This window comes from Pseudomonas sp. URMO17WK12:I7 (assembly GCF_003269045.1).
Lineage (GTDB): Bacteria > Pseudomonadota > Gammaproteobacteria > Pseudomonadales > Pseudomonadaceae > Aquipseudomonas > Aquipseudomonas putida_J.
In genome coordinates this window covers 257,768-312,748 of the sequence record NZ_QLTL01000003.1, presented here as the reverse complement: position 1 = coordinate 312,748, position 54,981 = coordinate 257,768, and the positions used below count along the sequence as shown (strand labels likewise).

55 protein-coding genes and 3 pseudogenes (1 of these 58 running past the window's edge) are annotated in these 54,981 nt (G+C 63.5%); 29 read left to right on the top strand and 29 right to left on the bottom strand.

The window, feature by feature from the left end; translation table 11 throughout:
* Positions 1–158, bottom strand: partial view of an aspartyl/asparaginyl beta-hydroxylase domain-containing protein gene (locus H040_RS05660; RefSeq protein WP_027918675.1) — the 5' end (the start) only. Its footprint begins 778 nt before the window's first position; the window shows 158 of its 936 coding nt (coding positions 1–158); its start codon is at positions 156–158; the stop codon falls past the left edge of the window.
* Positions 159–330: 172 nt separating this feature from the next.
* The gene (gene cysK / locus H040_RS05655; protein WP_027918674.1) at positions 331–1,305 is read right to left on the bottom strand and encodes a cysteine synthase A; all 975 of its coding nucleotides are present in this window, start codon (positions 1,303–1,305) and stop codon (positions 331–333) included.
* Positions 1,306–1,440: 135 nt separating this feature from the next.
* On the opposite strand from cysK, the gene H040_RS05650 reads away from it, so the two are divergent.
* The 3 genes from H040_RS05650 to H040_RS05640 all read left to right on the top strand — a co-directional run bounded on the left by H040_RS05650 (position 1,441) and on the right by H040_RS05640 (position 4,781).
* Entirely contained in the window at positions 1,441–2,514 is a 1,074-nt protein-coding gene (locus H040_RS05650) for a DUF748 domain-containing protein (RefSeq protein ID WP_027918673.1), read from the top strand.
* A gap of 229 nt (positions 2,515–2,743) precedes the next feature.
* Positions 2,744–3,589 carry an AAA family ATPase gene (locus H040_RS05645; RefSeq protein ID WP_027918672.1) on the top strand — a complete coding sequence of 282 codons (846 nt, stop codon included), beginning with the start codon at positions 2,744–2,746 and terminating at the stop codon, positions 3,587–3,589.
* A 13-nt stretch (positions 3,590–3,602) separates the two neighbouring features.
* On the top strand, positions 3,603–4,781 hold the full coding sequence (locus tag H040_RS05640; RefSeq protein ID WP_027918671.1) for a vWA domain-containing protein: 1,179 nt from the start codon (positions 3,603–3,605) through the stop codon (positions 4,779–4,781).
* A 97-nt stretch (positions 4,782–4,878) separates the two neighbouring features.
* Here the strand turns inward: H040_RS05640 and H040_RS05635 are convergent, their stop codons facing one another.
* The 4 genes from H040_RS05635 to H040_RS05620 are packed head-to-tail and all read right to left on the bottom strand — an operon-like array spanning position 4,879 to position 8,551.
* Positions 4,879–5,796 (bottom strand): biotin-dependent carboxyltransferase family protein, encoded by a 918-nt coding sequence (locus tag H040_RS05635; RefSeq protein ID WP_027918670.1) that lies wholly within the window; start codon positions 5,794–5,796, stop codon positions 4,879–4,881.
* Positions 5,793–6,479, bottom strand: coding sequence for a 5-oxoprolinase subunit PxpB (gene pxpB / locus H040_RS05630; protein ID WP_027918669.1), 687 nt, complete (start codon positions 6,477–6,479; stop codon positions 5,793–5,795). The genes H040_RS05635 and pxpB overlap by 4 nt, the downstream gene beginning before the upstream one ends.
* A complete protein-coding gene (locus tag H040_RS05625) occupies positions 6,476–7,255 on the bottom strand; it encodes a 5-oxoprolinase subunit PxpA (RefSeq protein ID WP_027918668.1) in 780 nt (259 codons plus the stop codon). The genes pxpB and H040_RS05625 overlap by 4 nt, the downstream gene beginning before the upstream one ends.
* Before the next feature lie 9 nt (positions 7,256–7,264).
* A complete protein-coding gene (locus H040_RS05620; RefSeq protein WP_027918667.1) occupies positions 7,265–8,551 on the bottom strand; it encodes an MFS transporter in 1,287 nt (428 codons plus the stop codon).
* A 129-nt stretch (positions 8,552–8,680) separates the two neighbouring features.
* Between H040_RS05620 and H040_RS05615 the strand changes: the two genes are divergently transcribed.
* Positions 8,681–9,595: a LysR family transcriptional regulator gene (locus tag H040_RS05615; RefSeq protein ID WP_027918666.1), complete on the top strand. Its 915-nt coding sequence runs from the start codon at positions 8,681–8,683 to the stop codon at positions 9,593–9,595.
* Positions 9,596–9,868: 273 nt separating this feature from the next.
* On the opposite strand, the gene H040_RS05610 is transcribed toward H040_RS05615, so the two are convergent.
* Genes H040_RS05610 through H040_RS05600 form a run of 3 tightly spaced genes read right to left on the bottom strand, consistent with a single transcriptional unit; the run spans position 9,869 to position 11,691 of the window.
* Positions 9,869–10,393, bottom strand: coding sequence for a DUF2937 family protein (locus H040_RS05610; RefSeq protein ID WP_027918665.1), 525 nt, complete (start codon positions 10,391–10,393; stop codon positions 9,869–9,871).
* A 9-nt stretch (positions 10,394–10,402) separates the two neighbouring features.
* A complete protein-coding gene (locus tag H040_RS05605; protein ID WP_027918664.1) occupies positions 10,403–11,176 on the bottom strand; it encodes a class II glutamine amidotransferase in 774 nt (257 codons plus the stop codon).
* Positions 11,177–11,190: 14 nt separating this feature from the next.
* Complete coding sequence (locus tag H040_RS05600) at positions 11,191–11,691, bottom strand: hypothetical protein (RefSeq protein WP_027918663.1); 501 nt, start codon at positions 11,689–11,691, stop codon at positions 11,191–11,193.
* Positions 11,692–11,783: 92 nt separating this feature from the next.
* Here H040_RS05600 and H040_RS05595 point away from each other — a divergent pair, with 92 nt between their 5' ends.
* Complete coding sequence (locus H040_RS05595) at positions 11,784–13,826, top strand: S9 family peptidase (RefSeq protein ID WP_027918662.1); 2,043 nt, start codon at positions 11,784–11,786, stop codon at positions 13,824–13,826.
* Between the two features lie 269 nt (positions 13,827–14,095).
* Here H040_RS05595 and H040_RS05590 read toward each other — a convergent pair whose 3' ends face one another.
* Complete coding sequence (locus H040_RS05590; protein ID WP_027918661.1) at positions 14,096–14,374, bottom strand: hypothetical protein; 279 nt, start codon at positions 14,372–14,374, stop codon at positions 14,096–14,098.
* 132 nt (positions 14,375–14,506) lie between these two features.
* Here H040_RS05590 and H040_RS05585 point away from each other — a divergent pair, with 132 nt between their 5' ends.
* A complete protein-coding gene (locus H040_RS05585; protein WP_027918660.1) occupies positions 14,507–14,878 on the top strand; it encodes a YajD family HNH nuclease in 372 nt (123 codons plus the stop codon).
* 86 nt (positions 14,879–14,964) lie between these two features.
* Positions 14,965–15,435, top strand: coding sequence for an RNA methyltransferase (locus H040_RS05580; RefSeq protein WP_027918659.1), 471 nt, complete (start codon positions 14,965–14,967; stop codon positions 15,433–15,435).
* A 187-nt stretch (positions 15,436–15,622) separates the two neighbouring features.
* Here the strand turns inward: H040_RS05580 and H040_RS05575 are convergent.
* Together H040_RS05575 and H040_RS28035 are read right to left on the bottom strand one after the other, a co-directional pair.
* Positions 15,623–16,139 (bottom strand): annotated as a pseudogene (locus H040_RS05575) (aldehyde dehydrogenase family protein); the annotation flags it as partial.
* A pseudogene (locus H040_RS28035) lies at positions 16,102–16,248 on the bottom strand (hypothetical protein); the annotation flags it as partial. The pseudogenes H040_RS05575 and H040_RS28035, both read right to left, overlap by 38 nt.
* Before the next feature lie 349 nt (positions 16,249–16,597).
* On the opposite strand from H040_RS28035, the gene H040_RS05570 reads away from it, so the two are divergent.
* Entirely contained in the window at positions 16,598–16,939 is a 342-nt protein-coding gene (locus H040_RS05570; RefSeq protein WP_027918657.1) for a DUF2892 domain-containing protein, read from the top strand.
* A 122-nt stretch (positions 16,940–17,061) separates the two neighbouring features.
* On the opposite strand, the gene H040_RS05565 is transcribed toward H040_RS05570, so the two are convergent.
* Positions 17,062–18,270, bottom strand: coding sequence for a hypothetical protein (locus H040_RS05565; protein WP_027918656.1), 1,209 nt, complete (start codon positions 18,268–18,270; stop codon positions 17,062–17,064).
* Between the two features lie 45 nt (positions 18,271–18,315).
* Entirely contained in the window at positions 18,316–18,765 is a 450-nt protein-coding gene (locus tag H040_RS05560) for a YcgN family cysteine cluster protein (protein WP_027918655.1), read from the bottom strand.
* 145 nt (positions 18,766–18,910) lie between these two features.
* Between H040_RS05560 and H040_RS05555 the strand changes: the two genes are divergently transcribed.
* Complete coding sequence (locus H040_RS05555) at positions 18,911–19,504, top strand: nitroreductase family protein (protein WP_027918654.1); 594 nt, start codon at positions 18,911–18,913, stop codon at positions 19,502–19,504.
* Between the two features lie 67 nt (positions 19,505–19,571).
* Here H040_RS05555 and H040_RS05550 read toward each other — a convergent pair whose 3' ends face one another.
* The 5 genes from H040_RS05550 to H040_RS05530 form a co-directional block, all read right to left on the bottom strand.
* Positions 19,572–20,504: a D-2-hydroxyacid dehydrogenase gene (locus tag H040_RS05550; RefSeq protein WP_027918653.1), complete on the bottom strand. Its 933-nt coding sequence runs from the start codon at positions 20,502–20,504 to the stop codon at positions 19,572–19,574.
* 2 nt (positions 20,505–20,506) lie between these two features.
* On the bottom strand, positions 20,507–20,800 hold the full coding sequence (locus H040_RS05545) for a YcgL domain-containing protein (RefSeq protein ID WP_027918652.1): 294 nt from the start codon (positions 20,798–20,800) through the stop codon (positions 20,507–20,509).
* A complete protein-coding gene (gene rnd / locus H040_RS05540) occupies positions 20,797–21,930 on the bottom strand; it encodes a ribonuclease D (RefSeq protein WP_027918651.1) in 1,134 nt (377 codons plus the stop codon). Before rnd ends, H040_RS05545 begins: the two co-directional genes overlap by 4 nt.
* Before the next feature lie 89 nt (positions 21,931–22,019).
* Positions 22,020–23,657 carry a phosphoethanolamine transferase gene (locus tag H040_RS05535; RefSeq protein ID WP_027918650.1) on the bottom strand — a complete coding sequence of 546 codons (1,638 nt, stop codon included), beginning with the start codon at positions 23,655–23,657 and terminating at the stop codon, positions 22,020–22,022.
* 166 nt (positions 23,658–23,823) lie between these two features.
* Positions 23,824–24,189, bottom strand: coding sequence for a 5-carboxymethyl-2-hydroxymuconate Delta-isomerase (locus tag H040_RS05530; protein WP_027918649.1), 366 nt, complete (start codon positions 24,187–24,189; stop codon positions 23,824–23,826).
* A 117-nt stretch (positions 24,190–24,306) separates the two neighbouring features.
* Between H040_RS05530 and H040_RS05525 the strand changes: the two genes are divergently transcribed.
* Positions 24,307–24,543: a YdcH family protein gene (locus H040_RS05525; RefSeq protein ID WP_027918648.1), complete on the top strand. Its 237-nt coding sequence runs from the start codon at positions 24,307–24,309 to the stop codon at positions 24,541–24,543.
* 105 nt (positions 24,544–24,648) lie between these two features.
* Here the strand turns inward: H040_RS05525 and H040_RS05520 are convergent, their stop codons facing one another.
* A complete protein-coding gene (locus tag H040_RS05520; protein WP_027918647.1) occupies positions 24,649–25,833 on the bottom strand; it encodes a trans-sulfuration enzyme family protein in 1,185 nt (394 codons plus the stop codon).
* A 125-nt stretch (positions 25,834–25,958) separates the two neighbouring features.
* Between H040_RS05520 and H040_RS05515 the strand changes: the two genes are divergently transcribed.
* Positions 25,959–26,417 (top strand): Lrp/AsnC family transcriptional regulator, encoded by a 459-nt coding sequence (locus H040_RS05515; RefSeq protein ID WP_027918646.1) that lies wholly within the window; start codon positions 25,959–25,961, stop codon positions 26,415–26,417.
* Between the two features lie 119 nt (positions 26,418–26,536).
* Here the strand turns inward: H040_RS05515 and H040_RS05510 are convergent, their stop codons facing one another.
* Positions 26,537–28,867: an FdhF/YdeP family oxidoreductase gene (locus tag H040_RS05510; protein WP_027918645.1), complete on the bottom strand. Its 2,331-nt coding sequence runs from the start codon at positions 28,865–28,867 to the stop codon at positions 26,537–26,539.
* 353 nt (positions 28,868–29,220) lie between these two features.
* Between H040_RS05510 and moaA the strand changes: the two genes are divergently transcribed.
* Both moaA and H040_RS05500 read left to right on the top strand, forming a co-directional pair.
* A complete protein-coding gene (gene moaA / locus H040_RS05505) occupies positions 29,221–30,225 on the top strand; it encodes a GTP 3',8-cyclase MoaA (RefSeq protein ID WP_027918644.1) in 1,005 nt (334 codons plus the stop codon).
* 20 nt (positions 30,226–30,245) lie between these two features.
* Positions 30,246–31,145: a bestrophin family protein gene (locus tag H040_RS05500; RefSeq protein WP_027918643.1), complete on the top strand. Its 900-nt coding sequence runs from the start codon at positions 30,246–30,248 to the stop codon at positions 31,143–31,145.
* Between the two features lie 121 nt (positions 31,146–31,266).
* Here H040_RS05500 and moaB read toward each other — a convergent pair whose 3' ends face one another.
* On the bottom strand, positions 31,267–31,806 hold the full coding sequence (gene moaB / locus H040_RS05495) for a molybdenum cofactor biosynthesis protein B (RefSeq protein ID WP_027918642.1): 540 nt from the start codon (positions 31,804–31,806) through the stop codon (positions 31,267–31,269).
* A gap of 140 nt (positions 31,807–31,946) precedes the next feature.
* Between moaB and H040_RS05490 the strand changes: the two genes are divergently transcribed.
* On the top strand, positions 31,947–32,834 hold the full coding sequence (locus tag H040_RS05490) for a LysR family transcriptional regulator (protein ID WP_027918641.1): 888 nt from the start codon (positions 31,947–31,949) through the stop codon (positions 32,832–32,834).
* On the opposite strand, the gene H040_RS05485 is transcribed toward H040_RS05490, so the two are convergent.
* Positions 32,822–33,604, bottom strand: a complete 783-nt coding sequence (locus tag H040_RS05485) for an AraC family transcriptional regulator (protein WP_027918640.1) — start codon at positions 33,602–33,604, stop codon at positions 32,822–32,824. The genes H040_RS05490 and H040_RS05485 overlap by 13 nt on opposite strands.
* A gap of 377 nt (positions 33,605–33,981) precedes the next feature.
* Here H040_RS05485 and H040_RS05480 point away from each other — a divergent pair, with 377 nt between their 5' ends.
* The 5 genes from H040_RS05480 to H040_RS05460 all read left to right on the top strand — a co-directional run bounded on the left by H040_RS05480 (position 33,982) and on the right by H040_RS05460 (position 40,520).
* Entirely contained in the window at positions 33,982–35,595 is a 1,614-nt protein-coding gene (locus tag H040_RS05480; protein WP_027918639.1) for an APC family permease, read from the top strand.
* A 23-nt stretch (positions 35,596–35,618) separates the two neighbouring features.
* Positions 35,619–36,545, top strand: coding sequence for a 4-hydroxyproline epimerase (locus H040_RS05475; RefSeq protein WP_027918638.1), 927 nt, complete (start codon positions 35,619–35,621; stop codon positions 36,543–36,545).
* Positions 36,546–36,589: 44 nt separating this feature from the next.
* Positions 36,590–37,537 (top strand): dihydrodipicolinate synthase family protein, encoded by a 948-nt coding sequence (locus H040_RS05470; RefSeq protein WP_027918637.1) that lies wholly within the window; start codon positions 36,590–36,592, stop codon positions 37,535–37,537.
* A gap of 155 nt (positions 37,538–37,692) precedes the next feature.
* The gene (locus H040_RS05465; protein WP_027918636.1) at positions 37,693–39,270 is read left to right on the top strand and encodes an aldehyde dehydrogenase (NADP(+)); all 1,578 of its coding nucleotides are present in this window, start codon (positions 37,693–37,695) and stop codon (positions 39,268–39,270) included.
* Positions 39,271–39,272: 2 nt separating this feature from the next.
* Entirely contained in the window at positions 39,273–40,520 is a 1,248-nt protein-coding gene (locus H040_RS05460; RefSeq protein ID WP_027918635.1) for an NAD(P)/FAD-dependent oxidoreductase, read from the top strand.
* Positions 40,521–40,639: 119 nt separating this feature from the next.
* Here the strand turns inward: H040_RS05460 and xenA are convergent, their stop codons facing one another.
* Positions 40,640–41,731, bottom strand: coding sequence for a xenobiotic reductase XenA (gene xenA / locus H040_RS05455; RefSeq protein WP_027918634.1), 1,092 nt, complete (start codon positions 41,729–41,731; stop codon positions 40,640–40,642).
* Positions 41,732–41,780: 49 nt separating this feature from the next.
* Between xenA and H040_RS05450 the strand changes: the two genes are divergently transcribed.
* Complete coding sequence (locus H040_RS05450) at positions 41,781–42,116, top strand: ArsR/SmtB family transcription factor (RefSeq protein WP_027918633.1); 336 nt, start codon at positions 41,781–41,783, stop codon at positions 42,114–42,116.
* 121 nt (positions 42,117–42,237) lie between these two features.
* Here the strand turns inward: H040_RS05450 and H040_RS05445 are convergent, their stop codons facing one another.
* The 3 genes from H040_RS05445 to H040_RS05435 form a co-directional block, all read right to left on the bottom strand.
* Entirely contained in the window at positions 42,238–42,849 is a 612-nt protein-coding gene (locus H040_RS05445) for a helix-turn-helix transcriptional regulator (RefSeq protein ID WP_027918632.1), read from the bottom strand.
* On the bottom strand, positions 42,849–43,493 hold the full coding sequence (locus tag H040_RS05440; protein ID WP_027918631.1) for a hypothetical protein: 645 nt from the start codon (positions 43,491–43,493) through the stop codon (positions 42,849–42,851). The genes H040_RS05445 and H040_RS05440 overlap by 1 nt, the downstream gene beginning before the upstream one ends.
* Positions 43,494–43,648: 155 nt before the next feature.
* Positions 43,649–44,518, bottom strand: coding sequence for a LysR family transcriptional regulator (locus tag H040_RS05435; RefSeq protein ID WP_050437208.1), 870 nt, complete (start codon positions 44,516–44,518; stop codon positions 43,649–43,651).
* Positions 44,519–44,720: 202 nt separating this feature from the next.
* Between H040_RS05435 and H040_RS05430 the strand changes: the two genes are divergently transcribed.
* The 5 genes from H040_RS05430 to H040_RS05410 are packed head-to-tail and all read left to right on the top strand — an operon-like array spanning position 44,721 to position 47,400.
* Complete coding sequence (locus H040_RS05430; protein ID WP_027918630.1) at positions 44,721–45,467, top strand: 2OG-Fe dioxygenase family protein; 747 nt, start codon at positions 44,721–44,723, stop codon at positions 45,465–45,467.
* Positions 45,451–45,933 carry a GNAT family N-acetyltransferase gene (locus H040_RS05425; RefSeq protein ID WP_158541494.1) on the top strand — a complete coding sequence of 161 codons (483 nt, stop codon included), beginning with the start codon at positions 45,451–45,453 and terminating at the stop codon, positions 45,931–45,933. Before H040_RS05430 ends, H040_RS05425 begins: the two co-directional genes overlap by 17 nt.
* The gene (locus H040_RS05420) at positions 45,930–46,631 is read left to right on the top strand and encodes an AzlC family ABC transporter permease (RefSeq protein ID WP_050437207.1); all 702 of its coding nucleotides are present in this window, start codon (positions 45,930–45,932) and stop codon (positions 46,629–46,631) included. Before H040_RS05425 ends, H040_RS05420 begins: the two co-directional genes overlap by 4 nt.
* Complete coding sequence (locus H040_RS05415; protein ID WP_027918627.1) at positions 46,610–46,930, top strand: AzlD domain-containing protein; 321 nt, start codon at positions 46,610–46,612, stop codon at positions 46,928–46,930. The genes H040_RS05420 and H040_RS05415 overlap by 22 nt, the downstream gene beginning before the upstream one ends.
* A gap of 26 nt (positions 46,931–46,956) precedes the next feature.
* Positions 46,957–47,400 carry a hypothetical protein gene (locus H040_RS05410; protein ID WP_027918626.1) on the top strand — a complete coding sequence of 148 codons (444 nt, stop codon included), beginning with the start codon at positions 46,957–46,959 and terminating at the stop codon, positions 47,398–47,400.
* A 48-nt stretch (positions 47,401–47,448) separates the two neighbouring features.
* Here H040_RS05410 and mqo read toward each other — a convergent pair whose 3' ends face one another.
* Positions 47,449–49,086 carry a malate dehydrogenase (quinone) gene (gene mqo, locus H040_RS05405; RefSeq protein ID WP_027918625.1) on the bottom strand — a complete coding sequence of 546 codons (1,638 nt, stop codon included), beginning with the start codon at positions 49,084–49,086 and terminating at the stop codon, positions 47,449–47,451.
* Positions 49,087–49,419: 333 nt separating this feature from the next.
* Here mqo and H040_RS05400 point away from each other — a divergent pair, with 333 nt between their 5' ends.
* The 3 genes from H040_RS05400 (at position 49,420) to H040_RS05385 (ending at position 53,604) form a co-directional block, all read left to right on the top strand.
* Positions 49,420–49,950, top strand: coding sequence for a sigma-70 family RNA polymerase sigma factor (locus H040_RS05400; protein WP_027918624.1), 531 nt, complete (start codon positions 49,420–49,422; stop codon positions 49,948–49,950).
* Between the two features lie 4 nt (positions 49,951–49,954).
* Entirely contained in the window at positions 49,955–50,920 is a 966-nt protein-coding gene (locus H040_RS05395; protein ID WP_027918623.1) for a FecR domain-containing protein, read from the top strand.
* A 242-nt stretch (positions 50,921–51,162) separates the two neighbouring features.
* Positions 51,163–53,604 (top strand): TonB-dependent siderophore receptor, encoded by a 2,442-nt coding sequence (locus H040_RS05385; RefSeq protein ID WP_027918622.1) that lies wholly within the window; start codon positions 51,163–51,165, stop codon positions 53,602–53,604.
* Positions 53,605–53,910: 306 nt separating this feature from the next.
* On the opposite strand, the gene H040_RS05380 is transcribed toward H040_RS05385, so the two are convergent.
* Positions 53,911–54,102, bottom strand: coding sequence for a DUF4223 family protein (locus H040_RS05380; RefSeq protein WP_027918621.1), 192 nt, complete (start codon positions 54,100–54,102; stop codon positions 53,911–53,913).
* A 260-nt stretch (positions 54,103–54,362) separates the two neighbouring features.
* Between H040_RS05380 and H040_RS05375 the strand changes: the two are divergent.
* A pseudogene (locus tag H040_RS05375) lies at positions 54,363–54,840 on the top strand (LysE family transporter).
* The last annotated feature ends 141 nt before the right edge of the window (positions 54,841–54,981 follow it).

Genomic DNA, 54,981 nt, shown 5'->3' with positions numbered 1-54,981 from the left:
AACAGGTACATCAGACTGTTATAGGGTGCGAACAGCGCCGAATGGTTGACGAACTGGCGCAGTACCGGCAGGCGTGCCTTGCCGCGCAGGTGCACGTACAGCACGCTGCCGAAGAACACCAGCAGGACACCTGCCTTGGCGAGGAAGGAAAAGGTCATGCAACACTCCTTGGATGGGACGCAGGCCAGCGCTGCCTGCTCCCAGAAAAATCATCCGGCCATCATAAACCCATCCCGCCCCGGTAAAAACAACCAGGGCAGGATCTCACTCATGAAGATTTTGCAATAAACCAAGCCGCCGAATGCTGCGCCGGATCAGCGGCAGGGCTGATTACTGCTGGTTTTCCTGCTCACTGAACAGGTCGCTGAACAGCATGCTGGACAGATACCGCTCACCCGAGTCGGGCAGGATTACGACGATGGTCTTACCCTGCATCTCCGGTTTCTCGGCCAGGCGCACCGCGACTGCCATGGCCGCACCACAGGAAATACCGCAGAGAATGCCTTCTTCCTGCATCAGGCGAATGGCCATGGCCTTGGACTCTTCATCGGTCACGGTCTCGACCTGGTCGACGATCGACAGGTCGAGGTTTTTCGGTACGAAGCCTGCGCCGATGCCCTGGATCTTGTGCGGGCTGGGCGTGAGCGCTTCACCGGCCAGGGTCTGGCTGATCAGCGGCGAAGCCACCGGCTCGACCGCCACCGACAAAATCGACTTGCCCTGGGTGTGCTTGATGTAGCGCGACACGCCAGTGATGGTGCCGCCGGTACCGACGCCTGCAACCAGTACGTCGACCGCGCCGTCGGTGTCGTTCCAGATCTCCGGCCCTGTGGTCTTTTCGTGGATCGCCGGGTTGGCCGGGTTCTCGAACTGGCCCGGCAGGAAGTACTGGGCAGGGTCGGAGGCGACGATTTCATTGGCCTTCTCGATGGCGCCTTTCATGCCCTTGGCCGGTTCGGTCAGCACCAGCTCTGCCCCCAGTGCCTTGAGCACCTTGCGTCGCTCCAGGCTCATGGAGGCCGGCATGGTCAGGATCAGCTTGTAGCCACGGGCGGCAGCGACGAAGGCCAGGCCGATGCCAGTGTTGCCCGAAGTCGGCTCGACGATGGTCATGCCCGGCTTGAGTTTGCCGCTGCTCTCGGCGTCCCAGACCATGTTCGCGCCAATCCGGCACTTGACCGAGTAGCCCGGGTTGCGCCCTTCGATCTTGGCCAGGATGGTCACCCCACGCGGGGCGATGCGGTTGATCTGCACCAGCGGCGTGTTGCCGATGGAGTGGGCGTTGTCTGCAAAGATACGGCTCATGGCAGGGTCCTTGAACATGAGAAACAACAGGGAAAGGCTTAAAGGGTAAGCCCGCCCCGGTGGCCAGTAAAGCCTGTTCGAACTCCCGGGCTTTACCTGCGGTCAACCGTGCAACCCGCCACGGAGAGCCTTGCGATGAAAGCTCGCTATCGCTGGCCGTTGATTGGCCTGACCAGCCTGATCGTGCTGCTGGTGGCCTTGCAGCTGGCCCTGCCCTACCTGGTGCGCGATTACCTGAACGACAAACTCGCCCACATGGGCGAATACCGTGGCCAGGTGGCCGACGTCGACCTGGCCTGGTGGCGCGGCGCCTACCAGATCAATGGCCTGAAGATCGTCAAGGCCACCGGCAAGGTCCCGGTACCGCTGCTGGAAGCGCCGCTGATCGACCTGTCGGTGAGCTGGCATTCACTGATCCACGATCAGGCCGTGGTTGCCAAGGTGACCTTCAGTCGCCCTGTGCTCAACTTCGTCGACGGCGGCAGCAAGCAGGCCTCGCAGACCGGTCGCGGTACCGACTGGCGCCAGCAGCTGGAGAAACTGCTGCCGATCACCCTCAACGACGTGCAGATCGAGAACGGCACACTGACTTTTCATAACTTCACCTCCAAACCGCCGGTCGACCTCAAGGCCACGCAGCTCGATGCCAACATCCGCAACCTGACCAACGTGCGCGACGAAAAGGGCCGGCGCGATGCCAGCTTCGACGCCAGCGCCCTGCTGCTGGGCGATGCCAAGGTCGAGAGCCGCGCCACCTTCGACCCCTTCAGTGATTTCGACGACTTTGAATTCCGCCTGCGTGCCACCGGCATCGAGCTGCGCAGGCTCAACGATTTTTCCAGTGCCTACGGCAAGTTCGACTTCAATGCCGGGCACGGCGACCTGGTCATCGAGGCCCAGGCCGAAGACGGCCGCCTGCATGGCTACATCAAGCCGTTGTTGCGCGATGTGGATGTATTCGACTGGCAGCAGGACGTGGAGAACAAGAACAAGAACATCTTCCGCTCGGTCTGGGAGGCGCTGGTAGGGGCCAGCGAGACGGTGCTGAAGAACCAGCCGAAGAACCAGTTCGCCACCCGCGTCGAACTGAGTGGCAGCGTGCACAAGCAGGACATCAGTGCCTTCGAGGCGTTTTTGCAGATCCTGCGCAATGGCTTCATCCAGGCGTTCAATGCCCGCTATGAACAGCCCCCGCCCAAGGCTGACTGAAAATCCGTGACGGGCCATTCAGGGACTGAATACCCGGTCTGCGTTTCCAGCCGCCCAAGCCCGCGTTATAGTCGGAAACAAATTAAGAACATGTATTGTCAGTACCGGCCCTTTCGCGGGTAAACCCGCTGCCACACGGATTGCACAAGATTTGAATCCTGTGCCGTACCTGTGGGAGCGGGTTTATCCGCGCAGAGGCCGGCACAGGCACCCGGCAGAGGACAGACCCATGAAGTTCGAAGGCACCCGCGACTACGTCGCCACAGACGACCTGAAACTGGCGGTAAACGCGGCCATCACCCTCGAACGCCCGCTGCTGGTCAAGGGCGAGCCTGGCACTGGCAAGACCATGCTCGCCGAGCAGCTCGCCGCTTCGTTCGGCGCACGCCTGATCACCTGGCACATCAAGTCCACCACCAAGGCTCACCAGGGCCTCTACGAGTACGATGCGGTCAGCCGCCTGCGCGACTCGCAGCTGGGCGTGGACAAGGTCCACGACGTGCGCAACTACCTGAAGAAGGGCAAGCTGTGGGAGGCCTTCGAGGCCGACGAGCGGGTGATCCTGCTGATCGACGAGATCGACAAGGCCGACATCGAGTTCCCCAACGACCTGCTGCAAGAACTCGACAAGATGGAGTTCTACGTCTACGAAATCGACGAGACCATCAAGGCCAAGCAACGCCCGATCATCATAATTACCTCCAACAACGAAAAAGAGCTGCCCGACGCCTTCCTGCGCCGCTGCTTCTTCCACTACATCGCCTTCCCTGACCGCAGCACCCTGCAGCAGATCGTCGACGTGCACTACCCGAACATCAGCCAGTCGCTAGTCAGCGAGGCACTGGACGTGTTCTTCGACGTGCGCAAGGTACCGGGCCTGAAGAAGAAACCGTCCACCTCCGAGCTGGTCGACTGGCTCAAGCTGCTGATGGCCGACAATATCGGCGAAGCCGTGCTGCGCGAACGCGACCCGACCAAGGCCATCCCGCCGTTGGCTGGCGCCCTGGTGAAGAACGAGCAGGACGTGACGCTGCTCGAGCGCCTGGCCTTCATGAGCCGGCGCGGCAACCGCTGACAGGAGCCGGGCCATGCTGCTCAACCTGTTCAATGAAATGCGCGCGGCGAAGGTGCCGGTATCGGTGCGCGAACTGCTCGACCTGCACCACGCCATGCAAAAAGGCGTGGTGTTTGCCGACATGGACGCCTTCTATTACCTGGCCCGCGCCATCCTGGTGAAGGACGAGCGCCACTTCGACAAGTTTGATCGCGCCTTCGCCGCCTACTTCAAGGGCCTGGAAAACCTCGACCAGCACATCGAGGCGCTGATCCCCGATGAGTGGCTGCGCAAGGAGTTCGAGCGCTCGCTGAGCGACGAAGAGCGTGCGCAGATCCAGTCCCTCGGAGGCCTGGACAAGCTGATCGAAGAATTCAAGAAACGCCTTGAAGAACAAAAGGAACGCCACGCCGGCGGCAACAAGTGGATCGGCACCGGCGGCACCAGCCCGTTCGGCTCGGGCGGTTTCAACCCCGAAGGCATCCGCGTCGGCGAGGCCGGCAAGCGCCAGGGCAAGGCGGTCAAGGTCTGGGACCAGCGCGAGTACAAGAACCTCGACGACCAGGTCGAGCTGGGTACGCGCAACATCAAGCTGGCCCTGCGCCGCCTGCGCAAGTTCGCCCGCGAAGGCGCCGCCGAAGAGCTGGACATCGACGGCACCATCGACCACACCGCGCGTGACGCCGGGCTGCTGAACATCCAGATGCGCCCGGAGCGGCGCAACACGGTAAAGCTGCTGTTGCTGTTCGACATCGGCGGTTCGATGGACGCCCACGTCAAGGTCTGCGAAGAGCTGTTCTCGGCCTGCAAGACCGAGTTCAAGCACCTGGAGTATTACTACTTCCACAACTGCGTTTATGAGTCGGTGTGGAAGAACAACCTGCGGCGTACATCAGAGCGCTTCTCCACCTTCGACTTGCTGCACAAGTACGGCGATGACTACAAGGTGGTATTTGTCGGTGACGCAGCCATGGCGCCCTACGAGATCACCCAGCCGGGTGGCAGCGTGGAGCACTGGAACGAAGAAGCCGGGTATGTGTGGATTCAGCGCTTCATGGAGAAATTCAAGAAAGTCATCTGGATCAACCCTTATCCGAAGCAGGCCTGGGACTACACGGCGTCTACGCACCTGGTGCGTGACCTGATCGAGGACAAAATGTATCCGCTGACCTTGCAGGGGTTGGAAGAAGGGATGCGTTACCTGTCCAAGTGATATTGCCTGTCCTGGCCTCTTCGCGGGTAAACCCGCTCCCACAATGGCCTGCGCCGTACCTGTGGGAGCGGGTTCACCCGCGAAGAGGCCTGTAGCCTTATTGCCAACGGCCCAGGTAAAGCTGCTGCTCCCGCCAGGCCTCGTCCTGCACCACTGCCCTGAACCGCACCACCGCCCCCGGCATGCACTGCGCCAGCTGTGCCAACGCCAACGGCGTCAAAGCCCCCAATCGCGGATAGCCGCCAATGGTCTGCCGATCATTGAGCAGCACGATAGGCTGACCGTCCGGCGGCACCTGCACCGCCCCCAGCGGAATCCCTTCGGAAATCATCGGCGCGCCCTGGTAGACCAACTGCGGCCCCAAAAGGCGGATGCCCATGCGGTCTGCGCGGCTGTCCAGCGCCCAATCACGGTTGAACGCCTCGAACAGGCTGGTCCCGCTGAAGTCACCGATCTGCGCGCCCATCACCAGGTCGAGCACCGGTTTTTGCGGATAGCTCGGACGCAAGGTAGCTGGCACCTCGCGCAGGGCCGGCGCGTCGCCGACAAAGGTCAGACCCTGGCCTTTCTCAAGTGCCTTGCCTCGTCCATCAATACCGCCCAGCGCCTCGCGCACGACCGTGGCGCAGCTGCCCAGCACATCCTCACCAAGGAACCCGCCCGGCGCTGCCAGATACGCCCGCACACCCTGCTTTGGCTGCTTCAGGGTCAAGTGTTGCCCTTTGGCCAAGCCGAAGCTGCGCCATGGCAGCAATGGCTGATCATCCACCCGCGCATCCAGGTCAGCTCCGGCCAGCGCCAGCACGCAGTCCTGCTCGGCCACCAGGGCAAAACCACCCAGTGCCACCTCGACCACGGGCGCCCCCAGCGGGTTACCCAGCAGCCAGTTGGCCCAATGCATCGCTACCCAGTCCAGCGCCCCACCCTGGGTCACACCCAGGTGGCGCACGCCAAAGCGCCCGGCGTCCTGCAACTGGCACAATGCGGTGCTGGCCTCGATTTTCAACTGCTTCATGCCTGCACCTCCACGTCACCGCCCAAGGCCACGAACTCGGCCCGCGACACCGCCACGAAGCGCACTCGGTCGCCCGGCTGCAGCAAGCTGTAACCCTCACGCTCACGGTCGAACAGGCGCACCGGTGTACGCCCGATCAGGTTCCAGCCACCCGGCGACACCGCAGGATATGCCGCCGTCTGGCGTTCGGCGATACCAACGCTGCCGGCCGCCACACGCTTGCGCGGGGTGCTCAGGCGCGGGCTGGCCAGGCGCTCGTCAACCAGCCCCATGAAGCCGAAACCTGGGGCGAAGCCAAGGGCGAACACCGGGTATTCACGTTCGCTGTGCAAGCGGACCACCTCGTCTTCGCTCAGCCCGCTGCGGGCTGCCAGCACGGGCAGTTCCGGGCCGACGCTGGCGTCGTACCACACCGGGATTTCATGGCGCCGGCCACCGTTGCCGGTATCCGGCTGCAAGCCACCAAGCGCCTGGCCGATCAGCGCCTTCGCCTCGCCTGGTGGCAGGTCAGATTGCAGCATCAGCGTGGTGTAGGACGGCACCAGGTCCACCAGGTGCACGCCGAACGCCGCGCTCAGGCGCTGGCTGGCGGCGAGCATCCAGGGCATGTTGGCTTCGTCGATACGGTCGAACAGGCGCACCATCAGGCTGTCGATGGCGACGGTTTCGATACGCAGTTTCATCGCGCCTCCAGCGCATCGAGGGCCTGGCGGATCTGCCGCACGGCCGCCACCGAACTGTCGTTGTCGCCGTGCACGCAGAGGGTGCTGGCGGCAAGCTTCAACGCGCTGCCATCATCCGCCACCAGTGCTTCGCTGCGGGCCAGGCGCAGGGCCTGCTCCACCACTAGCGCCGGCTCATGGTGCACTGCCCCCGGCAGACGCCGCGAAACCAGGTGGCCGCTGGCGGTGTAGGCACGGTCGGCGAAGGCCTCGAACCACAGCGGCACGCCGATTTCATCGCCCAGGGCCTGGGCCGCGCTATTGTCGGCTGTGGCCATGAGCATCAGCGGCAGGCCACTGCCATAGGCCGCCACAGCTTCCAGCACGGTGCGCAGCTTGAGCGGGTCGGCCATCATGTCGTTGTACAGTGCGCCGTGGGGCTTCACGTAAGCCACGCGCCCGCCGAGCACGTTGCAGATACCGTCCAGGGCGCCGATCTGGTAATGCAGCATGTCACGGATTTCTTCAGCGCTGCAGGCCATGGTGCGGCGGCCGAAACCGACCAGGTCCGGGTAGGCCGGGTGCGCGCCGATGGTCACGCCGTGCTCCAGCGCCATGGCCACGGTGCGGCGCATGATGCTCGGGTCGCCAGCGTGGTAGCCGCAGGCGATGTTGGCGCAGTCGATGTAGGGCATCACCTCGGCATCCAGGCCCATGCGCCAGCTGCCGTAACTCTCGCCCATGTCGCAATTGAGTAGCAGGGGTTTCACCTGACGTGCTCCCGTGTCGATGTTCATAGGCCTACCTTAGCGCGCCTGAAGTTGTTTGCCGCGTGTTTCCGGCAGGCTCAACGCCGCCACGATCACCACGCCATACGACACCGCAGAGAACACGCCGATGCCCAGGCCCAGGGGGATCTTCTCGCCAAGCAGGCCGATCAGCAGCGGGAACAGGGCGGCGATGACTTTGCCGATGTTGTAGCAGAAGCCCTGCCCCGAGCCACGCACCCGGGTGGGGAACAGTTCGGTCAGAAACGCGCCCATGCCGCTGAAGATGCCTGAGGCGAAGAAGCCCAGCGGGAAGCCAAGCCACAGCATCACGCCATCGCTGACCGGCATCTGCGTGTACAGCAGCACGATGATGAACGACCCTACGGCGAACAGGATGAAGTTCTTCTTGCGCCCCAGCAGGTCGGACAGGTACGCGCTGACCACATAGCCGATGTAGGAACCGATGATCACCATCGCCAGATAGCCGCCGGTGCCCAGCACGCTCAGGCCGCGCTCGTTCTTGAGGAAGGTCGGCAGCCACGAAGTGATGGCGTAGTAGCCACCCAGCGCACCGGTGGTCAGCAGGGACGCACGCACGGTGGTCCAGAGCATGCCGGGGGCGAAGATCTCGTAGAAATGCGACGGGGCCTCAGCACTCTCCCCCGCCTTGGCCTGGCGATACACCTCAGGGTCCTTGACCAACCGGCGAACGAAGATCACGAAGATTGCCGGCACCAGGCCGAGCAAGAACAGCGCACGCCAGGCCTGCTCGGGCGGCAGCCAGGAGAACAGCAGCGCATACAGGATCGCCGTCAAGCCCCAGCCGATGGCCCAGCCCGACTGCACCATGCCCACCGCCTTGCCGCGGTCCTGGGCACGGATCACCTCGCCGATCAACACTGCGCCGGCGGTCCATTCACCGCCGAAACCGAAGCCCATCAGGGTGCGGGCGATCAGCAGCTGCTCATAGTTCTGGGCAAAGCCGCAGAGGAAGGTGAAGAAGGCAAACCACAACACCGTCAGTTGCAGGGTGCGCACGCGGCCGATGCGGTCGGAGAGGATGCCGGCAACCCAGCCGCCGACGGCCGAGGCGATCAGCGTGCTGGTGTGGATCAGCCCGGCTTCGGCGGTACTGATGCCCCACAACATGATCAGCGTCGGGATGACGAAACTGAGCATCTGCGTGTCCATGCCGTCCAGGCCATAGCCGATCTTGCAGCTCCAGAATGTGCGCCGTTGCTGTTGGTCGATGTCACGGTACCAGGCGAACGGCCCGGTCGAAGGAGGGGATTGCACCTGCTGCTGCACGCCGCTTGGGTTCATGCTTGCCTCGGCTTGTTGGTATTGTTTTATGGGCGACGTCGGGCGTCGCGGCCTGGGCGTCATGTTCAGAGGCTGTGCCGCCTGAGTCCAACGAGAAAAACCGCCGGTCTGGAACAAGAAAAACTGATCATGAACCTTCGCTTCCTCGAAACCTTCGTCTGGGTCGCCCGGCTCAAGAGCTTCCGCCTGACCGCAGACAAGCTGTTCACCACCCAGGCCTCGGTGTCCAGCCGCATTGCCGCGCTGGAGGCCGACCTTGGGGTGAAACTGCTGCTGCGCGACTCCCGCGGCGTCAGCCTGACACCAGAGGGCAGCAAAGTGCTGGAGTACGCCGAGCGCATGCTCGACACGGCCAAGGCCATGAAGCAGTCGCTGGATAGCGACCGGGCCAAGGTCGGGCGCATTCGCGTCGGCGTGATGGACACGGTGATCCACACCTGGATGAGCGCGTTGGTTGCAGAACTGACAGAGCGCTACCCGCAGGTGGAAATCGAACTGGTCGCCGACACCGCGCTGAACCTGCGCGAGCAGTTGCAGAAGGGCTTCCTGGACGTGATCCTGCAGACCGACCTGCTGCGCGAACAATCGATCCGCAGCCAGGACCTGGCGCGCTACCCGATGGGTTGGGTAGTGGCGGCGGGTTCCGTGTACCACCGTGACTTCGCCTCGCTGGCCGAACTGGGGCGCGAGCGGATTGTTACCTTCTCGAAGAACTCGCGGCCGCACCAGGAGGTACTCAGCCTGTTGCAGGGCGCCGGCGCCGAGGCGCCGCGACTGAACTGCGTGAACTCGGTGGCGGCCATCACCCGGCTGCTGCGCGATGGCTTCGGGGTTGGCGCCTTGCCACCGGCGTTGGTGGATGCGGAGTTGAGCCGCGGTGAGCTGGTGTTGCTGGAAGGCTTGCAGCCGCCACCGAGCCTGGAGCTGGTGGTGGCCTGGCAGACAGGGGTGGCGTTGGTGGATGAGGTGGTCGGCGTGTGCCGGCAGGTGCTGGAGCGGTATGCGCGGGATGTCGGGGGGCAGCGGATAGTGCTGGTTTCGTAGATGTTCGCCGTAAGGTTTTCTGCGCCTGTGGGATCGAGCGCCGCCCACGCGGCGCATCGCGGATAAATCCGCTCCTGCATTTGTTGCAACGTGGCCATGCCTGTCAGGCCATGGTTGTCAGCCTGTTCGTAGCGCTCAAGTCATGCGCCAAGGCTGACAACCATGGCGTAACAGGTTCGGCACGTTGCAACAAATGTAGGAGCGGATTTATCCGCGATGCGCCGCGCGGGCGGCGCTCGATTTCCCAGGCGCCGCAAGATTTGAGGCAAGCCCTCAGCGCCAGCTCTCTTTCACTGCCCCACGCCGCCGCCCGCCAAGGATCACCCAGCCAATCCCGAGCAACAGGCTCTCGACCACGAAAGCCAGCACAAACCCTGCCCCGACGCCCCAGCCAATCGCCTCAGGCACCAGCACAATCTGATAACTGTAGCCCTTGAGTGTCTCTTCGCGCAGCTGCGCATCCGGTTGCACCAGCACATGCCAAGTCCGGCTCAGCCAGGACCCTTGCAGCGCCAGCCACTCGTTTTCCAGCAACTGATTGCGAATCAGCAGGCTCTCGATGCTGTTGGCATCGCTGAGGAACACCGGGTCGTCACTGTCCCGGTAATGCCGCACCAGGGCCTGCAGATCACCCTTGAAGAAGCGCTCGGCGGTCTGTTTGAAACCATCCAGCGCCTGGCGCGATTCGAACAGGTGCGCCTCGACCCGCTGGCTGTAGTCCTTGACCAGCCCAGGCACCTGGATACCGGCCAGCAGGCCGAAGGTGAACAGCAGCAACCGCAGGTAACTTCTGAACATGCAGCGTCCTTAGCTCTGGCCTTGCGAAACGCACTCTCCGTGCCGCCACAGGGCCCATTGGCCGGGCTCGTAGCGCCGCCAGGTCTCGTTCTCGGTCAAGGCTTCGGTGGCGATTACCGTGACCACATCATTAGGCGTGGTTTCGGTGTGAAAATCGACGATCAGGTCTACATCCTTCAACCGAGCTGCGCCAAATGGCGCACGCCGGGTAATGTGTACCAGCTTGGTCGAGCAGAAGCAGAACAGCCAGTCGCCATCGCTGAGCAGGCAGTTGAACACGCCCTTGCCGCGATACTCGGCACAGGCTTCGACCAGCACTGGCAGCAGCTGCTCAACCTCGACCGGCTCCGGGAAGGCCGCGCGGATGCGGTTGAGCAGATCGCAGAAGGCCGCTTCGCTGTCGGTATCGCCCACCGGGCGATAGAAGGTCGCTTCACCCTTGAACTCGCCAAGCTGGCCGTTGTGCGCGAAACACCAGTTGCGGCCCCACATTTCGCGGACGAACGGGTGCGTGTTGGACAGGCACACGCGGCCGACGTTGGCCTGGCGTATATGACCGATCACCACTTCGCTCTTGATCGGATAGCGCTGCACCAGGTTGGCGACTTCCGACTCGCTGCTTGCGGCCGGGTCCTGGAACAGGCGCAGGCCACGCCCCTCGTAGAAGCCGATGCCCCAGCCGTCACGGTGCGGGCCGGTGCGCCCGCCACGCTGCATCAGGCCGGTAAAGCTGAAAACGATGTCGGTGGGGACGTTGGCACTCATGCCCAGCAGTTCGCACATGGGGGTGTCTCCGCTTACAGGCGTGGTTCGACCCGGCCACGGCCGCCGCTGGGCGCGGCAGGTGGCGGGTCGTCGCGGTAACGGTCATGGCGCTCGGCAGCCATTGGTGCGCCGGCCGTGACTGCATTGTCCTCGGCCACGCGGCGCTCGGCGGCGGCTTCAGCCTGCGCGCGGCGCTCGCGGGCGCGCTTTTCCAGCGGCCAGCGGATCAGCACGAAGACGATGTACAAGACGAAGGCGATCATGCCGTACATGGCAAAATCGGAAATCGCCCGCCAGGCGTTGTTGCCGACCTTGAAGGCAAGGTCCAGGGCAGTGATGGCGATCGCCGGGGCGAAGATGTCCTTGCCCGGGTCGACGATGGTCGGCGTCAGCAGCAGCACCGCCAGGATCACCCGCAGTGGTTCACGCAGCCAGCGCCACATCCAGCCGGTGAGCTTGAAGCCCACCAGCAGGCAGCCCAGCGCGGCGACAGCGTAGAGGCCCCAGGCGAAGGTGTAGTCATTCTCGATCATGGTGGTTCGTGCAAGCCAGGCAAAGAGATGCCTATGATAAACACTTTTCAGGGCGCAAACAGCGTCTCCCTGTCCCGGTCAAGAGATCCCCGATGCCAACCAAGCCCCAGCCCCCCATTGCCCGCCAGGACCAGGCCACCGATCCCTATGCCTGGCTGCAACAGCGCGACACCCAGGAAGTGCTCGATTACCTGCAGGCGGAAAACGCCTACCAGGAGGCCTGCCTCGCCGACCAGGCAGCGCTGCGCGAGCAGCTGTTCGAAGAGATCAAGGGCCGCATCCTGGAAACCGACCTGTCGCTGCCCTCGCCCTGGGGCCCGTACCTGTACTACACCCGCACCACCGCAGGTGACGAATACCCGCGTCACTACCGCTGCCCCCGCCCGGCGGACGATTCCAACACGGTCGATGAAAGCCAGGAACAACTGCTGCTCGACCCCAACGCCCTGGCCAACGGCGGCTTCCTGTCGCTGGGCACGTTCAATGTCAGCCCCGACCACCGCCTGCTGGCCTACAGCCTCGACACCAGCGGCGACGAAATCTACACCCTGTACGTCAAGGACCTGACCAGCGGCAACCTGACCGCCCTGCCCTTTGACGACTGCGATGGCAGCATGACCTGGGCCAACGACAGCCAGACGCTGTTCTTCGCCGAGCTGGACGATACCCACCGCCCCTGGCGCTTGCGCCGCCACACCCTCGGCGCGGCTGACGCCAGCACCGTGTTCGAAGAGCCTGACGGCCGTTTCTTCCTGCACTGCTACCGCACCAGCTCCGAACGCCAGCTGGTGTTGCTGCTCAACAGCAAGACCACCAGCGAAGCCTGGGTGCTCGACGCCGAAACACCACAGGCGGCGTTCACCTGCCTGGCGCCACGGGTCGAAGGCCACGAGTACTTCCCTGATCACGGCCAGCTCGATGGCCAATGGCGCTGGTTCATCCGCAGCAACCAGGAGGGCATCAACTTTGCCCTCTACCATGCACCGGTCGCCCCGCTACCCAGCCGCGACCAGTGGCAGGTGTTGGTGCCGCACCGCGACGACATCATGCTCGAAGGCCTGAGCCTGAATGCCGACGCGCTGACCCTGAGCCTGCGTGAAGGCGGCCTGCCGATCATCGAAGTACGCCCGCAAGGGTTGGCCCCCTACCGGGTCGAATTGCCCGATGCGGCCTATAGCCTGTACGTGCAGGACAGCCTGGAGTTCGCCAGCCGCCGTGTGCGCCTGCGCTACGAAGCGCTCAACCGCCCGGCCCAAGTGCGCCAGCTGGAGCTGGCCACGGGTGCCCAGGAAGTCCTCAAGCAGACTCCGGTGCTCGGCCAGTTCGACGCCGACGACTACGTCAGCCAGCGCCTGTGGGCCACCGCGGCGGACGGCACCCAAGTGCCGATCAGCCTGGTGCGCCGCCGCGAAGACCAAGACAAGACCGTGCCGCTCTACCTGTATGGTTACGGCGCCTACGGTGAAAGCCTCGACCCGTGGTTCTCCCACGCCCGCCTGAGCCTGCTGCAGCGCGGCGTGGCTTTCGCCATCGCCCATGTGCGCGGCGGCGGCGAGCTGGGTGAGGCCTGGTACCGCGCCGGCAAGCAGGAACACAAGCACAACACCTTCAGCGACTTCATTGACTGCGCCGAACACCTGATCGCCCAGGGTGTGACTGCACCGGATCGCCTGGCCATCAGCGGCGGTAGCGCCGGCGGCCTGCTGATGGGCGCGGTGCTCAACCTGCGCCCGGAGCTGTTCCGCTGTGCCATCGCCGAGGTACCGTTCGTCGACGTGCTCAACACCATGCTCGACCCCGAGCTGCCGTTGACCGTCACCGAATATGACGAATGGGGCAACCCCGAAGAACCTGAGGTGTACGCACGCATCAAGGCCTATGCACCTTACGAGAACGTCAGCGCCCAGGCCTACCCGGCCATGCTGGTGGTGGCCGGCTACAACGACAGCCGGGTGCAGTACTGGGAGGCGGCCAAGTGGGTGGCGCGTCTGCGTACCCGCAAGACCGACGACAACCTGCTGCTGCTCAAGACCGAGATGGGGGCTGGGCATGGCGGGATGAGCGGCCGTTACCAGGGGTTGCGTGATGTGGCGCTGGAATATGCGTTTGTGTTTGGCGAGTTGGGGGTGAAGTGAGTTTCCGAAGTTCGCCGTTGAGTGTTCTGCGCCTGTGAGATCGAGCGCCGCCCGCGCGGCGCATCGTGGATAAATCCGCTCCTGCATTTGTTGCATCGTGCCGAACCTGTTATGCCATGGTTGCCCGACTTGGCGCGTGACTTGAGCCGTGTAAACCGGCTGACAGACATGGCCTCACAGGCGTGGTCACGTTGCAACACATGCGGGAGCGGATTTATCCACGATGCGCCGCGCGGGCGGCGCTCGATCTCACTGGCGCAGAACTCTCTCTAATCATCTTGCGCAGGCGGTTTCGGCAGCTCCTGGCGCAAACCAGGCAAGTCCTGATCCTTGGGCGGGCCTGGCACCGGCATCGGCGGCAACAGTGGCGCGCCCGGCGTGCTGTCGTAGGCCTTGGGTGGCGTGCTCGGGGTAATCTGCGGGTAAGGCGTGGGCGTCGGCGTGCCGGGTGCACCAGGCACCGGGGTACTGAGCCGGGGTGGCGTGCTCGCCGCTTCAGCCAGGGGCATGGCGGCGACAAGCAGCGCGGCGAGGATCGCGTGGAACATCAGCAACCTCCTGTCGGGAACCTCTGTACAGGCTACGCCGATATTCGAGTTTTCGCCTGTCCGCCTGCCCCGCAAGCGCGCTAGACTCAAGGGCATAACCGTCACCTGCCTGATCAGAACAAAGGAAACACCATGAGTTCGGCTTCCACCTCCGCCGCCACCGCCCGCCTCGACCGCATCCTCGCCGACGCCAAGCGCGACAAGGAGATGGGCTACCGCGACAAAGCCCTGAGAATGTACCCGCACGTGTGCGGCCGCTGCGCCCGCGAGTTCGCCGGCAAGCGCCTGAGCGAGCTGACCGTGCACCACCGTGACCATAACCACGACAACAACCCGCAGGACGGCTCCAACTGGGAGCTGCTGTGCCTGTACTGCCACGACAACGAACACTCGCGCTACACCGACCAGCAGTACTTCAGCGAAGGCTCGACCAGCACCCCGAGCATCGCCAAGGCCACCCACAACCCGTTCGCCGGGCTGGCGGGCATGCTGAAAAAAGACTGACCGTCACGACTCCTGTCGGTGCAAAACCCCGCTGCTGCCGGCAAGCCCGTATAATCGCGCTCTTTTTTCGAGAAGGGCCCCGGCACGTGGCAAACAAACGGTACAGCTGCATCGGCCTGTTCAACCCCAAGTCTGCGGAGAACGTCGGTTCGGTGATGCGCGCAGCGGGTTGCTACGGCGTCAACTCGGTGTTCTACACCGGCAAGCGCTACGAGCGCGCACGTGACTTCGTCACCGACACCAAGCGGGTGCACTACGACATACCGCTGATCGGCATCGACGACCTGCAGCGCATCATTCCCCTGGGCTGCACGCCGGTGGCGGTGGAGCTGGTGGACGGTGCACGGCCGCTGCCGGAATACACCCACCCGGACCGGGCGATCTATATCTTTGGGCCTGAGGATGGCTCGTTGAGCGAGGCAGTGCGCGGGTGGTGCGAAGAGACCATCTACATCCCCACCGAAGGCTGCATGAACCTGGCAGCGACGGTGAACGTGGTGCTGTATGACCGCATGGCCAAGGGCTTGAATACCCGATCTGGGCCCAAATTCAAATAAAAAGGCCGCCTTGCGTTGGCAGGGCCGGCCTCTTCGCGGGTAAACCCGCTCCCACAGGGAACTCACAGACTTCAAGGCTTGTGCAGTTCCTGTGGGAGCGGGTTTACCCGCGAAGAGGCCGGCCCTGCCATCGCAAGACGGCCGGCTGGTGCTGAGCTCCGTCAGAACAGCACCGGTCTTGCTCAGGTCACGAAGCGTTGATCCAGATGGTCTTCAGCTCCGTGTACTGGTCGTGGGCCCAGATGGACTTGTCGCGCCCACCGAAGCCAGACTCCTTGTAGCCACCGAACGGCGTCGTCACATCACCTTCACCGAAGCAGTTGACCGTCACCACGCCCGCACGGATTTCACGCGACAGGCGCAGCGCATTGCGCAGGCTGCCGGTGTAAGCCGAAGCGGCCAGGCCGCAAACGGTGTCGTTGGCCAACTCGATGGCCTCATCCAGGATTTCGAAGCGGGTCACGCGCAGCACCGGCCCAACGATTTCCTCGACGAACAATTTGTTGTCGCGGCCAACGTTGTCGACGATGGTCGGCTGCACGAACACACCTTCCTCGGTCTCGCCCCCCTGAACGATGCTGAGTTTCTGCTCGGCAGCGTATTCCAGATACGACTTCACCTTCTCGAAGTGCGACTTGCTGACCATCGCTTCCAGGCGGTTTTCCCGGGCCGAGCGGATCGCCCAGCTTCCAGTCCTTCAAGTTCGTCCACCACCGCGCCCGGGGCCAGTTCCATGCTGAGGATCCGGCGACGCAGCGCGTCTGGAGGCCAACCGCGCGCCACGCTGTCGATCTTCGTGATCGTTTCGGTGATGCCCTTGAACGATCCGCGATGTTGCGTGCCGCGCTTGAAGCCTTGCGCCTGCAGATTGCCGGCGCCACTCGCGCTTGTCATGGTCATCCTGATCCCTGCTGTTGTTCTTTTGTGGAGGGGGACGTGAAGCTCCTGGATCGAAACCCAGCGTGGATGAGCTTCGCGCGGGGACCAGTTAATCCTGCATGAGCAAGCTTCAGTTGCCCGTATCCACCCAGCAATTGACCGGACCAGACATCGATACGCACGCAAGGCCCATGGCAGAGCCTTCGCGACCGCCCGGCACGGCGAATGAACGCTGGCTGCCGTGGTCGGGTCACTTGCTTACATTCCACAAGGAGGGCTTGCCATGCTCGATATCCATTCCGCCGCGGGGTCGCGGGAGCACAATGTCCATGGCCTGGAACGCGCCGGCTCACTGGCCGGCGGTGCACTGATGTTCAGCAAGGGGCTGCGCCACGGCGGCCTGATCGGGCTGTTGCAGATGGTGGTGGGCGGCCTGGCGGTGGCCCGTGGGGTCAGCGGGCATTGTTCGACCAAGGCCTGGTGGCTGAGGCATCGGCAGGAGTATCAGCGCTTGCGCTCGGATATACAGCGCAGTGCGGCGGAGCTTGAGGTGCTCAGGGCGAGTGCCGAGGCGGCTACCCGTGGGGTAACCGTGACCGGGAAAGATCCGTTGACTGGCAGCTGAGTCTTGTGATGCTTGTGCCGGCCTCTTCGCGGGTAAACCCGCTCCCACAGGTTCACAACAGATTTCAAGAACTGTTGGGGTCACTGTGGGAGCGGGTTTACCCGCGAAGAGGCCAGTGCAGGCTAGCGCAGGGCCTTGCTCTGCAGGACGTCGGAGCGACGCCCCAGCACGTTTTCGCTGATCTGCACGAACTCTTCGGTGCTCACGCTGGGCAGGCGCATCAGTGCCCGGGTGACGTCGTCCAGCGAGCGCTTGGCCTGGGTATGGATGCGGATTTCCTTGTCCAGCGCCTGCAGCAACATCACCCCACGGGCCACTTGCGCGGGGCTTGCGTGCTCGGCACGCAGTTGGGTGACCTTACCGCCCTGCTTCTGCAAGCGAGCCTGCCATACCTCGTAACGGTCGTCGCTGATGCCTCCGGCACGGCGCAACAGCTCGGTGGCGTAGTATTCGGTCAGGCCCTGGCCCAGCCAGTCGCTGTTGTCTCGCACACGAATCTGCGCAAACAGCTGGACCAGCTCGCGCAGCAGCGGGCTGCTGCCACGCTCGCTGACCATCGGCCGGCTGCTATGCAGGTAGATCGAACCATCGGCCGCCGTCGCCCCGCGCCACATGCCATCGCGGGCGCCAACCAGCAGCAGCTTGGCCGGGTTGCGCGGGAACACCGCCTGCAGCTGCGGCCAGACGAAGGTCAGCAGGGTCAGGCTGTCCATCCGCCGCATGCCCTGCCCCACTGGCGCGGCCACGGTCACCTCGGTCTCGCCCAGGCGGGCACGGCGGCTGCCAAGGTCGCCCGCCAGCATCCAGCCGGTCGGGCGGTCGAACAGGCGGGACACGTTGTCGATACGGAACTTGTCCTTGCCGATGCGTGGCCAGGCCGTTTCGATGCTCTTCCAGCCTTCTGGCAAGTCGACGGTCAGGCGCGCCACCAGCTCGGTACCGTCCTGCTGGTCGAGGCGCGCAGGCGGCACCAGCTGATCGCCGAGGAACAGCGCCCAATGCGAGGTGATGCGCGTGGAGTAGGCGCCGCTGCGCAGCTTCTGGTCCAGCTTTACCCGGTAGCTGAGGCTGGTCTTGCCCGTCGCCGGGTGCCATACCCCACGCTCGCCCTGCTGCTGCCACTGGCCATCGGCCTGGAAGCCACTGTAGGCGCCAGCCTTGCCCAAGTCGAAATCCAGGCTGCGCACGGCACTGCCTTCAGCCAGGGTCAGGCGCACTTCGGCCTGGCCATTGGCAGGCAGCAGACGCACCTGGTAATCGAGGTCGACTTTTTTCGCCCAGGCCGGCGAACAGGCCACCAGCCCGAGGAGCAACAACAACTGGCAACGCATGGCGAAACTCCTTGTTCCTCAGAGGCGACAGGGTGCGTGCGCCCTTCAGCTGGCGCGGAAAATCAAGTGGTCTTCCCAGTCGTCTTCATCCACATCATGTTCACTGAGCATACGCCCCGATTGCGATATGCGCTGTTCATGCACCTGCTTGCGGTCACCGCAGACCAGATGGTGCCACTCTGGCAGGTCCTTGCCCTCGCTGACCAGGCGGTAACCACAGGTACCAGGCAACCATTTGAACTGGTCGGCCTTGCCCGGGGTGAGCTGGATGCAGTCCGGCACATGGGCGAAGCGGTTGGGGTAGTCACTGCACTGGCAGGTATCGAGGTCGAGCAGCTTGCAGGCGATGCGCGTGTAATAGACGCTGTTGTCGTCTTCGTCCTCGAGCTTTTGCAGGCAACACAGGCCACAGCCGTCACACAGCGACTCCCACTCTTGCGGGCTGAGTTGTTCGAGGGTCTTGCGCCGCCAGAACGGCGCGCTGTCAGCGATCATCACACGGGTTTCCTGCATTCATCTTCAGGCCGCGGCGCGCGGCGGCGCCAGTCTAGAGCCTGGCCTTCGGCAACGCCAGACCGCTTGTCAGTGCCAGGCGGACGCAGTAGCGTGCGTGCTTTGCCATCCACTTGCAGGAGCCACCATGAGCGCCACCCCCCGCATTGCCGATTACGCCATCAACGAGCAGTTCATCAACCGCTGGTCGCCGCGCGCCTTCACCGCCGAACCGATCAGCGAAGATACCTTGCTGAGCTTCCTCGAAGCGGCACGCTGGGCGCCATCGGCCTACAACTCTCAGCCTTGGCGCTTCCTTTATGCACGCCGCGACACGCCGAACTGGGAACGCTACCTGAGCCTGCTGGTGCCGTTCAACCGCAGCTGGGCACAGCAGGCGTCGGCGCTGGTGCTGATCATTTCCAAGACCACCTTCGCCGCGCCAGGTGCCAGCGAAGAAAAGCCGGCACTGTGGCACACCTTCGATACCGGTTCCGCTTGGGGCCACCTGGCGCTGCAGGCCAGCATCAGCGGCTGGCACACCCATGGCATGGCCGGGTTCGACCAGGCATTGGCGCGCCAGGCGCTGAAGATTCCTGAAGGCTATGAGCTGCATGCCATGGTGGCGATCGGCAAGCTGGGCGACAAGGCAAGCCTGGACGAAGCGCTGCAGGCGCGCGAATTGCCGAGCCCGCGCCGGCCGCTGAGCGAGTTGGCAGCTGAGGGTGATTTCAGCCTGTAATCCTTGTGTTGATTGGACTGGCGCCTTCGCGGGCAAGCCCGCGAAGAGGCCAGTACAGGCCAAGAAGTCAGTAGCCCCGGGCGAAGTCGACTTCCCCGCGCAACCCCTGCCCCTCTGCATACGCCCGCACATTCTCGGCAAACAAACGCACCATCGCCGCCGGCGAGGTCGGCGCCGAACTGTGGCCGGTCAGCAACAACCCCCAGGCAGTCCAGAACGGATGCCGTTGCGGCAGCGGTTCCTGCCGGCACACGTCGATCACCGCTCCGGCCAGGTGCCCTTCCTTCAACGCCTCGACCAGGTCGGCATCGACCACCGCTGCGCCGCGTCCGGCATTGATGAACAGCGCTGTGGGCTGGAAGCACTGGAACAGTGCGGCGTCATACAGGTCATGGGTTGCCGGCGTATCCGGCAGCAGGTTGAGCACGTAGTCCACCTGCCCGACCATGCGCGGCAAATCCGCAAGCCCGGCAACCTCGACGAACGGCGCCTGCTCGCGGGCACTGCTGGCGATACCGTAGAGGGTCACCCCAAACGGCACGAGAAACTCCGCCACGCGCTGGCCGATATCGCCGGTGCCGACGATCAGCACCTTGCGCCCCTCCAGGGTGCGCCCCGGGCGGTCATCCCAGCGTCGCTCGACCTGGCTGACCAGGCGCGACAGCACTTCGCGCTCGTGGCCAAGCATGTAGGTCAGCATGTACTCGGCCATCACCTGGCCGAAGATGCCCACGGCGCGGGTCAGGCGGTAATCACGCGGCAGGCCCTCGGCCAGCAACGGCGTGATGCCGGCCCAGGTCGATTGCATCCACGCCGGCTTGTGGCCTTGGCGCAGCAGGCTCGCCAGCAAATCCGGCTGGCCCAGCCAGACCGGGCACTGCGGCGCCTGGCGGGCCAGTTCGGCGGAGTCGTCGCTGGTCAGGATTTCCACTTCAGGCACGGCTTGGCACAATAACTCGGCGTATCGAGCATGATCATGCTCAGCGATCAGTACGCGCATGATCAGACCGGGTCGTTACGGCGCAGCAGCTCTTCGGGCAAGTGCTCGATGTACTCGTCCTCGGCAGGCGGCATCTGCAGGTGATAGCCCTGGCTCTCGAGGTTTTCCAGCACCTTGGTGATGTCTTCGCGGGCCAGCTGGCGCTCGGGGGTCAACACCAGGTCGAAGGCGTGCACAGGCTTGCCAAAGAATGGCAGCAGCGCCTCTGGCACGCGTTCCAGGCCTTCGGCCTTGAGTACGTAGAGGTACATTTCGTTCTTGCGTGGGCTCTTGTAGATCGAGCAGATACGTTTCATTGCTTGTCTCCGGCGCCTGCAAGGTCGTCCAGCAGGGCCTGGCCCATCCGCTCACGGCGCCAGCCGCGCAGCGAATCGGGCAGTTGGTAGGGGCCATTGGGGTAGCCGCTCTTGAGCAGGGCTTCCAGGGCTTTCTTGCGCAGCATCAGCTCGGGGGCGATCCCCAGGCGCTCGCCTTCGGCCTGGCCGATGGCGCGCAGGCGCTTGAGGATACCGGCGGCCTCGATCGGCAGCGGCTCAGGCAGCGGCTGTGGCCATTGCTCGGGCGGCAGGTTGCCGGCGCGCTTGATCAGCTCGAGCAGGTAGGCGCCGTCCTGCCGGATGGTGCGCGGGTGCATTTCTTCGATCTTGGCCAGGGCCGAAAGGTTGTCTGGCTGGCTCTTGGCCATGGGCCAAAGCGAGTGTTCCTTGAGGATGCGATTGCGCGGCACGTCGCGGCTGCGCGCTTCACGCTCGCGCCAGGCGCACAGCTCGCGCAGCACCGCCAGTTGCTGGCGGCTCAGCTTCCAGGCGAGCTTCACGTCGCGATACAGGGTCTGGGGTTCGACCTCACGGCGAAGCGCAGCCACCAGCTCGGCGCCATCGTCCAGCACCCAGGCGTACTTGTCGCCGGACAGGCGTGGCTGCAGGGCAGCGAACAGCTCGGCCAGGTGCACGGCATCTTCGGCAGCGTAGCTGACCTGGGTTTCAGACAGCGGGCGCTGCAACCAGTCAGAGCGGGTTTCGCCCTTGGGCAGCTCGATGCCCAGCACTTCCTGCACCAGGCGCGAGTAACCCATGGAGAAACCGAGGTTCAGGTAGCCGGCCGCCAGCTGGGTGTCGAACAACGGTTGCGGCAGCTTGCCGGTCAGGCGCAGCAGCACTTCAAGGTCTTCGCTGCAGGCGTGCAGCACCTTGACCACGCTGCTGTCGTCGAGCAGTTCGCCCAGCGGCTGCCAGTCGCCGATCAGCAACGGATCGATGAGGAAAGCCCGCTGCCCGTCACCGACCTGGACCAGGCCGGCTTTCGGGTAGAAGGTGTCGACCCGCATGAATTCGGTGTCGAGCGCCACGAAGGGCAGTTCGCGCCACTTGCGGCATTGTTCGGCCAGGGTCTGGTCGTCACGGATCCAGTGAATTTCGATGGCCACAAGGCTCTCCCACAAACATTGGCGCGCAGTATATACGGCGCGGGCCCTGCTGGTGAAACCTGCGCCATCCCTGGTTTAGATGAACGGCCTCAGCGCTGGGCGGTCAACCACGGCCGGCAGCTGGCAAACATGTCCAGCGACTGCTGGTAGAGCTCGGTGCGCACCTGCAGCAGGCCCAGCATCGAGTGGAACAGGTTGTCCTGCGACAGCGGTGCATCGCTGAGCTTGGCCAGGCAGTCGGTGTCGAGGCCGAAGTCCTCCTTGTAGCTGTCGGAGAACCAGGTCAGCAACGGCACATGCTTCTGTTGTTCCGGGGCAATGGCATACGGGGTGCCGTGCAGGAACAGGTTGTACTCGCCCAGCGACTCGCCATGGTCCGACAGGTAGATCATTGCGGTGTCGACCTTGTCCTGCTTGCTGCGCAGGGTATCGATCAGCGAGGACAACACCTTGTCAGTGTAGGCCAGGGTGTTGTCGTAGCCGTTGATGATTTCCTGCTCGCTGCACTGGTTCAGCGCGTTGCTCTGGCACACCGGGGTGAAGCGCTCGCCGTCTTTGGGGTAGCGCTTGAAGTACTCGGGGCCGTGGCTGCCCATCTGGTGCAGCACCAGCACGGTGTCCTTGTCGAGGTTGTCGATCAGCTCGCCCAGGCCTTGCAACAGGATTTCGTCATGGCATTCGCCGTTGGCGCACAGCTGCGGGACTTTGAGGTTGCTGACGTCGATGAACTGCACGCGGTCGCAGGTGCCCTTGCAGCCCGACTGGTTGTCGCGCCACTGCACGGCCAGGCCGGCACGCTGGAGGATGTCCAGCAGCCCTTCGCGGTTCTTCGCCACACGGGCGTCGTATTCCTTGCGTTTCATGCCAGAGAACATGCAGGGCACCGAGACGGCGGTTTCGGTACCGCAGGAATGCACATCGGAGAAGCTCAGCAAGCCCTGTTGCCTGGCAAGGTTCGGGGTGGTATCGCGGTCATAGCCCAGCACGCCGAAGTGATCGGCCCGCGCACTTTCACCCACCACCAGCACGGTCAGCGACTTGCGCGCGTGCTTCTGCCAGGCCACATCGCGCTTGGCATCTTCGCCATAACTCTGGAACGGCCGCGCTGCAGTACCGACGCGCTCGTTGACGTAACCGATGGTCGCGCCGACGACATTGCTCGGGGTGAGCATCAGGCGCAGTTCGTGATGGTTGCGAAACAGCGACGACAGCCCTTGATAGTTGATCAGTGCCACCGAGCCCAAGGCCACCACGCAGGCACCGCTGACCACCAGCTTGCCCAGCAATTCGCGGTGCCACGGGCGGTAGGCGATCTGCGCTTTCCACAGCACTATCGAGGGCAATACGCCGAGCAACAGAATATACGCGGCGAACTTGAACGACATCAGATCGCGCACTTCCGTAACATTGGTCTCGGCCATGTTACGGAACATGCCGGCATCAATAAGTACGCCGTACTGGTTCATGAAGTAAGCGGCACTTGCGCCACTCAAGAACAACACGATCAAGAGCGGCTTCAATACATAACGGAAGGCGAACAGCGTCAATACCAGGTTGAACGCGAACAGTATCAGCACGGCGAACGCCAGGCTCAGCCAAAGCCCTGAAAGCCCTGCGGGTACCACCTCTTGCAGGTGCTCCCAGAGGTATATGTTGAGACCAACCAGCAGGTAAACGCTGGCCAACAGCGTGACCCATTCAGTCCGCAGGGATTTGAAGTTGAGCATCGGCATTCGCAATCAAGAGTCATTATCAACCCTCAGGCCTTTATGGCACTGTGGGAAAGTCGCGAAACTCTAGAAAGCGCACCATCAATTTTTCGTGAAAAAGACGGTAACAATTTCGTAAGCCGATGCCTTTTTTTTCATTAAATTAATGTCATTCAGCGCTCGTTCAGCCAGGCAGACGCAGCTTGGCATAGGGTTCGCGGTCAATGTCGAGCACCTCGACACACAGCTGGATGTCCACGCCGGCCTGAGCCGGGATGGCTTCGCGCAATACTTCGAGCAAGCTGCCGGACAACTGCTGCTTCACCTCCGGCGAGCGGCCACTGAGTATCGCCAGGCGCACATGGGCGAAGGCCCGCTCACCCGGAGCGGTACCCACCCGGTAATGCCTGAAGGCCTCAGCCCGGCTTTTGATGTCGGCCTCATCGGCAAACTGGCCACTGCCGACCAGGGCATGGTTCAGGCGCAGCAGAAGCACATCGACATTCAGCGCGCGCAGGTTGTCGCTGTATTCCAGGTTCAGGTGAGGCATGGCGCAGGTTCCAGGCACGGGAAGGAATGCGACAGCCTACCCCAGTCCCCCACCTGCGCAAAGGCGGCTATCCTCAAAGGTCAGGACCTTACCGACAACCCTGACAGAGGTGAAGAAATGCCCGTTCCGCATGATCTGCTCGCTGACCTGCACATTACCGCTGACGCATTCCAGGCACTCATTGACAAGGATCAGGACCTTCACAAGCTGCACAAGGAATACAACACCAAGGACAAGGAAGTGCTGGCCGCCGAGGCCAATGGCACCAACGACGAGGCGGTCAACCGCCTGCGCAAGGAAAGGCTGCTGCTCAAGGACAAGATCGAGCGGATCATCCATCCGCCCAAGGCCTGACAACCCTTAATTGAATTTACCGGCCTCTTCGCGGCTAAAGCCGCTCCTACAGGATCTGCGCATAACCTGTAGGAGCGGCTTCAGCCGCGAAAGGGCCAGCAGCCCTTACACCGCAGCCGAAGCCTTCAACGCGCCATCCAGGTCTTCGATCAGGTCGCGGTAATCCTCGATCCCCACCGACAGCCGCAGCAGGTTCTCGCTGATCCCCATCTCGCCCTTCTGCGCCGGGCTCAACGAGTTGTGCGACATGCTCCAGGAGTGGTTGATCATGCTCTCCACCCCGCCCAGCGAGTCGGCCAGCACGAAGATCTGCAAGGCCTCGACCAGGCGGTTGAGCGCTGCGCGGTCGGCACCCTTGACCTTCATCGCCACCACTGCCCCACCTGCACGCATCTGGCGCTTGCACAACGCATGTTGCGGATGGCTTTCCAAGCCCGGGTAATATACCTGCTCGACCTGCGGGTGACCCTCGAGGAAGCGCGCCACCTGCAGCGCGTTGGCGCACTGGCGCTCCATGCGCACATCCAGGGTCTTCAGCCCGCGCAATGCCAGGTAGCAGTCGAACGGCCCCTGGATCGCCCCGACCGCCATGCTGATCTTGCGCAGCCGCGCCAGCAGTTGGTCGTTGGCTGCGACCACAACGCCCCCAGTGAGATCGGAATGGCCGCCGATGTACTTGCTCGCCGAGTGCATCACCAGGTCCACGCCCAGGGTGATCGGCCGCTGGTTCCACGGCGAGCAGAACGTGTTGTCGATACAGGTGAGGATGCCGCGGGCACGGGCCAGGTCGCAGACCGCCTTGATATCCACAAGGTGCAGCAGCGGGTTGGTCGGTGACTCGATCCAGATCAGCTGGGTCTCGGGCTTGATCGCCGCTGCCACCGCCTCGATGTCATTGAGGTCGACATAAGTAGTGGTCAGGCCCGATGTGCGCCCGCGGTAGTCTTCGAGGATGCGGAAGGTGCCGCCGTAAACGCCATTCATCACCACCACGTGGGCGTCCTTGGGCAGTAGTTCCAGCACCGTGGCGGTGGCATTCACACCCGAGGCACAGGCCACCGCACCAACACCCTCCTCCAGCGCGGCAACACAGCTTTCATAGGCATGCCGAGTGGGGTTGCCAACACGGCTATAGGCATATTCGGGGTTATCGTCGAGGCTACGCTTGATATAGGAACTGGCGGTGTAGATGGGCGGGAAGATGGCGTTATCGGCAACACTGGACTGCTCGCCGGCGTGGATGGCACGGGTGGCGAAATTACGCGGCTTGTCGGACATGGTCGGGCCCATTGGCAGGATTCAAGCCTGCAACTATGGCAACAACCTGACGCGGCGGCAATGCCAGGCCCGTACAGGAAATTTTCCTAGCCCTGGGGTAATCTGGGGAAAATTTTTCTCGATGGTTTGCCCCTGCCATGGACAGTTTCGACCAACACATCCTCACCCTGCTGCAACGCGACGCCTCGATCTCGCTCAAGGACCTGGCCGAAGCGGTCAACCTGTCGACCACGCCATGCTGGAAGCGGGTCAAGCGCCTGGAGGAAGAAGGCTACATCCTCGGCCGTGTCGCCCTGCTCGACCCCGAGCGCCTGGGGCTGGGGCTGACCGTGTTCGTCCAGCTCAAGACCCAGCGCCACGACAGCGCCTGGCTGGAGCAGTTCGCGATGACGGTCAAGGGGTTCGAGGAGGTGATGGAGTTCTACCGGATGTCCGGGGACTGGGACTACATGCTGCGGGTGGTGGTCGGTGATATCGCCGCGTATGACCGCTTCTACAAGAAGCTGATCAACAGCACCGAGGGGCTGTCGAACATCACCTCCAGTTTTGCCATGGAGCAGATGAAATACACCACGGCCTTTCCAGTGCATAGATAGCCGGGGCTGCCTTGCAGCCCTTTCGCGACACAAGGCCGCTCCTACAGGGGAACGCGATTTCCTGTAGGAGCGGCCTTGTGTCGCGAAAGGGCCGCAAAGCGGCCCCTGGCAAATCCAAGTTAGTCAGACGCCAGCACCGCCTCGATCCGGTTCCCGGCCTTGGCCTTCTCCAGCTTGATCGCGATGAACTTGGAAGTCGGCGTGTAAGTCCCTTCGCCATAACTCTCCAGCGGCACCAGCGGGTTGGTTTCCGGGTAATACGCCGCTGCCTGGCCATCCGGAATGTCATAGGGCACCAGGCGGAAGCCCGACACACGCCGTTCCACGCCATCTTCCCACAGCGACACCAGGTCCACCTGCTCGCCCGGCTCGAAGCCCAGGCGGCGGATGTCCGCCTCACTGACGAACACCACCTCGCGCAGGCCGAATACCCCACGATAACGGTCATCGAGCCCGTACAGCGTGGTGTTGTACTGATCGTGCGAGCGCATGGTCTGCAGGATCAGGTCCGGCTTGTCGCCCCGCGCCAGCACCTTGGCATTGACCAGCTCTTCAGGCAGCGAGTGAGGCATGAATCGCGCCTTGCCGGTGGCCGTGCGGAAGTTGCGATCGGCCGCGTTGTTGCCCAGGTGGAAGCCACCGGGGTGCTGCAAGCGCTCGTTGAAATTGGCAAAGCCCGGGATAACGTCGGCGATCATGCTACGAATGCGATTGTAGTTGGCGACCGCGTATTCCCAGTCGATCGGCTGGTTGCCCAACGTGGCCTTGGCCATGCCGGCGATGATCCACGGCTCCGAGCGCATATGCGGCGAACGCGGGCGCAGCTGGCCATTAGAGATATGTACCATGCTGAACGTATCTTCCACGGTCACGCCTTGCGGCCCTTCGGCCTGCATGTCGATCTCGGTACGCCCCAGGCACGGCAGAATCAGCGCATCGCGGCCGGTAACCAGGTGCGAGCGGTTGAGCTTGGTGGAAATCTGCACCGTCAGCGCACAGTTGCGCAGCGCCGCGTGGGTGCGCGGGGTATCCGGCGTGGCTTGGGCGAAGTTGCCGCCCAGGGCGATGAACACCTTGGCCTGGCCCTCTTCCATGGCTTTGATCGCCAGCACCGCATTGTGCCCGTGGGCACGCGGCACCTGGAACTTGAAGCGTTTTTCGATGGCATCGAGCAGCGCTGCCTTGGGCTTCTCGTCGATGCCCATGGTGCGGTCACCCTGCACGTTACTGTGGCCACGCACCGGCGACAGGCCGGCACCGGGTTTGCCGACGTTGCCGCGCAGCAGCTGCAAGTTGACGATTTCCTGCACGGTCGGCACCGAATGACGATGCTGGGTGACCCCCATGGCCCAGCACATGATCACCCGCTCGGCCTTGCGATACATGCGCGCAGCCAGTTCGATCTCGGCCAGGGTCAGGCCCGACTGCTTGACGATGTGGTCCCACGACGTGGCATCCACCGCCGCCAGGTAATCATCGACACCACTGGTGTGCTCGGCGATGAAGGCATGGTCGAACACCGCCGGCTCGCCCTTGGCCTGGGCCTCACGCTCCCACTGCAAGAGGAACTTGGCGATACCGCGCATGGCCGCCATGTCGCCGCCCAGGGCCGGTCGGAAGTAGGCGCTGGTGGTCGGCTCGGAGCCGTTGCTGAGCATTTCGAACGGGTGCTGCGGGTGCTGGAAACGTTCCAGGCCACGCTCCTTGAGCGGGTTGAAGCACACCACCTGGGCACCCCGCTTGACCGCCTCGCGCAGTGGTTCGAGCATACGCGGGTGGTTGGTGCCAGGGTTCTGGCCGATGACGAAGATCGCATCGGCCAGCTCCAGGTCGTGGAACACCACGGTGCCCTTGCCCACCCCGAGGGTTTCCGACATACCGGTGCCGCTGGCTTCGTGGCACATGTTCGAGCAGTCGGGGAAGTTGTTGGTGCCGTAGGCGCGGACGAACAGCTGGTAGAGGAACGCCGCCTCGTTGCTGGCCCGGCCCGAGGTGTAGAACTCGGCCTGGTCAGGCGAATCCAGCGCGCGCAGGTGCTGGGCGACCAGCTCGAAGGCTTCTTGCCAGGTGGTTTCGACATAATGGTCGGTGGCCGCGTCGTAACGCATCGGGTGGGTCAAACGGCCTTGGTATTCTAGCCAGTAGTCGGTCTGGTCGAGCAGCGCGCTGACGCTGTACCTGGCGAAGAACGCCGGGTCCACCGAGCGGCCGGTGGCCTCCCAGTTCACCGCCTTGGCACCGTTCTCGCAAAACTTGACCATGTCGCTTTCCGGCGATTCGCCCCAGGCGCAGCCCGGGCAGTCGAAACCACCGTTCTGGTTGGTCTTGAGCATCGCCCGCAGGTTCTTGAAGGCGTTGTCGCTGCCCAGCCAGCTCTTGGTCACGCTTTTCAGCGCGCCCCAGCCAGCGGCGGGGCCTTTGTAGTCCCTGATGTGTTGGTCCTGGCTCATGCGATGCATCCTCACGCTTCGGTGCTTTTTTCCAGCCTATGGACCCCGTGATAGTGCCGTCCAATCGAAATGTCTTACCCCTTGATAGGCCATTTCGATCATGGCCTCAGACCGCATCGCGGCTTTCACGGGCAATCCCGCTCCCACTGGCACACCACTGCCCTCGGCCCCTGTTATTCCCCTGTGGCAGCGGGCTTGCCCGCGAAGGCCGCGACGCGATCCACCCCTTGAAATGCAAGGCCTGTAGCCGTGATAGAGGGCATTGATGAATCGGTCGGGGAAAGCAATTTGACGGGGCTGCCCACAGGCGATAGCTTGGATCCTGTAGCCCCCATTTCCTTTCGAGCGCCAACGTGGAACAGAACAGCCGGGCCCTGATCGACGGCTTCAACCGGAAAATCGACTACCTGCGGATGTCGGTCACAGACCGCTGCGACTTCCGTTGCGTGTACTGCATGGCCGAAGACATGCAGTTCCTGCCGCGCCAGCAGATCCTCAGCCTCGAAGAACTGTTCCAGGTAGCCGAGCGCTTCGTCGCCCTCGGCACCCGCAAGATCCGCCTGACCGGCGGCGAGCCACTGGTGCGCCAGGGCATCGTCGACCTGTGCGGGCGCATCGCCGCCCTGCCCGGCCTGCGCGAACTGTGCATGACCAGCAATGGCTCGCAGCTCGGGCGCCTGGCCCAGCCCCTTTTCGACGCCGGCGTCACGCGCCTGAACATCAGCCTCGACAGCCTTGATGCCGGGCGCTTCAAGCAGCTCACCCGCACCGGCGAACTTGACCAGGTAATCGCCGGCATCGATGCTGCACGCCAGGCCGGCTTCACGCGCACCAAGCTCAACTGCGTGGTGCTCAAGGGCCGCAACGACCACGAACTGGTCGACCTGGTGCGCTTCGCCATCGAGCGTGAGCTGGACATCACCTTCATCGAAGAGATGCCGCTGGGGGTGATCAGCGAGCATGAGCGCGGCGAGTCCTTCTGCTCCAGCGACGAAGTGCGCCAGCGCCTGGCCGAGCACTTCACCCTGATCGAATCCACCGAATCCTCCCAGGGCCCGGCGCGCTACTGGCGCCTGGCCGAAGCCGCGCACACCCGCGTCGGCTTCATCTCGCCGCACAGCCACAACTTCTGCGCCACCTGCAACCGCGTGCGCCTGACGGTCGAGGGCCGCTTGCTGCTGTGCCTGGGCAACGAACACTCGATGGACCTCAAGCAGGTACTGCGCGCCCACCCAGGCGATGCTGCAAGGCTGGAGAAGGCCATCCGCGACTCGCTGCACCTCAAGCCCTACCGCCACCATTTCGAAGTCGGCGGCGAGGTGCAGATCCTGCGCTTCATGAACATGACCGGCGGCTGAACGGCCGCCTCTGGATTTCCATGATCGTCCACCCCCGACCCGATGTGCTGCGCGTGCTGTTCACCCTCAAGGGGTCGATCGTCAAGCGCATTGCCCTGCGCTGCCTGATGGTCACCTTGCTGGCCGCGCTGATCGTACTGGTCGAGCGGCATTTCCCGGCATTCTTCTATCCGGTCAGCGCCACGCCGTTCACCCTGCTTGGCCTGTCGCTGTCGATCTTCATGAGCTTTCGCAACAACGCCTGCTACGACCGCTGGTGGGAGGGCCGCAAGGCCTGGGGCAAGCTGATCATCGAGACCCGCTCGTTCGTGCGTGAAAGCGGGGTGATCGCCGACGAGAAGCTACGCGCCGAGCTGTTGCGCAGCCTGTGCGGGTTTGCCCATGGGTTGAATGCGCGGCTGCGCAACGAAAGCGAAGTGGACGCCACCCGCCCCTGGCTGGATGGCACTGCCCCGGTGGCCGCGCACAACGTGTGCGATGGCATCCTGCGCACTATCGGTACGCGCTGTTCACAGCTGGCAGAACACGGGCAGATCAGCGAATGGCGCTATACCCTGCTGGAACAGCGCCTGGCCGGGCTGACCGAGGTGCAGGCCACCTGCGAGCGGATCAAAGGCTCGCCATTGCCGTTCCCCTACACGCTGCTGCTGCACCGCACCATCTACATCTTCTGCCTGCTGCTGCCATTTGCCCTGGCCGAGCCATTGGGCTGGCTGGCACCGCTGTTCACCACCATAGTCGGTTACACCTTCTTCGGCCTGGATGCGATCGGCAACGAGCTGGAGGATCCGTTCGGGCGGGATGAGAACGACCTGCCGATGGATGCGATGGTGCGCACGGTGGAACGGGATGTGCTGGGGGCCCTGGGAGTGGAGCCGCTGCCACCGGTGTTGCTGCCGGTGGACTTTGTATTGAACTGACGAATGGCTTTTTCTGTACTGGCCCTTTCGCGGGTAAACCCGCTCCCCCAGGTACAGCACAGGCCTCAGGTTGGGCGCAATTCCTGTGGGAGCGGGTTTACCCGCGAAAGGCCAGTGCAGGCTAACCGCGGCTTTCGCAGGCTTCGATGGGCTTCAGATGCTTGACGAAATTACAGGGCCGATGCCGCGCATCCAGCTGTTCCACCAGAATGCCTTCCCAGGCAGTGCGGCAAGCACCGGTCGAGCCGGGCAGGCAGCACACCAGGGTGCCGTTGGAAATCCCCGCCAGTGCCCTGCTCTGCACGGTCGAGCTGCCGATATCGAGAATGGACAAGGCGCGGAACAGTTCGCCAAAGCCATCGACGCTGCGCTCCAGCAGGCACTGCACTGCCTCCGGCGTGCTGTCACGCCCGGTAAAGCCGGTACCGCCGGTGATCAGCACCACCTGCACGTCGTCATCGGCGATCCAGGTCGCCACCTGGGCGCGGATCTTGTACAGGTCGTCCTTGAGCAGCGCCCGCGCCACCAGGCGATGGCCAACTTCCACCGAGCGGCTGGCCAGCAGCTCGCCGGAGGTGTCGTTGTCGTAGGTACGGGTGTCGCTGACGGTCAGCACGGCGATGTTCAGCGGTACGAAAACCGCATCGGGTTGGACGCGCACGGTGAAGCTCCTTGAATGGCATTGTCGTCACGCTAGAGGCAAGCCCGACAGGCGTCCAATCGAAAGGGCGAACCGGCCGATCAATGACATCTATCGCAGACGTGGGTTAAGGTCTGCACAACCAGACTCCAGGCACTTCCATGGACATCAAGCAGCTCAAGTTCCTCATCGCCCTCGACCAGACCCGCCACTTCGGCCAGGCCGCGGCGCTGTGCCATATCACCCAGCCGACCCTGTCCATGCGCCTGCGCAACCTGGAAGACGAACTGGACCTGGTGCTGGTCAAGCGCGGCCAGCGCTTCGAGGGCTTCACCGAGGCTGGCGAGCGCATCCTGGCCTGGGCCCGCACCTTGCTCGCCGCCCATGATGGCCTGCAGGCCGAGGCCGCCAGCTGCCGTGGCCAGGTGGTCGGCAGCTTGCGCCTGGGCACCGTGCCGCTGGCCAGCTTCAACCCCATGCACCTGCTGCTGCCGCTGCGCGAGAAATATCCCGAGCTGCAGTTTCAGCTCAGCTCGCACAGCACCGAGCAGATCATGGATGGCCTGAGCCGCAACCAGCTCGACCTGGGCATCTGCTACCTCGACCAGGTCAACGCCAACTTCTTCGAAGTGATCGAACTGGGCACCACCACCATGGGCCTGCTGTTCGACACCCAGCACTTCCAGTTCGACGCCGACAGCCTGCGCTGGGACGAACTCGGCGATATTCCCCTGGGCTTGCTGAGCAAGGGCATGCACTACCGCCAGTCACTGGACCTGAGCTTCCGTAGCCGCGGCCTGGAACCCAATGCCGTGCTGGAAAGCGACTCGACCTTCCAGCTGGTGCAGGCCATCAACACCGGCGTGTGCTGCGCGATCATGCCGCTGGGCTGCGGCCTGGAAGACCTCAGCGAGCACATGCGCATCATCCCCATCGCCGACGCCAGCATCCACAGCCCGGTCGGCCTGCTGCTGCGCCGCAGCGAACCGCGCTCGGCCATTGCCGAGCAGTGCTTCGACGAAGCCAGGCTGCTGTTTCAACCGGCCTGATCCGCCGTCGCCTGGCGGTACTGCCGGGGCGTGAAGCCGGTCAATTGCTTGAACTGGCGGCTGAACGCGCTGTGGTCGGTGTAACCGCAGCGCAGCGCCACTTCGGTGATCGGCAAATCAGAATGCAGCAGCCGATGGGCGTGCTCCAGGCGTGCCTTGTGGATCATCTGCCGCGGCGTGAGGTGGAACACCCGCTTGCAGTAACGCTCCAGCTGCGCCACGGAAATGCCGGCGATGCGGGTCAGTTCACTCATGCTGACCGGCTGGTGAAAATGGCGGCGGATATGCTCGTCCACGGCAGCCAGGCGCTGATAGGCGGGGTGGGTGTCGGCGGCTGACTGCAGGTCGACGGAGATGCCCACCAGGCCAATGATCTCACCCTCGGGGTTGTACAACGGGCGCTTGTGGGTCAGGCACCAGCCCGGCTCACGGCTGCCGTACAGGTGCAGTTCGAGCTGGTCTTCCAGTACCAGGCCATCCTTGAGCACGCGGCGGTCCTGCTCGGTGTAGCCGGGGCCCAGTTGCGCCGGGAACACTTCGGCGCTGGTCTTGCCCAGCAGCGGTTGCAGGCGCTTGAGGCCACAGCGCTGGACCAGGGTGTTGTTGGCCAGCACATAGCGGGCGGCCGGGTCCTTGATGAAGATCGCGGCGTTGGGGATGGCGTCGAGGATCGGCAGCAGCAGCGAGACACCGCCCAGCAAGGCCTCCAGGGTGGCCGGACGGTGCTGGTCGAGGGACTGGTAAAGGGTTGCCAAGGGGTTATCGGTCATCTTCAGGTTCTCTACCGGCTTTGCCGAACTCTTCGCGGGTAAACCCGCTCCCACAGAAATATCACACGTCTCGAAAGCAGTGCTGTACCTGTAGGAGCGGGTTTACCCGCGAAGAGGCCAGCACTACCAACGCACCTCTACAGCCCTTATGCGGCATGCCTTCCAGCCTATATACCTACCCATCCCGAGCGCCAGGCTTTTAAGCAACTGTGCCGATTTCGTCATCCACCCTGCAGAAAACCATCAAGAACCCCTCCCCGGTTCGGGTCCACTCTATGCCCCACGCAAGCCGCCCAAAACGACAAGAGCGCGGCTGTAAAAAGCCGCATCACGTGACATCAGACCTGCCTATCCAAAACCTACAAAAAGGCGCACCCATGTCAGGCAAATTCAAGAAACAGCTGTCATTGCTCGACCTCACCTTCATCGGCCTCGGCGCCATCTTCGGCTCCGGCTGGCTGTTCGCCGCCAGCCACGTCTCGGCCATCGCCGGCCCGGCCGGTATCCTCTCCTGGTTCCTCGGCGGGTTCGCCGTGCTGCTGCTGGGCATCGTCTACTGCGAACTCGGTGCCGCCCTGCCGCGTGCCGGTGGCGTGGTGCGCTACCCGGTGTACTCGCACGGCCCGTTGCTCGGCTACCTGATGGGGTTCATCACCCTGATCGCCTTCTCCAGCCTGATCGCCATCGAAGTGGTCGCCTCGCGCCAGTACGCCGCAGCGTGGTTTCCGGGGCTGACCAAGGCCGGTTCCAGCGACCCGACCGTACTCGGCTGGCTGGTGCAGTTCGCCTTGCTGGGGCTGTTCTTCTTCCTCAACTACCGCAGCGTCAAGACCTTCGCCAAGGCCAACAACCTGGTCAGCGTGTTCAAGTTCATCGTGCCGCTGCTGGTGATCGGCGTGCTGTTCAGCTTCTTCAAGCCGGAAAACTTCGAAGTCCAGGGCTTTGCCCCATTCGGCCTGTCTGGCGTGGAAATGGCAGTGTCGGCCGGTGGCATCATCTTCGCCTACCTGGGCCTGACGCCGATCATTTCGGTGGCCAGCGAGGTGAAGAACCCGCAGCGCACCATCCCGATCGCGCTGATCCTCTCGGTGCTGCTCTCTACCGCGATCTACGCCCTGCTGCAGCTGGCCTTCCTCGGCAGCGTGCCGACCGAGATGATCGCCAACGGCTGGGCTGCAGTGACCACGGAACTGGCCCTGCCCTACCGTGACATCGCCCTGGCCCTGGGGGTCGGCTGGCTCGCCTACCTGGTGGTGGCCGACGCGGTGATCTCGCCCAGCGGCTGCGGCAACATCTATATGAACGCCACCCCGCGCGTGGTCTATGGCTGGGCGCAGACCGGCACCTTCTTCAAGTACTTCACCCGCATCGATGCCGAGTCCGGCATCCCGCGCCCGGCACTGTGGCTGACCTTCGCCTTGTCGGTGTTCTGGACCCTGCCGTTCCCTTCCTGGGAAGCGCTGATCAACGTGGTTTCCGCCGCCCTGGTACTGAGTTACGCCGTGGCCCCGGTCACCGTCGCCGCCCTGCGCCGCAATGCGCCGGACATGCCGCGCCCGTTCCGGGTCAAGGGCATGGGTGTTCTCGGCCCGCTGTCGTTCATCATCGCCGCACTGATCGTCTACTGGTCGGGCTGGAACACCGTGTCCTGGCTGCTGGCCCTGCAGATCGTGATGTTCGTGCTCTACCTGCTGTGCGGCCGCTTCGTCCCGACCCAGCACCTGTCGCTGGCCCAGCAAGTACGTTCGTCTGCCTGGCTGATCGGCTTCTACGCCGTGACCATTCTGTTGTCCTGGCTGGGCAGTTTCGGCGGCCTGGGCGTGCTCGGCCACCCGTTCGACACCCTGGCCGTGGCCGTCTGCGCCCTGGGCATCTACTACTGGGGCGCCGCCACCGGCGTGCCAGCCCACCTGGTACGCCTGGAAGGCGAGGACGAAAGCGAAGCCGGCACTGAAACCTATACCGGCCGCCCCGCCGCCGTCGTCTCCTGACCCTTCAAGCAATGGACAAGCCCATGAAACAGATTCACGTCATCGACTCGCATACCGGCGGCGAACCGACCCGCCTGGTGATCAAAGGCTTCCCCCCGCTGCATGGGCGCAGCATGGCCGAGCAGCGCGACGAACTGCGCGAGCTGCACGATCAGTGGCGCCGTGCCTGCCTGCTGGAGCCACGCGGCAACGATGTGCTGGTCGGCGCGCTGTATTGCCCGCCAGTCTCGGCCGACGCCACCTGCGGGGTGATCTTCTTCAACAACGCCGGTTACCTGAACATGTGCGGCCACGGCACCATCGGCCTGATCGCCTCACTGCAGCACTTGGGCCTGATCGAGCCGGGCGTGCACAAGATCGACACGCCGGTCGGCCAGGTCTGCGCCACCCTGCATGAGGACGGCGCCATCACCGTCGGCAACGTGCCGTCCTACCGCTACCGCCAGCAGGTGGCGGTGGACGTGCCCGGCCACGGCGTGGTGCATGGCGACATCGCCTGGGGCGGCAACTGGTTCTTCCTGGTTGCAGAGCACGGCCAGCGCATCGAGCTGGACAACCGCGAAACCCTCACCGCGTACACCTGGGCCATGCTCAAGGCCCTCGAAGCCCAGGGCATCACCGGCGAGAACGGCGCGCCGATCGACCATGTCGAGCTGTTCGCCGACGACGCCAATGCCGACAGCCGCAACTTCGTCATGTGCCCCGGCAAGGCCTACGACCGCTCGCCCTGCGGCACCGGCACCAGCGCCAAGCTGGCCTGCCTGGCCGCCGACGGCAAGCTCGAAGAAGGCCAGACCTGGGTGCAGGCCAGCATCACCGGCAGCCAGTTCCACGGCCGCTACGAGCGCGACGGCGATCGTATTCGCCCGTTCATCACCGGCCGCGCCTACATGACCGCCGACAGCACCCTGCTGATCGACGAACAGGACCCGTTCGCCTGGGGCATCTGACCCCGGCTTTTCTACCCAACTGAATACCGCCAGGAGTGACAACAATGACCGACAACATCTTCACCGGCACCATGCCTGCCCTGATGACCCCCTGCACCGCCGAGCGCAAGCCGGACTTCGACGCCCTGGTGCGCAAGGGCCGCGAGCTGATCGAGGCCGGCATGAGCGCCGTGGTCTACTGCGGCTCGATGGGCGACTGGCCGTTGCTGACCGAAGCCGAACGCCAGGAAGGCGTGGCCCGCCTGGTGGCCGCCGGTATCCCGACCATTGTCGGCACCGGCGCAGTGAATACCCGTGAAGCCGTGGCCCACGCTGCCCACGCCGCCAAGGTCGGCGCCGCCGGCCTGATGGTCATCCCCCGCGTGCTCAGCCGCGGCGCCTCGCTGATCGCCCAGAAGCACCACTTCTCGGCGATTCTCGCCGCCGCGCCAAAGCTGCCGGCGGTGATCTACAACAGCCCCTACTACGGCTTCGCTACTCGCGCCGACCTGTTCTTCGAACTGCGCCGCGAGTTCCCCAACCTGATCGGCTTCAAGGAGTTCGGCGGCGGCGCCGACCTGCGCTACGCCGCCGAGCACATCACTTCGAAGGATGACGACGTGACCTTGATGGTCGGCGTCGACACCCAGGTGGTACACGGCTTCGTCAACTGCGCCGCCACCGGTGCCATCACCGGCATCGGCAACGCCCTGCCGCGTGAAGTGCTGCAGCTGGTGAGCCTGAGCAAGCAGGCCGCCAAGGGCGACGCCAAGGCCCGCCGCCTGGCACGTGAACTGGAATCGGCGCTGGCGGTGCTGTCGTCGTTCGATGAAGGCTGCGACCTGGTGCTGTATTACAAGCACCTGATGGTGCTCAACGGCGACACCGAATACAGCCTGCACTTCAACGAAACCGACGTGCTGACCGACGCCCAGCGCAACTATGCCGAGCAGCAGTACGCGCTGTTCCGCAAGTGGTACGCCAGCTGGTCGGCCGAGCAGAACCTGGCCTGATCCCCAAACGCACTGCGGCCCCTTGTGGGAGCGGGTTCACCCGCGAACACCGGCGAAACCGGTGCCATGCACCGAGTCGCCCTCTTCGCGGGTAAACCCGCTCCCACAGGGGGCGTGGTACCCCTGATACTGAATTCGACGTCAAAGGACGCCCCATGACCCTGACAGGCAACCTGCTGATCGGCCAGACCGCCGTCACCGGCAGCCGCGATGCGATCCGCGCCATCGACCCGGCCACCAACCAGGCCCTCGAACCCGCTTACGCCGGCGGCACCGGCGAACACGTGGCCCAGGCCTGCGCACTGGCCTGGGCGGCGTTCGACAGCTTCCGTGAAACCTCGCTGGAACAACGTGCCCGTTTCCTTGAAACCATCGCCAGCGAAATCGAAGCGCTGGGCGATGCCCTGATCGACCGCGCCGTGGCCGAAAGCGGCTTGCCCAAGGCACGCATCCAGGGCGAACGTGGCCGTACCTGCACGCAACTGCGCACCTTCGCCCGCGTGGTACGCAGCGGTGAATGGCTGGATGTGCGGGTCGACAACGCCCTGCCCGAGCGCCAGCCGCTGCCGCGCGCCGACCTGCGTCAACGCCAGGTGGCCCTGGGCCCGGTGGCGGTATTCGGTGCCAGCAATTTCCCCCTGGCCTTCTCGGTAGCCGGCGGCGACACCGCCTCGGCGCTGGCCGCCGGCTGCCCGGTGGTGGTCAAGGCCCACGCCGCACACCCCGGCACCAGCGAACTGGTCGGCCAGGCCGTGGCCCGCGCCGTCAACCACTGCGGCCTGCCGGAAGGTGTGTTCTCGCTGCTGTACGGCGCCGGCCATGAAGTGGGTATCGCCCTGGTCAGCGACCCGCGTATCAAGGCGGTCGGGTTCACCGGCTCGCGCAGCGGTGGCCTTGCCCTGTGCCAGGCGGCCCAGGCACGCCCGGAGCCAATTCCGGTCTACGCCGAGATGAGTTCGATCAACCCGGTGTTCCTCTTCGACGCAGCACTGCAGGCCCGTGGCGAAGCGTTGGCACAAGGCTTCGTCGCCTCGCTGACCCAGGGTGCCGGGCAATTCTGCACCAACCCCGGGCTGGTGATCGCCCGCCAGGGACCGGCGTTGCAGCGCTTCATCGACGCTGCCAGCAAACACGTGCGCCAGGCCGCCGCGCAAACCATGCTGACACCCGGCATTTTCAGCGCCTATGCAGCTGGCGTCGGCGCCTTGGCCGACAACCCTAACGCTGCAGTCGCCGCCAGCGGTCAGGCGCAGCAAGGGCCGAACCAGTGCCAGGCGCAACTGTTCGTGGCCCAGGCCGAAGCATTTCTCAGCGACCCGAGATTGCAGGCCGAAGTGTTCGGCGCCGCTTCGCTGGTGGTGGCCTGCGCCAGCGACGAACAGGTCCGCCAGGTGGCCGAGCACCTTGAAGGCCAGCTGACCGCCACGCTGCAACTGGACGATGCCGACATCGCCAGTGCCCGCGCATTGCTGCCGACACTGGAACGCAAGGCCGGGCGTATCCTGGTCAACGGCTGGCCGACCGGTGTCGAGGTGTGCGACGCGATGGTCCACGGCGGGCCATTCCCGGCCACCTCCGATGCCCGCACCACTTCGGTCGGCACGGCGGCGATCCTGCGTTTCCTGCGCCCGGTGTGCTACCAGGACTTCCCCGATGCCCTGCTGCCGCAGGCGCTCAAGCACGGCAACCCGTTGCAGCTTCGGCGCTTGCTTGACGGTAAACGGGAAGGTTGAGCATGGTCGACACCCCCGAAACCGATATCGCCGTGGTCGGCGCCGGCATCGTCGGCGTTGCCTGTGCCCTGCAACTGGCCCGCCAGGGCCGTCGGGTGCTGCTGCTCGATCACCAGGCGCCCGGCCACGGTGCTTCCTACGGCAACGCTGGGCACCTGGCCACCGAGCAAGTGTTTCCGATTGCCGACCTGTCGATCCTCAAGCGCCTGCCGCGCATGCTGCTCGACCCGATGGGCCCGCTGCGCCTGGACTGGAAGTACCTGCCCAAGGCCATGCCGTGGTTCACCCGCCTATTGCTCAACGTGCGCCCGGCGCCGTTCCAACGCAGCGTGGCCGGCATCCGCGCGCTCAACGAAGGCAGCCTGGGGGCATGGCAGCGCTTGCTGGGCTCGATCGGGCGCAGCGAGCTGTTCAAGGAAGATGGCTCGTTGCTGGTGTTCGAGCGGCCCGAGTCACGCCAGGCGCTGCAGGCCTTGCGCGCGCGCATGCAGGAGCAGAACGTGGCGGTGGACCTGTGGTCGGCCGAGACCGTTCGCGAGGCAGCACCACAGCTGAACCCTGCACTGCTGGGTGGCCTGTTCTTCCCGCGTACCGGGCACTTCATCGACCCTTACCGGGTGGTCTGTGCGCTGTTCGAGGCCGCCAAGGCCAGCGGTGTGCGTTTCGTTCAGGCGCGGGTTGCGGGTGGGCAACTGCACGGCAACGGGGTCAGCCTGGCCAGCGACCGGGGGACGTTCAACGCACGCCAGGTGCTGCTCAGTTGCGGCGCACATTCTGCGCAATTGACGGCGGCGCTGACCGGCAAGTGTGTACCGCTGGACACTGAGCGTGGTTACCACCTGATGCTGCCGCAGGAGCAACAGCGCCTGCCGTTCGCGGTCACTTCGCTGGAGCGCAAGTTCATCATGACGCCCATGGCCGATGGGCTGCGCCTGGCCGGCACGGTGGAGTTCGCCGGGCTCGATGCGCCGCCAAGCATGCAGCGGGCGTGGCAGTTGCACCGGTTGAGCACGGGGTTGTTCCAGCAGGAACTGAGTGTTGAAGGCGCTACACCGTGGATGGGCTTCAGGCCATCGTTGCCGGACTCGTTGCCGGTGATCGACCGGGTGTGCGATGGGCGGGTTTTGTTGGCGTTCGGGCATCAGCATCTGGGGTTGACCCAGGCGGCGGTGACGGCGGAATGGGTGGGGGAGATGGTTGAGCGGCCAGCCGGATCGGCGACCGCGGCTTATCGACTGGATCGGTTCTAGATTCGGGGGCCGCTGTGCGGACCGTTCGCGACACAAGGCCGCTCCTACAGCAGAACGCGATCCCTTGTAGGAGCGGCCTTGTGTCGCGAAAGGGCTGCAAAGCAGCCCCCCGGCATCACTCAGCGATAACGCTCGAGCCAGTGCGCGTAAGGTGCGGGCAAGGTCCAGGAGGCCTTCTCCACACCCAGCTCCTTGGCCGCGAAGTACGCCCAGTGCGGGTCGGCCAGGTGCGCACGCCCGACCGACACCAGGTCAAGCTGATTGGCCTGCAAGGCCGCCTCAGCCAGCTGCGGGGTACCGAAGCCCCACGCCGAGGTCACCGGGATGCCGGCCTCGCGGCGTACCCGCTCGGCGATCGGCCCCATGAACGCCGGGCCCCATGGAATGCTGGTTTCAGCAATGGTGAAGCCGACGCTGACGCTCAGCAAGTCCAGGCCACCGGCCTTGAACATGCGCGCCAGCTCGATGGACTCCTCCAGGGTCTGCTCGTCACGACCGTCATATTCCAACACACCAAAACGCGCGGTCAGCGGCAGGTGCTCCGGCCACACCTCGCGCACTGCAGCCAGGGTTTCCAGCAGGAAGCGGCTGCGGTTCTCGAAGCTGCCGCCGTAGGCGTCGGTGCGTTTGTTGGAATGCTCGGAGAAGAAACTTTGCCCCAGGTAGCCATGGGCGAAGTGCAGTTCGATCCACTCGAAACCGGCATCACGCGCGCGGCGGGCGGCGTCGACGAAATCCTGTTTGACGCGGGCGATGTCATCCAGCGTCATCTCGCGCGGCACCTTAGGCAAGTGCGCGCCAAAGGCAACGGCGGACGGCGCAAGGGTGTCCCAACCACGGGCATCGTCGGCCGCGATATGGTCATCGCCTTCCCACGGGCGGTTGGCACTGGCCTTGCGCCCGGCGTGGGCAATCTGGATGCCCGGCACAGAGCCTGCAGCCTTGATCGCCCGAACCACCGGCACGAAGGCCTGGGCATGGGCGTCGCTCCAGATCCCGGCGCAACCGGGGCTGATGCGCCCTTCCGGGGCTACTGCAGTGGCCTCGACCACCAGCAGGCCGGCGCCGCCGCGGGCCATGCCTGCGTAATGCACCTGGTGCCAGTCGTTGATCAGTCCGTCCTCGGCCATGTACTGGCACATCGGCGGGATGGCGATGCGGTTGCGCAAAGTGACATCTTTGAGGGTGTAAGGTTGGAACAGGGCAGACATGGGCAAGCTCCGGGTCATCTGAATACGATAGTTCGATCATAATCGAACTATGGCAATTAATGAAACCCCCGTTATCATGACGGTCATGCGAGCCTACCAACACCCCAACCCTGAAGACCTGATTCTCGAGCGTGTGCTCTATGCACTGAGCGACCCGGTGCGCCTGGGCATCGTCCGCCATCTGGCCGGCGTGGCCGAGGCCAGCTGCGGCGAACTCGATGGCGGGCGACCAAAGTCGAGCATGTCGCACCATTTTCGCGTGTTGCGTGATGCGGGGTTGGTGCACACCCGCAATGTCGGGACTACCCACATGAATTCGCTGCGCAGCGAGATGCTGGCCGAGCGGTTTCCCGGGTTGCTGGACTGCATCCTCCAGCAGAGCTGATTTCAGCCTGTACTGGCCTCTTCGCGGGTGAACCCGCTCCCACAGGTACGGCGCTGCCCTCTGGCCTTGCACTTTTCCTGTGGGAGCGGGTTCACCCGCGAAGGGACCAGTACAGGCAACATCATTCCTTGCGCAGGGCAAAGCGGCACACCTGCCCGCCTCTCAACATGCATTCCTCATGGCTGACCTCGGCGCCGCCAAGCGTACCGATCAAGGCCAGATCCAGCTCGCACACCACCGGATGCGCCTTGGCCAAGTGATGGAACACGCAATTGTGCGCCACGATCTGCGGTTCACCTGACGAACGGAAAAACACCTTGGCCTCATACCCCGCCGCGTTCATGTGCTCGACGATCCGCCCTTCATCCACCACATCAGATTCCAGGTCTGCCGCCAGCTTGCGCCCGAGCTGACGCATCAGCGCCAATAACGCCTCGGGCCCCATCAAGCCCGCGACTTCACCAATCAGTAGATTGGCCAGCAGCGGATACTGCCGCGGGAACAGCTCGCGGCCATGCTCGGTCAGCTGGTGCAACTGCTCTGGCCGGCGCCCGGTAGGCCGGGTAGCGCCGCGCTTGACCAGGCCGTCGCGCTCCAGCGCGGCCAAGTGCTGGCGCACCGCCGTGCGGGTAACGGCCAGGGCCTGCGCCAGCTCGTCGATGCTCATGCCGACCGGCTGATGCAGCAACGCGTGGAGCAGGTCCTGTTGGGTACGGCCAAGGCCTTCGAGCATCAGAACTTGTCCGGGAACTGCTTGACCAGTGCCGCCGCCAGGGCGTCGGACAAGGTCAGGATATGCTCGCGCATCATCGCCCAGGTACGCGCCTCGCCCGCGTAGTCACCGGCGGCCAGCTGGTCGATCTGCGCCACATGGTGGCCACCGTGGGCACTGAGCAAGGTCAGCAGGGTCTGCTCTGGCAGGTTGGGGTTGGCTTTGGCCAAGAACGCGGCAATGGCTTTGGCATTGCTGCCCAGCTCGTCGACAGCAGCCTGTTGGCCCTTTTTGTCCTTGGCCACGGTGGCATCGCTGTAGTGCTTGATTGCGCCCCAATGGCCGGCGAGCAGCTTGAGCAATTGATCGGCGGCGGTCTGGCCGTACAGTGGGGCGATGCTGTTGGCGATCAGGGTGGCATCGCTCACCACTTCGTTGGCGGCAACTGCAGCCTGCTTGGCGTTGCCGGCCTGGTTGGCGACGGCATAGTTGCGCACCCAGAAGATATGCTCGACCCACAGATCGCGCAGGGCCATGCGCGTGGTCATCGCACCGGATTCAGCAGGTTTGGCGGCGGGGGTTGCAGAGGAGTAGGAGTAGCTTTGGCTCCATGCCGGCTGGGCGCACAGGGCGAGCAGCAGTAAGGTGGCAATCTTGATGTTCATGACGGCACCCTCCTGGAGGGGATCGACTGACAAGACTAATTTAAGCATCAAAATATGTTTTTATTGGCCCGGCCGCGAAATTCCGATCAATGGTTTGCCCGCTGAAAGCAAGAAGCCACGGATGTTCCGAGGCTTCTGCGCACCGCGATGCCAGGTCAGGCGCTGATGGCGTCAAAGCTGCGTATGGGTGTGGGCACCGCGCAGAAGAGCGGGAACTCCTCTTCGATGATCCACGGCTCTTTCATGACCAGGTACACATCGAGGAAATCGGAGAAGCCGGGCCAGATGAACAGTTCATTGGCCTCGGCAACGGCACGGGACAACACGCCCACCCCGCCAAAGCTCTTGATCATGGAAACACTGACGATCTCGCTGCCCGAATGGAACACGGTAGCGGCTTCGAGCATGCCGGGCCGGCGCTCGGCGAAGCGGGAAAAGATCGAGGAGTAAGGGCACTCGGGCAATGGCTTGATTACCGCGCATGGCGCCGAACGGTCGTTGGTCGATGACGAGGCGACCACTTCGATGCGCAACCCCTTGAGCGGCACCGAATGGTAGTTTTCAGGGACGCTGTCGCCCAGCACCACCACCATGTCCGCTTCGTCCTTGGCCAGCTTGGTCAGGTTGTCGGGCGACTCGGAGCAACTGAAGATCGGGCTGTAGCCTGACAGTTTGCTGACCACGCCGCCCATGATCTGCTGGTTGATTTCCATCGACAGCGTGCTGTTCAGGGCAACGCGCAAAGGCAGGCGCTGATTGCGGCTCTGGCGCAGCTGATTGATCTTCAGCTGCATGCGCTCCGACGAACGCACGATTTCCAGGACATGCGGCAGGATGCCCACACCCTCCTGGGTCAGCGATACCCCTTTGTTGGTCCGGTCGAACAATTTGAAGCCGCAATGATCTTCAAGTTTTTTCAACTGAGCGGCCAAGGCCTGGACCGTGACGTGAACCTGTTCGGCCGCATCGGTGATCGACCCCGTTCGGGCGACGTTCACGATGTTTTTGAGCACCTTGATGTCCATTCAATCTCCCTCCCCATTCCGCTGACGCAGACCGTCTACGAAAGCCACGAGGATAACGCACAACAGCCGGCACTGTCTGCCCGCTAACGGTGCACGCCGGCCGGGTAGCAAGCAACGGTTGAGGCACGTCAAAAAAAAGTGAAGTTTCTGCGCGCGATTCAACTGTTAGATTTTCGCCAGTTTTTTATAAGAAGAGATGGCCATGCTGACACTAAACAGAAACATCGATACTGCCCTGCGACAAAACAAGACGGTCAATGTCATGGGCAGTGACTATGCGTTGACCGGGGGCTTCAAAGAGTTCGTCGAGTTTTCCAAAAGTTGGGAAACCATGGGGGTCGACCGTTATTACGGCCAGGCCGACAAAGGCACTCGCTACCGCCGCTACAGCGACTTCGACTTCAACCCGGTCACCGGCGAACTGTGCCAACTCAATCACCGTGCCTATGAACAATCCGAGGCGCACAACGCCTATGTCGGTGGCATGGCACGTCACTTCGACGACATTTCTGCCGACGTTTTCAACTCACCGATATTGCGCTCGCTGATTCGGCTGGACTTCGACGTGTACAAGGCCGTGCTGCCAAAAGAGCTGCACACGGTCAACTGGCAATGCCAGGTGCACCAGATCCGTATCGAGATCAAACCGGGGGCGCAGATCGAAATCACCCCCGAAGGTATTCACTGCGACGGTTATCCGTTCAGCGGCGTGCACTTCTGGGGCCGCCATAATGTCGAGGGTGCCACCAGCAACATCTACGACAAACAGTCGAATGTGATCGATTCCGGTACTTACCTGAATATCCTCGACACCACCTACTTCCTCGACCGTGAATTGCAGCATTATGTCACCCCGGCGATCAACCCGAGCCCCTCGGAAATGGGCTACCGGCAGATTATCGCTATTTCCTTCTCTCGACCGGGCAGCGAGCATGACATTATCGACTAACTACATCGGCACGGCGCCGAAGTTGTTCACGGCCGAACGCATCAATGGCTTGAGCATCAAGAAAGCAACCCCCTTTCATGCCCGCAAGATCGTCGACTTCTTCCGTCGCTTCGAGGAAACCTCGTTCTGCGACTGGCAGGACGAAGTGCTGCTCAAAGGCTTGCTCGGTTCGGAGCATACGTATTGCTACATGGCCGAAAACCACACCGGCTCCATCGTCGGCGCGGTGGCCGGGGGTTTGATGGGCACACGGGGCACCATCAACCATATGGCGGTGGCGCCGGACTATCGCCAGAGCAGGATCGGCACGTCACTGGCCAATTCGATCCTCAGCGATTTCCGCCAGCACGGTATTCGCCGGGTGTTTCTGTTCGTTGAAGAGGACAACCCCAACGCACTGAGCTTCTGGCGCAAGCAGGGCTTCCTGCAAACCCGAGGTGAAATCACCTGCGAGGTCGACCTGTGACCTCGTCGGTGCTGCTGACCACCTCGCGCAAGGAAAGCCTGGTCGACGCTCTGCCGATCGTTACTGGCTATTTCGTCGTCAGCTTCGTGTTTGGCGTGATGTGCATCAATGCCGGCCTGCCCCTGTGGCTGCCGGCCGCCATGTGCCTGTTCGTCTATGCCGGTGCGGCGCAGTTCGCCGCACTGGCACTGATGACCACCAGCGCGCCCCTGATCACCATTGCCTTGTCGACCTTGCTGATCAATTCGCGTCACATGCTGATGGCGATGTACATGTCCAAACGCAGCGCGCAACTGCCGATCAGCAAGTCGCAGAAGTTGCTGTACGCATTCGGCCTGACCGATGAGTCCTTTGCCTTCCACAGCCAGCGCCTGGAGAACGGCAAGCCGACCTCGCCTGGCTATCTGCTGCAGTTCAACACCTATTGCCATGCCAGCTGGATTGCCGGTGCGGTGTTTGGCGCGGTGGCATCGGATGCGCTGAACCGGTTTTCCCAGTTCAAGCTGGACTATGCCCTGACGGCAATGATGATCTTTGTGTTGATATCCCTGTGCAGCACCTTCACCAAAGCCGTCATCGCCCTGGTGGTAATCGTTACCACCTGCCTGCTGAACATGTTTGCGCCTTCGCCCCTGAACGTATTCATCGCAACCGCCGTAGGCTGTGGAGCAGGGCTATGCCTGAAAAGAACTACCTGATTGCAGCGGTGATGCTGATGGCAGCCATCACCTACCTCACCCGCGCGACACCCTTTCTGCTGAAGATGGAGAAGTCCCCCAAGCTGTTCAATGACGTCATTGAATACCTGCCGGTGGCAATCATCGCCAGCATCACCGTGCCCGCCTTGCTAGTGGCCAAGGATGGCTCGCTGCTGGGCCTGAATGCCGACCTGCTGGCAGCGATTCCGGTGGTCATTGTCGCTTACTGGTCGAGGAGCCTGATCTACAGCGTGTGTGCCGGTGTGGCCGGGCACGTGGCGATCACGCTGCTGGCTTGAGGCCCGGATCTGAAAAGGAAACCGCTATGAGCCCTGCACGCCGGAAAGTCACCTTGACCAACCTGAGTGAATTTTCCCGCCTGATGCCCCAGGTTCCACGTGACCGGGTGATCGACGAAATGGCTGACTTGTCGCTGGAATGCTCGCTGGCCTACGCCTTGAGCAAGACGTTTTTGCGCGATGGCTGGATTGCCGAATATCGCCATCTGCATGCAGCTGCACACTTGAACCCAGGCAACGACCTGCTGCTCTTCGCCACCTCGGGAAGCATGAAACTGGAAATGGCCGATGGCTCGGAACTGCACGTCATGCCCGGCGACCAGGTAGTGCTCCGGGCCGCCACCGAGGCCAAGGTATTTCCCGTCAGTGACGAGGGTGACGTGAGTTTCCTGGCGTTGGCGGTAGACCTGGACCTGACCGAGGTGCTGCAGGAGCTTGCCGTCGACAGCGCCATGACGAAACCGCAATAAAAAAGCCACGGGGGTTACCCGTGGCTTTCTCTTGCCCACAGCGCCTGATCAAAGCGCCATGTCGTTCTCTGGCGTGCTTTCAACCGGCTTGCTCGGCGCAACGGTGGTACCGACGCTCTCGTCGATCACCGGTGGTTTCTCCAGCTGCAGCACTTCAGCGGTGTAGTTCCACGCTTTCTGGGTGGCCGCTGCGGAGTCGTTCAGCTTGGTACCGTAGCTCGGTACGATTTCCTTGATCTTGGCCTGCCACTCAGGGGTAGCGACCTTTTCCTTGAACACGGTTTCCAGCACGTTCAGCATGATCGGCGCAGCGGTCGAGGCACCTGGCGAGGCACCCAGCAGGCCGGCGATGGTGCGGTCCTGGGACGCTACCACTTCGGTGCCCAGTTTCAGCACGCCGCCCTTCTCTTCGTCACGCTTGATGATCTGCACACGCTGACCGGCCTGCCACAGTTTCCAGTCTTCCTTCTTGGCATTCGGGAAGTAGGTGCGCAGTGCGTCGAAGCGGTCGTCATCCGACAGCATCAGCTGGCCGGCGAGGTACTCGACCAGCGGGTACTGGTCGATACCGACCTTGGTCATCGGCCACACGTTGTGGGTGGTGGTGCTGCTCAGCAGGTCCAGGTACGAACCGTTCTTCAGGAACTTGGTCGAGAAGGTGGCGAATGGGCCAAACAGGATCACGCGCTTGCCGTCCAGCACGCGGGTGTCCAGGTGCGGTACCGACATGGGTGGCGCACCGGTCGAAGCGATGCCGTAGGCCTTGGCCATGTGCTGCATGGCCACGGTCGGGTTCTCGGTCACCAGGAACGAGCCGCCCACCGGGAAGCCTGCGTATTCCTTGGCTTCAGGAATGCCCGACTTCTGCAGCAGCTTCAGTGCGCCGCCGCCGGCACCGATGAACAGGAACTTGGCGTCGGTGGCCGATTCGGTACCGTCCTTGAGGTTCTTGTACTCGACGTGCCAGGAGCCGTCTTCGTTGCGGGTGATGTCCTGCACTTCGCTGGACAGCTTCAGGTCGAAGCCTTTCTGGGTCTGCAGGTGGCCAACGAACTGGCGGGTGATTTCGCCAAAGTTGACGTCGGTGCCGATTGGCGTCCAGGTGACCGCCAGCTTCTGGTTCGGGTCACGGCCTTCCATCATCAGCGGGACCCACTTGGCGATCTGCGCGTGGTCCTCGGAGTACTGCATCGGGCGGAACAGCGGGCTGGCCTGCAGCGCCTCGTAGCGCTTCTTGAGGAACTTGATGTTGTCATCGCCCCAGACGAAGCTCATGTGCGGGGTGGTGTTGATGAACGAATGCGGGTTCTTCAGCACGCCTTGGCGAACCTGCCACGACCAGAACTGGCGGGAGATCTGGAAGGCTTCGTTGATTTCGATGGCCTTGGAGATGTTGACGTTGCCGTCTTTGTCTTCCGGGGTGTAGTTCAGCTCGGCCAGCGCGGAGTGGCCAGTACCGGCGTTGTTCCAGCCGTTGGAGCTTTCTTCGGCGACGCCGTCCAGGCGCTCGACCATTTCCATCGACCAGCTTGGCTCCAGCTCGTGCAGCCACACGGCCAGGGTGGAGCTCATGATGCCGCCGCCGACCAGCAGCACATCGACTTTCTTGGTTTCTGCGGCGTGCGCTTGCATGAAGCTCGCAGCAACAGCCAGACCCAGCAAGGTCTTGCCAGCTTTCTTGAACATTGATCAATTCCAGTCAGTAGAACGGAGGTTGGGCCTGTGGCTGGCCCAGCGTATTCCTTGTTCTTCAGCGCAGGCTTGTTGTAGATGATTGTTCAGCAGCCAGAGAACCAGAAAACGCCTCAGGCTTTTGTCGAATTGACCGACAAGGCTGAATCGTTTCGCTGATTGTAACCGAAATGCCAGCACAAACAAATTGCGCGGCAGTAGGCAAGGCGGCAGGTTGTCTCATGCTGGCCAAGCGCTTATCGAAGCCATTGCAGTATCGTTCAAGCGCCCCTAGTATTGCGAGCACTTCTCATTCGCACCCAATACGCGCTCGCGCCGGATGCCGCCGTGGTTACGACTCCTGAGCTGAACAGTTCGATCCATACCCTGTACCAGAGCCATTCACGCTGGCTGCTGGGCTTTCTCTATCGGCGCCTTGGCAACCGGCCCGATGCCGCCGACCTGGTGCAAGACACCTTCGTGCGCATTTTGCATCGTCCGCGCCAGTTCGAAGGCCAGTCGGCGGAACGCTCCTACCTGGCGACCATCGCCCGCGGCCTGTGCATCGACCATTGGCGCCGGCAGAAGCTGGAACACGCCTGGCTTGAGCATCTGGCCTTGCAGCCCCCTGCCCTGCAGCCTTCTCCCGAGCAGCGTGCGCTGATCGTCGAGACCCTGCATGAGGTCGACGCCATGTTGCAGCGCTTGCCGGGCAAGGTCCGCCAAGCGTTCCTGCTGGCGCAAATCGACGGCCTGGCCTATCGCGATATCGCCGCGCACATCGGCGTCAGCGAACGCATGATCAAGAAGTACCTGGCCCAGGCGTTGCTGCACTGCGCCATCCTCGAAGCCGAACTCGACGGCCTGCTGGTGGAATGACCCCATGACCCATGCGGCACACAAGCTCAGCCACGCCAGCCTGCAGCAAGCCGCGCACTGGTATGTGCAGTTGCAGGACCACAACGCCGGCCCACAGGTACAAGGGCAATGGCAGGCCTGGCTCGATCAGCACAGCGACCACCAGGCAGCCTGGCAATACGTGCAGAGGGTTGGCCAGCGTTTTGCGCCCCTGCAGCACGAAGGCAGCGGGGCTGGCCGGGTACTGCGGGAGCACGATGCGCGCCGCATCACCCGCCGCACCGGCCTCAAGTCATTGCTGGTGCTGGGTGCCAGCTCGCTGCTGGGCTGGAGTGCCTGGCGCGGGGCGCCGCTGAGAGGCTGGAGTGCCGACCTGGCCACGGGCGTCGGCGAAACCCGGGAAACCCGACTGGCCGACGGCAGCCAGCTGTGGGTCGGCGCGCAGAGCGCGGTGGACCTGGACTACAGCCTGCTGGCGCGGGTGCTGTACCTGCGCTTTGGCGAAATCCTGGTGGAAACCGCCCACGATGCTCGCCGCCCGTTCTACGTCGATACCACTCAAGGGCGCATGCAAGCCCTGGGCACCCGGTTCGCGGTCTGTCAGCAAGATGAACTCACGCGCCTGGACGTGTACGCCGGCGCTGTCGAGGTCTGCACCGCAGGCAGTGGCGAGCGCCGTATCGTCCAGGCCGGCCAGCAGGTTGAGTTCAGCGCCCAGTCCATTGGCGCTACACGGCCGGCGCAAAGTGCCGGCGAATCGTGGATCCATCAACGCCTGAATGCCGAGGACATGCCGCTGGCGCAATTGCTGCAAACGCTGGGGCGTTATCGCCATGGTCACCTGGGTTGGCACCCGGCGGTCGCGCAGTTGTCGGTGATGGGCGCATTCCCGCTCGATGACAGTGACCGCGCATTGGCGCTGCTGCAGGCGGCATTGCCGGTACGTGTGCAGCGGCTCACGCCGTGGTGGGTGAGTGTCGAACCGGCCTGATTGACCGGCCTTGCACAGTGGCCCACAGCTTTCGCGCTTCCCTGTGGGAGCGGCTTTACCCGCGAAGAATCCAACACAGTGCATGGCACCGGCTACGCCGGTGTTCGCGGGTGAACCCGCTCCCACAGGGGTCTGTATACGCGGCAAAAAAAGTTTCAAACACGGTTCCCTTTTCCTCGTTTCGTTCGGTTTACCCCGCATACGACACCTCACATCCCACCGTAACGATTCCAGGGACCAGCATGCCGAAGCCCCTCCACCCCGCTTATCGTCTGGCGCTAGCCGCGCCGCTTTCGTTCTGCGCCGTCGCGCCACTGATGCTGCCTGCCACCCTGGCGCATGCCGAACAGGCCGCCAATGCCCAGATGAACTTCGACAACGCCCCCGGCTCGCTCGCCGGTGCGCTCAACCAGTTCAGTAGCCAGGCCGGCATCTACCTGGCTGGCAGCAATGCATTGGCCGCCGGCAAGACCAGCCAGGGCCTGCAAGGCCGCTACAGCGTCACCCAGGGCTTGGCCCGCCTGCTTCAGGGCAGTGACTTGCAGGCCGTGCCACAAGGCACTGCTGGCTATGTGCTGCAACCGTCCGCCGACGGCTGCGCACTGCAGCTCGATGCCACCACGGTCAATGCCGCCGCCCTGCTCGCCAGCAACGGCCAGAGCGACAGCGGCTACCGTGCCGTGGCCAGCGCCACCGCCAGCAAGACCAGCAGTGCACTGGCCGACACCCCGCGTTCGGTTTCAGTGGTGACTCGCCAGCGCATGGACGACCAGCAGTCGCAGACCCTGACCGAAGTGCTCGGCTACGTGCCGGGCATTTTCTCGCCACCGTTCGCCGGTGGTGACGGGCAAGCGGGCGACCTGTTCTTCATCCGCGGCTTCAACGCCACCGACTATGGCTATGGCCTGCTGCGCGACGGCCTGCGGGTGCAAGGCAACCGCTACGACACCAGCAGCGAACCTTATGGCCTGGAGCGGGTGGAAGTGTTCCGTGGCCCGACTTCGATCCTGTATGGCGAAAACGCCCCCGGTGGCGTGGTCAACCTGGTCAGCAAACGCCCCACTGCCGAAGCCCGAGGTGAAGTGCAACTCAGCTATGGCTCGTACAATCGGCGCCAACTCGGGGTCGACGTCTCTGGCCCGTTGACCGACCAAGGCAACATCCTCGGTCGCCTGGTGATGATGGGCCGCAAGTCCGATACTCAAATCGACCACCAGCCCGACGACCGAATGTACATTGCGCCGTCGCTGACCCTGAACTTTGACGAGTTCAACAGCCTGACCGTACTGGCCACCTATCAGCGCGACCGCACGCTGATGGAGCTGGGCTACCCCGCCGCCGGCACGTTGCTGCACAACACCAACGGCAAGATCGACAAGGACCAGCTGTCCGGCAACCCGGACTGGGATAACTTCGAACGCGAAACCTGGAGCCTGGGCTACGAGTTCAGCCACCGCTTCGACGACACCTGGCAATTCCGCCAGAACTCGCGCTACCTGCAGTCGCGCATCGACCGCCAGGAAATGTGGCCCGGCAACCTCAACAATGGCGGCTTCGGCACCACCCTGAGCAACCAGGCCTACGACCGCTACAACAAGTCCATCGCCTACTCGCTGGACAACCAGTTCGAAGGCCACTTCATCGATGGGGCTTTCGAGCACACGGTGCTGGTGGGCGCGAGCCTGGACCGCACGTCGTTCAACCAGGACTGGGATGCCGGCAACGGCGGCACCATCAACGTGTTCAACCCGGTGTGGAACGGCAAGCCGAGCACGCCGTTGCATGTGCAGAACGCCCTTCTCGAGCAGACCCTGTACGGCCTGTACAGCCAGCTGCAGACCAAGGTCGACCGCTGGGTGCTGCTGCTCGGCGGGCGCCTGGACCGGGTCAACAGCCAGTTCCGCAACAAGGCCGGCACCCTCAATGCCGAAGCCGACATGGACAACTGGGACAGCGATTTCACCTGGCAGACCGGCGTGATGTACCAGTTCGACAACGGCCTGTCGCCGTACTTCAGCTACTCCACTGCCTTCGCCCCGACCCAGCAGACCGAAAGCAAGAGCGGCGCGCTGGACCCGACCACCAGCGAGCAGTACGAAGTGGGCATCAAGTACGAGCCCAAGGGCTGGAACACTGCATTTACGGCATCCGTGTACGACCTGCGCAAGAAAGACGACGTGCTGTACGACGCTGCCGTGGGTGACTATCGCCAGATTGGCGCCAGCCGCGCCAAGGGCGTGGAACTGGAACTCAACAGCGACCTGAGCGAGAACCTCAACCTGACTGCCGCCTACACCTACACCGACTCACGCATTACCAAGGATGTGGCCGGGTCGCTGTATGAAGACCACCAGATGACCGGCGTGCCGCGCAACCAGGCCTCGGTCTGGAGCACCTATCGCTTTCGTGATGGTGTGTTGAAAGGGCTGCAGATCGGAGGCGGCGTCCGGCATTTCGACAGTACCTTCGCGTACACCCCGGCGAACCTGTACGGCAAGCTCGATACCGGTGATGTGACATTGGTAGACGCCAAGGTCGGGTATGAGATCGATGACAACTGGTCGGTCGAGGTCAATGCCCGCAACCTGTTCGACAAGGAATACGTGGCAGGTTGCAACAACGCCGGGCGTTGCTACTGGGGTGAAGAGCGCACGCTGCTAGGCACGGTATCGCTGCGCTGGTAGAAGCGACACCCTACCTGTGGGAGCGGCCTTGTGTCGCGAAAGGGGTGCAAAGCAGCCCCAGGATTCAACGCTGATGCACCTCTCGCCGGGGCTGCTGCGCAGCCCTTTCGCGACACAAGGCCGCTCCCACAAGGTTGAGCACACGCCGGGACGCCCATGCGCGTGATCACCGGCGGCATCCAGTCCCCTGCAACAACGTGCACGCCAAGATGAAGTGGCTCGAGGCCAACAAAAACCCCCGGCCATTTGCATGACCGGGGGCTTCGGATCAGGCCGCTAGCGGCCTGATCTGGGGGTTCACCAGGCTTACTGCTGCTGAGGCAGCTTGTCGATCGGGCCGCAGCCACCGATGACCTTGGAGATGGAAACCGAAGGGTGGAACAGGTAGTCGTACGAGCAGTTTTTCTGCTGGTTGTAGACTTGGCCAGTGCAGCCCGACAGCAGGGCAACGCCGGATACGACAGCAACGGCGACAGTGGCCTTGAACAGCTTTTTCATACTAAGTCCTTTAAATGCTTCATCTTCGGCCATCTTTCTGATGGCGGCGGGATGATACAGAACCCAGGCATTGGATCCAAGTCTCAAAAGCTGCTGCAGGTACAGCGCATGTCTCGATGCCGACGCGGTCGGTGTGGGAGCTGGCTTGCCGGCGAAGGGCTGACCGGCAGCCCCAGAGGACCATGAGTCCATGCCTGACGGGCAACCGCAAGCGCGATAGTCTAGGCGCCTGCCTTCGCACTGCCCAACAGGCGTTTCCCATGTTCGGCGTCACCGACTACGGCGCGTTCGTCATTGCCTTCATCATCGTGCTGGCCATCCCGGGCCCTGGCAATTTCGCCCTGATTACCGCCACCGGCCTGCGGGGTGATCCTGGGTGACCAGGTGCTGTTGTGGCTGGCCGTGGCCGGCGGCGCCCCTCGCGCCAGCCGCATGGACAACGGCCACTCCCTGCGCCATACCATGATGATCACCCTGCTCAACCCCAAGGCGATCATGTTCTACATGGCCTTCTTCCCGCTGCTCGTCGACCCGGTGAAGCACCAGGGGCTGGTGACCTTTGGCTTCCTTGCCGCCACCGTGGCAGTGGTGACCTTCCTGTACGGGTTGATTGCGGTGGTGCTGACGCATCTGCTGGCCGAACGTATGCGGGCCAATCCACGCATCGCCAACATGTTCGAGCGGTTGGCCGGGGCATGCCTGGTCGGGTTTGGCATCAAGCTGGCGGCGATGAGATAGGGGGAGGCCAAGGGATCGCCTTGGTTTTTGCGTGGGCAGTGAGATCGAGCGCCGCCCGCGCGGCGCATCGCGGATGAATCCGCTCCTACATCCGTTTCGGGCCAGTCTATCCTGCGCCAGATGAGCTGCCCGCCTTGCGCC

What these genes read in the sequence shown, in the direction of transcription:
- cysK (WP_027918674.1), bottom strand. Translation starts at nt 1,305, where the DNA reads ATGAGCCGTATCTTTGCAGACAACGCCCACTCCATCGGCAACACGCCG.
- H040_RS05650 (WP_027918673.1), top strand. Translation starts at nt 1,441, where the DNA reads ATGAAAGCTCGCTATCGCTGGCCGTTGATTGGCCTGACCAGCCTGATC.
- H040_RS05645 (WP_027918672.1), top strand. Translation starts at nt 2,744, where the DNA reads ATGAAGTTCGAAGGCACCCGCGACTACGTCGCCACAGACGACCTGAAA.
- H040_RS05640 (WP_027918671.1), top strand. Translation starts at nt 3,603, where the DNA reads ATGCTGCTCAACCTGTTCAATGAAATGCGCGCGGCGAAGGTGCCGGTA.
- H040_RS05635 (WP_027918670.1), bottom strand. Translation starts at nt 5,796, where the DNA reads ATGAAGCAGTTGAAAATCGAGGCCAGCACCGCATTGTGCCAGTTGCAG.
- pxpB (WP_027918669.1), bottom strand. Translation starts at nt 6,479, where the DNA reads ATGAAACTGCGTATCGAAACCGTCGCCATCGACAGCCTGATGGTGCGC.
- H040_RS05625 (WP_027918668.1), bottom strand. Translation starts at nt 7,255, where the DNA reads ATGAACATCGACACGGGAGCACGTCAGGTGAAACCCCTGCTACTCAAT.
- H040_RS05620 (WP_027918667.1), bottom strand. Translation starts at nt 8,551, where the DNA reads ATGAACCCAAGCGGCGTGCAGCAGCAGGTGCAATCCCCTCCTTCGACC.
- H040_RS05615 (WP_027918666.1), top strand. Translation starts at nt 8,681, where the DNA reads ATGAACCTTCGCTTCCTCGAAACCTTCGTCTGGGTCGCCCGGCTCAAG.
- H040_RS05610 (WP_027918665.1), bottom strand. Translation starts at nt 10,393, where the DNA reads ATGTTCAGAAGTTACCTGCGGTTGCTGCTGTTCACCTTCGGCCTGCTG.
- H040_RS05605 (WP_027918664.1), bottom strand. Translation starts at nt 11,176, where the DNA reads ATGTGCGAACTGCTGGGCATGAGTGCCAACGTCCCCACCGACATCGTT.
- H040_RS05600 (WP_027918663.1), bottom strand. Translation starts at nt 11,691, where the DNA reads ATGATCGAGAATGACTACACCTTCGCCTGGGGCCTCTACGCTGTCGCC.
- H040_RS05595 (WP_027918662.1), top strand. Translation starts at nt 11,784, where the DNA reads ATGCCAACCAAGCCCCAGCCCCCCATTGCCCGCCAGGACCAGGCCACC.
- H040_RS05590 (WP_027918661.1), bottom strand. Translation starts at nt 14,374, where the DNA reads ATGTTCCACGCGATCCTCGCCGCGCTGCTTGTCGCCGCCATGCCCCTG.
- H040_RS05585 (WP_027918660.1), top strand. Translation starts at nt 14,507, where the DNA reads ATGAGTTCGGCTTCCACCTCCGCCGCCACCGCCCGCCTCGACCGCATC.
- H040_RS05570 (WP_027918657.1), top strand. Translation starts at nt 16,598, where the DNA reads ATGCTCGATATCCATTCCGCCGCGGGGTCGCGGGAGCACAATGTCCAT.
- H040_RS05565 (WP_027918656.1), bottom strand. Translation starts at nt 18,270, where the DNA reads ATGCGTTGCCAGTTGTTGTTGCTCCTCGGGCTGGTGGCCTGTTCGCCG.
- H040_RS05560 (WP_027918655.1), bottom strand. Translation starts at nt 18,765, where the DNA reads ATGATCGCTGACAGCGCGCCGTTCTGGCGGCGCAAGACCCTCGAACAA.
- H040_RS05555 (WP_027918654.1), top strand. Translation starts at nt 18,911, where the DNA reads ATGAGCGCCACCCCCCGCATTGCCGATTACGCCATCAACGAGCAGTTC.
- H040_RS05550 (WP_027918653.1), bottom strand. Translation starts at nt 20,504, where the DNA reads ATGCGCGTACTGATCGCTGAGCATGATCATGCTCGATACGCCGAGTTA.
- H040_RS05545 (WP_027918652.1), bottom strand. Translation starts at nt 20,800, where the DNA reads ATGAAACGTATCTGCTCGATCTACAAGAGCCCACGCAAGAACGAAATG.
- H040_RS05535 (WP_027918650.1), bottom strand. Translation starts at nt 23,657, where the DNA reads ATGCTCAACTTCAAATCCCTGCGGACTGAATGGGTCACGCTGTTGGCC.
- H040_RS05530 (WP_027918649.1), bottom strand. Translation starts at nt 24,189, where the DNA reads ATGCCTCACCTGAACCTGGAATACAGCGACAACCTGCGCGCGCTGAAT.
- H040_RS05525 (WP_027918648.1), top strand. Translation starts at nt 24,307, where the DNA reads ATGCCCGTTCCGCATGATCTGCTCGCTGACCTGCACATTACCGCTGAC.
- H040_RS05520 (WP_027918647.1), bottom strand. Translation starts at nt 25,833, where the DNA reads ATGGGCCCGACCATGTCCGACAAGCCGCGTAATTTCGCCACCCGTGCC.
- H040_RS05515 (WP_027918646.1), top strand. Translation starts at nt 25,959, where the DNA reads ATGGACAGTTTCGACCAACACATCCTCACCCTGCTGCAACGCGACGCC.
- H040_RS05510 (WP_027918645.1), bottom strand. Translation starts at nt 28,867, where the DNA reads ATGAGCCAGGACCAACACATCAGGGACTACAAAGGCCCCGCCGCTGGC.
- H040_RS05500 (WP_027918643.1), top strand. Translation starts at nt 30,246, where the DNA reads ATGATCGTCCACCCCCGACCCGATGTGCTGCGCGTGCTGTTCACCCTC.
- H040_RS05490 (WP_027918641.1), top strand. Translation starts at nt 31,947, where the DNA reads ATGGACATCAAGCAGCTCAAGTTCCTCATCGCCCTCGACCAGACCCGC.
- H040_RS05485 (WP_027918640.1), bottom strand. Translation starts at nt 33,604, where the DNA reads ATGACCGATAACCCCTTGGCAACCCTTTACCAGTCCCTCGACCAGCAC.
- H040_RS05480 (WP_027918639.1), top strand. Translation starts at nt 33,982, where the DNA reads ATGTCAGGCAAATTCAAGAAACAGCTGTCATTGCTCGACCTCACCTTC.
- H040_RS05475 (WP_027918638.1), top strand. Translation starts at nt 35,619, where the DNA reads ATGAAACAGATTCACGTCATCGACTCGCATACCGGCGGCGAACCGACC.
- H040_RS05470 (WP_027918637.1), top strand. Translation starts at nt 36,590, where the DNA reads ATGACCGACAACATCTTCACCGGCACCATGCCTGCCCTGATGACCCCC.
- H040_RS05465 (WP_027918636.1), top strand. Translation starts at nt 37,693, where the DNA reads ATGACCCTGACAGGCAACCTGCTGATCGGCCAGACCGCCGTCACCGGC.
- H040_RS05460 (WP_027918635.1), top strand. Translation starts at nt 39,273, where the DNA reads ATGGTCGACACCCCCGAAACCGATATCGCCGTGGTCGGCGCCGGCATC.
- xenA (WP_027918634.1), bottom strand. Translation starts at nt 41,731, where the DNA reads ATGTCTGCCCTGTTCCAACCTTACACCCTCAAAGATGTCACTTTGCGC.
- H040_RS05450 (WP_027918633.1), top strand. Translation starts at nt 41,781, where the DNA reads ATGGCAATTAATGAAACCCCCGTTATCATGACGGTCATGCGAGCCTAC.
- H040_RS05445 (WP_027918632.1), bottom strand. Translation starts at nt 42,849, where the DNA reads ATGCTCGAAGGCCTTGGCCGTACCCAACAGGACCTGCTCCACGCGTTG.
- H040_RS05440 (WP_027918631.1), bottom strand. Translation starts at nt 43,493, where the DNA reads ATGAACATCAAGATTGCCACCTTACTGCTGCTCGCCCTGTGCGCCCAG.
- H040_RS05435 (WP_050437208.1), bottom strand. Translation starts at nt 44,518, where the DNA reads ATGGACATCAAGGTGCTCAAAAACATCGTGAACGTCGCCCGAACGGGG.
- H040_RS05430 (WP_027918630.1), top strand. Translation starts at nt 44,721, where the DNA reads ATGCTGACACTAAACAGAAACATCGATACTGCCCTGCGACAAAACAAG.
- H040_RS05425 (WP_158541494.1), top strand. Translation starts at nt 45,451, where the DNA reads ATGACATTATCGACTAACTACATCGGCACGGCGCCGAAGTTGTTCACG.
- H040_RS05415 (WP_027918627.1), top strand. Translation starts at nt 46,610, where the DNA reads ATGCCTGAAAAGAACTACCTGATTGCAGCGGTGATGCTGATGGCAGCC.
- H040_RS05410 (WP_027918626.1), top strand. Translation starts at nt 46,957, where the DNA reads ATGAGCCCTGCACGCCGGAAAGTCACCTTGACCAACCTGAGTGAATTT.
- mqo (WP_027918625.1), bottom strand. Translation starts at nt 49,086, where the DNA reads ATGTTCAAGAAAGCTGGCAAGACCTTGCTGGGTCTGGCTGTTGCTGCG.
- H040_RS05395 (WP_027918623.1), top strand. Translation starts at nt 49,955, where the DNA reads ATGACCCATGCGGCACACAAGCTCAGCCACGCCAGCCTGCAGCAAGCC.
- H040_RS05385 (WP_027918622.1), top strand. Translation starts at nt 51,163, where the DNA reads ATGCCGAAGCCCCTCCACCCCGCTTATCGTCTGGCGCTAGCCGCGCCG.
- H040_RS05380 (WP_027918621.1), bottom strand. Translation starts at nt 54,102, where the DNA reads ATGAAAAAGCTGTTCAAGGCCACTGTCGCCGTTGCTGTCGTATCCGGC.